Source organism: Actinomadura syzygii (assembly GCF_008085905.1).
GTDB classification, from domain to species: domain Bacteria; phylum Actinomycetota; class Actinomycetes; order Streptosporangiales; family Streptosporangiaceae; genus Spirillospora; species Spirillospora syzygii.
Map to the genome: position 1 here is coordinate 55635 of NZ_VSFF01000022.1, position 51149 is coordinate 106783.

The 51149-nt window shown below is 75.0% G+C and carries 42 protein-coding genes (1 of these 42 only partly in view); 31 read left to right on the forward strand and 11 right to left on the reverse strand.

Annotated features, from left to right (window positions below):
- Positions 1–1611: the 5' portion of a serine/threonine-protein kinase gene (locus tag FXF65_RS42560; protein ID WP_148356175.1), read on the reverse strand. 36 nt of this gene lie to the left of the window's left edge; 1611 of the gene's 1647 nt are visible here — the first part of the coding sequence; it begins with the start codon at positions 1609–1611; its stop codon lies off the left edge, out of view.
- Positions 1612–1689: 78 nt separating this feature from the next.
- Between FXF65_RS42560 and FXF65_RS42565 the strand changes: the two genes are divergently transcribed.
- From FXF65_RS42565 to FXF65_RS42615, 11 genes are all read left to right on the forward strand, one after another.
- Positions 1690–2277 carry a TetR/AcrR family transcriptional regulator gene (locus FXF65_RS42565; protein WP_148356176.1) on the forward strand — a complete coding sequence of 196 codons (588 nt, stop codon included), beginning with the start codon at positions 1690–1692 and terminating at the stop codon, positions 2275–2277.
- An 18-nt stretch (positions 2278–2295) separates the two neighbouring features.
- On the forward strand, positions 2296–4221 hold the full coding sequence (locus tag FXF65_RS42570; RefSeq protein ID WP_148356177.1) for a helix-hairpin-helix domain-containing protein: 1926 nt from the start codon (positions 2296–2298) through the stop codon (positions 4219–4221).
- Positions 4222–4257: 36 nt separating this feature from the next.
- Positions 4258–4938, forward strand: coding sequence for a vWA domain-containing protein (locus FXF65_RS42575; protein WP_148356178.1), 681 nt, complete (start codon positions 4258–4260; stop codon positions 4936–4938).
- The gene (locus tag FXF65_RS42580) at positions 4935–5663 is read left to right on the forward strand and encodes a PP2C family serine/threonine-protein phosphatase (RefSeq protein WP_187412828.1); all 729 of its coding nucleotides are present in this window, start codon (positions 4935–4937) and stop codon (positions 5661–5663) included. Before FXF65_RS42575 ends, FXF65_RS42580 begins: the two co-directional genes overlap by 4 nt.
- A gap of 64 nt (positions 5664–5727) precedes the next feature.
- On the forward strand, positions 5728–6081 hold the full coding sequence (locus FXF65_RS42585; protein ID WP_148356180.1) for an ArsR/SmtB family transcription factor: 354 nt from the start codon (positions 5728–5730) through the stop codon (positions 6079–6081).
- A gap of 139 nt (positions 6082–6220) precedes the next feature.
- Positions 6221–6706, forward strand: coding sequence for an NADH-quinone oxidoreductase subunit B family protein (locus FXF65_RS42590; RefSeq protein WP_148356181.1), 486 nt, complete (start codon positions 6221–6223; stop codon positions 6704–6706).
- A gap of 10 nt (positions 6707–6716) precedes the next feature.
- Complete coding sequence (locus FXF65_RS42595) at positions 6717–8750, forward strand: proton-conducting transporter transmembrane domain-containing protein (protein WP_148356182.1); 2034 nt, start codon at positions 6717–6719, stop codon at positions 8748–8750.
- An 8-nt stretch (positions 8751–8758) separates the two neighbouring features.
- The gene (locus FXF65_RS42600) at positions 8759–9721 is read left to right on the forward strand and encodes a respiratory chain complex I subunit 1 family protein (protein ID WP_246199500.1); all 963 of its coding nucleotides are present in this window, start codon (positions 8759–8761) and stop codon (positions 9719–9721) included.
- Entirely contained in the window at positions 9718–10377 is a 660-nt protein-coding gene (locus FXF65_RS42605; protein WP_148356184.1) for a hypothetical protein, read from the forward strand. Before FXF65_RS42600 ends, FXF65_RS42605 begins: the two co-directional genes overlap by 4 nt.
- Positions 10377–11855: a proton-conducting transporter transmembrane domain-containing protein gene (locus FXF65_RS42610; protein WP_148356185.1), complete on the forward strand. Its 1479-nt coding sequence runs from the start codon at positions 10377–10379 to the stop codon at positions 11853–11855. Before FXF65_RS42605 ends, FXF65_RS42610 begins: the two co-directional genes overlap by 1 nt.
- On the forward strand, positions 11855–13360 hold the full coding sequence (locus tag FXF65_RS42615; RefSeq protein ID WP_148356186.1) for a hydrogenase large subunit: 1506 nt from the start codon (positions 11855–11857) through the stop codon (positions 13358–13360). Before FXF65_RS42610 ends, FXF65_RS42615 begins: the two co-directional genes overlap by 1 nt.
- 16 nt (positions 13361–13376) lie before the next feature.
- On the opposite strand, the gene FXF65_RS42620 is transcribed toward FXF65_RS42615, so the two are convergent.
- The 3 genes from FXF65_RS42620 to FXF65_RS42630 all read right to left on the reverse strand — a co-directional run bounded on the left by FXF65_RS42620 (position 13377) and on the right by FXF65_RS42630 (position 16589).
- The gene (locus tag FXF65_RS42620) at positions 13377–14447 is read right to left on the reverse strand and encodes a phosphotriesterase family protein (protein ID WP_148356187.1); all 1071 of its coding nucleotides are present in this window, start codon (positions 14445–14447) and stop codon (positions 13377–13379) included.
- Positions 14444–15451, reverse strand: a complete 1008-nt coding sequence (locus FXF65_RS42625; protein WP_222869054.1) for a phosphotriesterase family protein — start codon at positions 15449–15451, stop codon at positions 14444–14446. Before FXF65_RS42625 ends, FXF65_RS42620 begins: the two co-directional genes overlap by 4 nt.
- 202 nt (positions 15452–15653) lie before the next feature.
- Positions 15654–16589: a helix-turn-helix transcriptional regulator gene (locus tag FXF65_RS42630; RefSeq protein ID WP_148356189.1), complete on the reverse strand. Its 936-nt coding sequence runs from the start codon at positions 16587–16589 to the stop codon at positions 15654–15656.
- Between the two features lie 270 nt (positions 16590–16859).
- Here FXF65_RS42630 and lanL point away from each other — a divergent pair, with 270 nt between their 5' ends.
- From lanL to FXF65_RS42655, 6 genes are all read left to right on the forward strand, one after another.
- Complete coding sequence (gene lanL / locus FXF65_RS42635) at positions 16860–19652, forward strand: class IV lanthionine synthetase LanL (protein ID WP_148356190.1); 2793 nt, start codon at positions 16860–16862, stop codon at positions 19650–19652.
- Positions 19649–21397 (forward strand): S9 family peptidase, encoded by a 1749-nt coding sequence (locus tag FXF65_RS42640; RefSeq protein ID WP_148356191.1) that lies wholly within the window; start codon positions 19649–19651, stop codon positions 21395–21397. Before lanL ends, FXF65_RS42640 begins: the two co-directional genes overlap by 4 nt.
- A 5-nt stretch (positions 21398–21402) precedes the next feature.
- A complete protein-coding gene (locus tag FXF65_RS44320) occupies positions 21403–21579 on the forward strand; it encodes a listeriolysin S family toxin (RefSeq protein ID WP_187412829.1) in 177 nt (58 codons plus the stop codon).
- A 69-nt stretch (positions 21580–21648) separates the two neighbouring features.
- Complete coding sequence (locus tag FXF65_RS42645; RefSeq protein ID WP_187412830.1) at positions 21649–23313, forward strand: ATP-binding cassette domain-containing protein; 1665 nt, start codon at positions 21649–21651, stop codon at positions 23311–23313.
- Positions 23310–25085 carry an ABC transporter ATP-binding protein gene (locus FXF65_RS42650; RefSeq protein WP_222869055.1) on the forward strand — a complete coding sequence of 592 codons (1776 nt, stop codon included), beginning with the start codon at positions 23310–23312 and terminating at the stop codon, positions 25083–25085. Before FXF65_RS42645 ends, FXF65_RS42650 begins: the two co-directional genes overlap by 4 nt.
- Positions 25086–25128: 43 nt before the next feature.
- Positions 25129–25668: a thioredoxin-like domain-containing protein gene (locus tag FXF65_RS42655; RefSeq protein ID WP_222869056.1), complete on the forward strand. Its 540-nt coding sequence runs from the start codon at positions 25129–25131 to the stop codon at positions 25666–25668.
- 8 nt (positions 25669–25676) lie between these two features.
- On the opposite strand, the gene FXF65_RS42660 is transcribed toward FXF65_RS42655, so the two are convergent.
- Together FXF65_RS42660 and FXF65_RS42665 are read right to left on the reverse strand one after the other, a co-directional pair.
- Entirely contained in the window at positions 25677–30296 is a 4620-nt protein-coding gene (locus FXF65_RS42660; protein WP_222869057.1) for a cation-translocating P-type ATPase, read from the reverse strand.
- Between the two features lie 96 nt (positions 30297–30392).
- The gene (locus FXF65_RS42665) at positions 30393–31535 is read right to left on the reverse strand and encodes a helix-turn-helix transcriptional regulator (protein WP_148356194.1); all 1143 of its coding nucleotides are present in this window, start codon (positions 31533–31535) and stop codon (positions 30393–30395) included.
- A gap of 177 nt (positions 31536–31712) precedes the next feature.
- Between FXF65_RS42665 and FXF65_RS42670 the strand changes: the two genes are divergently transcribed.
- The 10 genes from FXF65_RS42670 to FXF65_RS42715 all read left to right on the forward strand — a co-directional run bounded on the left by FXF65_RS42670 (position 31713) and on the right by FXF65_RS42715 (position 43766).
- Complete coding sequence (locus FXF65_RS42670) at positions 31713–32762, forward strand: hypothetical protein (protein WP_187412831.1); 1050 nt, start codon at positions 31713–31715, stop codon at positions 32760–32762.
- Complete coding sequence (locus FXF65_RS42675) at positions 32755–34062, forward strand: hypothetical protein (protein WP_148356196.1); 1308 nt, start codon at positions 32755–32757, stop codon at positions 34060–34062. Before FXF65_RS42670 ends, FXF65_RS42675 begins: the two co-directional genes overlap by 8 nt.
- Before the next feature lie 46 nt (positions 34063–34108).
- Positions 34109–36601: a P-loop NTPase family protein gene (locus FXF65_RS42680; protein WP_148356197.1), complete on the forward strand. Its 2493-nt coding sequence runs from the start codon at positions 34109–34111 to the stop codon at positions 36599–36601.
- A gap of 112 nt (positions 36602–36713) precedes the next feature.
- Positions 36714–37115 (forward strand): nuclear transport factor 2-like protein, encoded by a 402-nt coding sequence (locus tag FXF65_RS42685; protein WP_148356198.1) that lies wholly within the window; start codon positions 36714–36716, stop codon positions 37113–37115.
- A 249-nt stretch (positions 37116–37364) separates the two neighbouring features.
- Entirely contained in the window at positions 37365–38201 is an 837-nt protein-coding gene (locus FXF65_RS42690; protein WP_148356199.1) for an undecaprenyl-diphosphate phosphatase, read from the forward strand.
- 24 nt (positions 38202–38225) lie between these two features.
- Positions 38226–38969 carry a dienelactone hydrolase family protein gene (locus FXF65_RS42695; protein ID WP_148356200.1) on the forward strand — a complete coding sequence of 248 codons (744 nt, stop codon included), beginning with the start codon at positions 38226–38228 and terminating at the stop codon, positions 38967–38969.
- A gap of 14 nt (positions 38970–38983) precedes the next feature.
- Positions 38984–39292 (forward strand): DUF6295 family protein, encoded by a 309-nt coding sequence (locus FXF65_RS42700; protein ID WP_148356201.1) that lies wholly within the window; start codon positions 38984–38986, stop codon positions 39290–39292.
- 78 nt (positions 39293–39370) lie between these two features.
- Positions 39371–41656, forward strand: a complete 2286-nt coding sequence (locus FXF65_RS42705) for an ATP-binding protein (RefSeq protein WP_148356202.1) — start codon at positions 39371–39373, stop codon at positions 41654–41656.
- Between the two features lie 49 nt (positions 41657–41705).
- On the forward strand, positions 41706–42359 hold the full coding sequence (locus FXF65_RS42710) for a response regulator (RefSeq protein WP_148356203.1): 654 nt from the start codon (positions 41706–41708) through the stop codon (positions 42357–42359).
- A gap of 129 nt (positions 42360–42488) precedes the next feature.
- Entirely contained in the window at positions 42489–43766 is a 1278-nt protein-coding gene (locus FXF65_RS42715; protein WP_148356204.1) for an alpha/beta fold hydrolase, read from the forward strand.
- Positions 43767–43802: 36 nt separating this feature from the next.
- Here the strand turns inward: FXF65_RS42715 and FXF65_RS42720 are convergent, their stop codons facing one another.
- Positions 43803–44282 carry a VOC family protein gene (locus tag FXF65_RS42720; protein WP_148356205.1) on the reverse strand — a complete coding sequence of 160 codons (480 nt, stop codon included), beginning with the start codon at positions 44280–44282 and terminating at the stop codon, positions 43803–43805.
- Between the two features lie 96 nt (positions 44283–44378).
- Positions 44379–45335 (reverse strand): DNA polymerase domain-containing protein, encoded by a 957-nt coding sequence (locus FXF65_RS42725; RefSeq protein WP_148356206.1) that lies wholly within the window; start codon positions 45333–45335, stop codon positions 44379–44381.
- 54 nt (positions 45336–45389) lie between these two features.
- Between FXF65_RS42725 and FXF65_RS42730 the strand changes: the two genes are divergently transcribed.
- Positions 45390–46025, forward strand: coding sequence for an FMN-binding negative transcriptional regulator (locus tag FXF65_RS42730; RefSeq protein WP_148356207.1), 636 nt, complete (start codon positions 45390–45392; stop codon positions 46023–46025).
- A gap of 39 nt (positions 46026–46064) precedes the next feature.
- Here FXF65_RS42730 and FXF65_RS42735 read toward each other — a convergent pair whose 3' ends face one another.
- On the reverse strand, positions 46065–46340 hold the full coding sequence (locus tag FXF65_RS42735) for a sulfurtransferase TusA family protein (RefSeq protein WP_148356208.1): 276 nt from the start codon (positions 46338–46340) through the stop codon (positions 46065–46067).
- Positions 46341–46583: 243 nt separating this feature from the next.
- Here FXF65_RS42735 and FXF65_RS42740 point away from each other — a divergent pair, with 243 nt between their 5' ends.
- Both FXF65_RS42740 and FXF65_RS42745 read left to right on the forward strand, forming a co-directional pair.
- On the forward strand, positions 46584–46931 hold the full coding sequence (locus FXF65_RS42740; protein ID WP_222869058.1) for an STAS domain-containing protein: 348 nt from the start codon (positions 46584–46586) through the stop codon (positions 46929–46931).
- Between the two features lie 192 nt (positions 46932–47123).
- On the forward strand, positions 47124–49184 hold the full coding sequence (locus FXF65_RS42745; RefSeq protein ID WP_148356210.1) for an alpha-1,4-glucan--maltose-1-phosphate maltosyltransferase: 2061 nt from the start codon (positions 47124–47126) through the stop codon (positions 49182–49184).
- A 1-nt stretch (position 49185) separates the two neighbouring features.
- On the opposite strand, the gene FXF65_RS42750 is transcribed toward FXF65_RS42745, so the two are convergent.
- Positions 49186–50040 (reverse strand): STAS domain-containing protein, encoded by an 855-nt coding sequence (locus tag FXF65_RS42750; protein WP_148356211.1) that lies wholly within the window; start codon positions 50038–50040, stop codon positions 49186–49188.
- A 3-nt stretch (positions 50041–50043) separates the two neighbouring features.
- A complete protein-coding gene (locus FXF65_RS42755; RefSeq protein WP_222869059.1) occupies positions 50044–50433 on the reverse strand; it encodes a hypothetical protein in 390 nt (129 codons plus the stop codon).
- A 385-nt stretch (positions 50434–50818) separates the two neighbouring features.
- On the opposite strand from FXF65_RS42755, the gene FXF65_RS45700 reads away from it, so the two are divergent.
- Positions 50819–51149, forward strand: a 331-nt coding sequence (locus FXF65_RS45700; RefSeq protein WP_246199501.1) for an alpha-amylase family glycosyl hydrolase, incomplete at its 3' end; no start/stop codon positions are given.

Below are 51149 nucleotides of genomic sequence, written 5' to 3' on the forward strand. Positions count from 1 at the left end.
GGCCCTGCCGTTCGCCGGGACGTGGTACCACAGCACCGTCCAGGCGCCGGGTGACAAGGGGAACGCCTCGTTGTTGGCGCCCGGCCAACTGAAGTCCTCCGGATAGGTCACGGTCAGCGCCTCGCCCATCGTCGCCTGCTGGCGAGGGTCCGCCTTTGCCGGGTATCGGACCGGCTTGGAATTGACGATGCCGGTGATCCGGTTTCCGCCCTGCCCGACGGGCGGCCTGATCTGGGCGGCGATGTAATAGCCGGAAGGGCCGTACCACTCGAAGAGCAGTTTCAGATCGACACTGCCTCCGGCGCGGATCGCCGCCGGGGTGTGCGCCAGTTTCATGGTCGCGGCGAGCGTCTGGTCGTCGGGCTTGACGTTCTTGTCGCACCTGCCGGTCGCCGGGTCCCAGGTGAAGGCGCCCGCGCGCTGGTCGATCGACATGATCGCCGGGGGCTTCGCGGCGGCCCGGGTCGCGGGCGGGGACTGCGTGACGCCGCCGGTCGTCGTCCCGCCGGTCGTCGTCCCGCCCGTGGTTCCGCCCGTGGTCCCGCCCGTCGTTCCGGTGCCGCCCTGCGCGGAGGGGCCGGTGTCGGGGAGGCCCTCGTAGGCCAGGAGGGACGCGGCCGCCAGCAGCGCCGTCCCGCCGAGGATCACGGCCGCGCGCCGCCGGGTGCGGGACGGCCGGGTCACCGACGTCGCCACCGACGTGCGGCCGTGGTCGGGCGGGACGAGCCCGTCCGCGATCGCCGACCGCAGGTCGGGCGGCGGCGGGGCGGTGAGCGCGACCAGCCGCCGGTAGTCCGGATGCTCCGCCAGCGGGTCGCGGACCGCGCACAGGCGCATGACCTCCTCCGGCCCCGGCCGCGCGGCGGGGTCCTTGGCGGCGCACCGGGTCAGGAGGTCTGCCAGCCGCGCGTCGACGCCGTCCAGGTCGAGGTCGCCCGCCAGAGTGCGGTGGACGATCACGGAGAGGCTCTCGTCGCCGAACGGCGGGCGTCCGGTCGCCGCGAAGGCGATCGTCCCGGCGAGCGAGAACACGTCGGACGCGGCGGACGCCGGACGGCCGTCGATCAACTCGGGCGCGACGAACCCGGGCGTGCCCGTCCAGGTACCGGTCCCGGTGATCTGCTCCTGCCCCTCGCCGCGGGCGATGCCGAAGTCGATCAGGCGCGGCCCGTCCCGGCCGAGGATCACGTTCGCCGGTTTGAGGTCGCGGTGCCGGACGCCCTGCCGGTGCAGGTCGGCGAGGCCCTCGGCCAGCGCCGCCAGCAGCCGCAGGCAGGTACCCGGCGGGAGCGGCCCGTGCCGCCGCACCGCCTGCTGGAGCGTCGGCCCCGGGACGTACTCGGTCGCCAGCCAGTACGGCGGGGCCTCGACGCCGGCCCCGACGAGCGCGGCGGCGAACCGGCTGCGCACCAGGCCGACCGTCTCGACCTCGCGGCGGAACCGCGCGAACGCCTGCGGCGCGGTGAGGTCCCTGCTGATCACCTTGACCGCGACGTGCAGGCCGCCCCGGCTGAGACCGAGGTAGACCTCGCCCATGCCGCCCGCGCCGAGCCTGGCCAGCACCGGGAAGCCGCCGATCTCCGCCGGGTCGTCCGGCCGTAGCGCCTGCATCGCCGACCTCCGGGCGGACGAGCCGAAAAGGACACGCCGAGTATGATTGACTGAGCGTCATTCAATCAAGGGGAACGGATGTCTCCGCGCAACGTCGGCACCAACCAGCGGATGCGCGCCCAGGCCAAGGCCAAGATCCTCGCCTGCGCCCACCGGCTGTTCAGGGAGCACGGCTACGACTCGACGAGCCTCGCCCGGATCGCCCGCGAGGCCGGGGTCTCGGCGGGCCTGACGGTCTACTACTTCCGCACCAAGCAGCATCTCGTCCAGGCGCTGGCGGACCGGCTGCTGCACGAGAAGGTCGTGCGGCGGATCGAGGCGCTCGACCCGGACGCCGGTCCGGACGAGCGGCTCGCGGCCCTGGTCGACGCGGTGCTGGAGGCGGCGGCGGCCGAGCCGCAGATCATCGCCCTGCACCTGGCCCTGCTGCTGCGGCCCGGCGTCGCCGAGACCCTCGCCGACGCCGAGCACGAGCATGAGGAACGGCTCGCCGTCCTGGCCCAGGAGATCCTCGCGTCCAGGGGAACCGACGCCGTCACCGAACAACTGCTGTTCCGCACCTCGATGATGGGGCTCGTCTATGGAATGGTCAGCCCGTATCAGCCGTTGCCGCTGGAATCGGCGCGCGCGCACATGTACGCCCAGTACGGCCTTGCCAAGCGGTAGAAGGTCGGGGGCCGGAGAATGCTGACGGTCGGCACCGGCGGGGAGTTAAGGCTCGGACCCGCAGTGGACCGGGGCGGGCAGGGCGAGCTCTTCGCCGTTTCCGGACGGCCCGACCTGGTGTTCAAACGCATTCACGACGCGGAACTGGCGCGGGACGCCGCATGGCCCGACCGGTTACGCGTCATGGTCGCCCATCCCCCGGCTGGGGTCCGGGACGGGCAGGGGCATGTGCTGCTGGCCTGGCCTTCCGACTACGTCCTGGACGGCGACCGCTGCGTGGGCTTCCTCATGCCGCGCCTGGATATTTCCCGGACCGCCGAACTGCACCTGCTGGCCAATCCGTCCGACCGGCGGTCTCCGGCTCCGGGTGGGCCGCATTGGGCGGTCCAGTGGACGTGGCGGGAATTGCTGCACACCGCCGTGAACCTGGCCGCGGCCGTGCGGGTCGTGCACGATTCCGGCGTGGTGATCGGCGATTTCCAGGAACGGAATGTGCTCGTCGACCAGACGGCACTGGTGTCCTTGGTCGACTGCGACTCGATGCAGGTCGCCGATCCCGATACGGGACGAGTGTTCCACTGCACGGTCGGACGGCCTGAATACACCGCACCGGAGCTGATCGGCGCCGACGTCGCGAACGTCCGCCGGGAGCCGTCGTCCGACCTGTTCGCCCTCGCCGTCCATATCCATCAGATCCTCTTTTCAGGCGCCCATCCATTCGACGGTTTGTGGACCGGGTCGGGAGAGAAGCCGCGCCGGGACCGCTTGGCGGCGAAGGGCTGGTACGCCAACGGCCGGAAGGGTCCGCTCCGCCCACCGCCGGGCGTTCCCGGATTCGAGCTGATAACGGCCCCGGTACGCGACCTGTTCGACCGGGCGCTGGCCGAAGGGGCGCGCCGTCCGGAACGGCGACCGACGGCGGCGGAATGGCAGGCGGCGCTGCGGGAACTGGCCGCCGACCTGAGGAGCTGCCGGGCGGACCGGACGCATGTGCATCCGCGGGAGGCGGCGTCGTGCCCGTGGTGCGCCGCCGAGCGCGCCCGGTCCGAGCACGCGCCGCCCGAGCACGCGCCGCCCGAGCACGCGCCGCCCGCCCGCGTCCCCGCGCCTCGGCAGGTCGCGGCGGCGGCCCCCGTTCGGAGGCGCCGCCGATGGCCCGCCTGGGTCGGCGCATTCGCGGTCTTGGCGACGGTGGGCGCGTTCGCCGTTCCGAAGGTCGCGGACGCGGTGCGAACCGAACCGACGCCCCCGGACATCGCGGCGCCGCGTTTGACGGGCGCCTCAACCCGCACCGTCCCGGCCAAGGCTCAATTTCAGAGCGCCTATCCTTCGACGCTGAGAATCGAGCGGGCGAGCCTCAGCGGATTCCGGCTGACCGTGAGTTTCGACGCGCGCGGCGACTACGTGTCCAACCCCGGATTTCGGGGAGCGCGGCTGCTCGTGCATACCCGCCGGGGACTGGTCGACGTCCCCCCGATGAAGCTTGAGCCCATCGCCTCGGACCAGAAGCACATCGCGGCCCGCCTCACCTATCCGGCGCATCTGCCGGGTGACTACGACTTCGTTTTCAACCGCGACCGCTTCCCCTGGACACGGATCGGTCGCGTCGACGTGCCCGCCGTGGCCGTCGTCCCCAACGCGAACGGAGCCTTCGGAACTCCGGCGTCGTGGACGCTCTTCCGCAAGACCTCCCTGCCCGGCGGACGGCTCCGCCTCGACGTCGGCGGCTACGGACGTCCGGGCGACAGCTGCCTGCTCCCGACCAAGAGTGAACCGAAGACGACCGAACGCGAATACCAGAACCAGACCTACTTCACCTGGAACGGCACCACCTCAATGGCGGTCGGAAACGCTCCTTTCTACCGCGCCACGCTCACCTTCCCGCACAAGAGCCGAGCGTTCCGCTTCTACTGCGGCATTTCCGAGACCGAGATCCCCCTCTAATCCCCCCATGCTGCTCCCGGAAAGGAACAGTTCAGAATGACCGCACCTTTCACCCCGCGTTTGAAGCTTGACAATCGTGATCCGCGCGTCGCCTGCGTCCTGCTCCTCGACGTCTCCCTCTCGATGGGCGGCGCGCCGATCGACGAACTCAACCGCGGGTACGCGCGGTTCTGCGGCGAACTCGGCGAGGACCCGCTGGCCCGCAAGCGCACCGAGGTGGCGGTCGTGACGTTCGGCGGCGAGGTGCGCGTCGCGCAGCCGTTCGCCGAGGCCAGGGAGCTCGAGCCGCAGCGGTTCTCGGTCTCGGGCACGACCCCGCTGGGCGAGGCCCTCGACACGGCGATGGACCTCGTCGAAGGGCGCAAGGCCGAATACCGGGCGGCCGGACTGGAGTATTACCGGCCGTGGCTGTTCGTCCTGAGCGATGGATCGCCCACCGACGGGGAAAGGTTCGAGAACGCCGTCCGCCGCCTGTCGGAAATGGAGCGCGCGAAAGGCGCGACGGTGTTCGCGGTGGGAATCGGCGAGGCCGCCGACATGACCCAGCTCGCGCGGCTGTCGGAGCGCGGCCCGGCGCGGCTGCGGGGCCTGCAGTTCGGGCCGATGTTCGCGTGGCTGTCGGCGTCCATGCAGCAGGTCAGCAACTCGGTGGCCTTCGGCCCCGAGAGCGACACCACGCAGATCCCGCTGCCGCCGGTCGGCTGGGGCACCGCGTGAGGGTGCTGGCCGCCTCGGTGACCGGCGCCGCCCACCGGCGTCTCGGCCAGGACTGCCAGGACGCGTGGGCGTCGGCTCGGACACCGGCGGGGCTCGTCCTCGCGATCGCGGACGGCGCGGGCTCCCGCGAGCATGCGGCGAAGGGCGCGCGGACGGCGGTCGCGGCGGCGTGCGCGACCGCCGGACCGGGGAACGATCCGCTGCTCGCCGCGTTCGCCTCCGCTCGGCAAGCCGTCCTCGGCCTGGCGCCCGACCCGGCTCCCTTCGCCTGCACGCTCTCGGTCGTGGTCGTCGGCGCCGCCGAGGTGGCGGCCGGGCAGATCGGCGACGGGATCGTCGCGGTCGAACAGGGCGGCGGCGCGCGGAGCGCGGCGGTAACGGCGCGGGGCGAGTACGCGAACGAGACGGTCTTCCTCACGTCCCGCGACGCGATGGACGCGCTGGCCGTCGAACGCTTCCCGGCGTCCGAGGTGACGGGAGTGGCGCTGTCCACGGACGGGCTCCGCTCGGTCATCCTGGACGACCCCGCCGCCGGAAACCTGTACGAGCCGTTCTTCACCGACCTCTGGAGCTATGCCCGGCGGGAGTCCGCGGCCGCGGACGGCCTGCGCGCCTTCCTCTCGGACGTCCCGGACGGCACCGGCGACGACAAGACCCTCGTCGTCGCGGTGCCCGGCACGACCGGCGGAAGCCGTCCCCCGGACAACCCGGACGACCCGCGCTAGAGCGCCCGCTTGCTAAGTTTGGCAATTGCCGAGGTGGTCACCCGGCGAAGGGGGATCGGGCATCGTGAGCGCGCCGCTGTACCAGCTCAAGGCGGAGTTCTTCAAAACGCTCGGGCACCCGGCCCGGATCCGCGTGCTGGAGCTGCTCAGCGAGCGCGACCACGCGGTGGCCGAGATGCTCCCCGAGGTGGGGATCGAGCCCGCGCACCTGTCCCAGCAGCTCGCGGTGCTGCGCCGCGCCGGGCTTGTGGTCTCCCGCAAGGAGGGCTCCACGGTCATCTACTCGCTGACCAGTCCGCGTGTGGCAGAGCTGCTCGCCGTCGCCCGTTCCATCCTGACCGGGGTGCTGTCCGGTCAGGCGGAACTCCTGGACGACCTCCGGGCCGCGGGCGCCGCCGAAGGCCGCGAACACTCCTAGCAGGACCCCCTCGGACGGACCCGGGTCCGTCCCGTGCTGTTGTATCGAGTTGCTAACGTTGGCAATTGCGCAGGACGGTAACTTCTTGCGCTTCGATGCCCTCTGCCCCGGTACGGGCCGTCTCACAGTGAGGAACACGGTGAAAGATCTGCTGCGTAAGATCCGCGGGACGGGCCGGGTCGCGGAGCCGGCGCCCGCGCGTCCCGAGGGCGCGTCCGCGGGACGCGCGCGGGAGTTCGGCGGTTCGGTGCAGGTCCGGCACGTGGACGCGGGGTCCTGCAACGGCTGCGAGGTGGAGATCGCCTCGGCGTTCGGCCCGGTGTACGACGCCGAGCGCTACGGGGCCCGGCTGGTGGCCTCCCCCCGCCACGCCGACGCGCTGCTGGTGACCGGGCCCGTGACGCGCAACATGCGGATGGCGCTGCGCCGCACCTACGAGGCCGTCCCCGAGCCGAAGGTCGTCGTCGCGGTAGGCGACTGCGCGTGCGACTGCGGGGTGTTCGCCGAGGCGTACGGCGTGGTCGGCGCCGTGGGCGACGTCGTGCCGGTGGACGTCGAGGTGCCCGGCTGCCCGCCGCCGCCGGACGCGATCACGGCCGCGCTGCGGGGGCTCACCGGCCGATGAGCCTGAGCCGATGAGCCTGACGGGGGCCGCGCTCGGCGCGGGGCTCGGATCGAGCCTGCTCGCCGCCGCGGCCGGGACGCTGCTGCCCCGGCGGGCCCGCCGCGTCGGCGCGGGCCTCGGGACCGGCGCGGCCGGGGCCGCGGCGGTGGTCGCGGGCGGCGCGGCGCTGTCCGGCCACCCCTGGGACGCCTGGTACCCCGACCTGCTGCCGCTGGCCGGGATCCGGCTGGCGGTCGACCCGCTGAGCGGGCTGTTCCTCGCGGTCACGGGCGCGGTAGCGATGTGCGCGGCGGTGTACGGCGTCGGATACGCACGCGGCGGACCGCGCGGTGGATCGGGCCTGGACGGACGAGTCACCCAGGCGATGGTCCCGCTGTTCGTGGCGGCGATGCTGCTGGTGCCCGCGGCGGCGAGCGCGAGCACGTTCCTGGTGGCGTGGGAGCTGATGGCGCTGACCTCGCTGCTGCTGGTCGTGGCCGAGCACCGGCGGCGGGCGGCGGTGGCCGAGGCCGGGCTCTGGTACGCGGTGATGACGCACCTGGGGCTGGTGGTCGTCCTCGCCGGGCTCGTGGGGTTCGCCGCGGCGGCGGACGGCGAGTCGTTCACGCGGATGCGCGCGGCGGCCGACGGCATGTCGCCCGCCGTGCGCGGCGCGGTGTTCGTCGCGACGTTCGTCGGGTTCGCGTCCAAGGCGGGCATCGTGCCGCTGCACGTGTGGCTGCCGCGCGCGCACCCGGAGGCGCCGAGCCACGTGTCCGCGCTGATGAGCGCCGCGATGGTCAACCTCGGCGTGTACGGGATCGTGCGGGTGGGCTTCGACCTGCTGGGCGGCGGCCCGGAGTGGTGGTGGCTGCTGGCGCTCGCCGCGGGCGCGGCGTCGGCGCTGTACGGCATCCTCCAGGCGGCCGTGGCGACCGATCTGAAGCGGCTGCTGGCCTATTCGACGTGCGAGAACATGGGGCTCGTCCTGCTGGGCGTCGGGGCGTCCGGGCTGTTCGCGGCGGTGGGGTCCCGTCCGCTGGCGGCGCTGGCGATGACGGCCGCGCTGCTGCACGTGGTCAACCACGCGGGGTTCAAGACGCTGCTGTTCCTGTCGGCCGGGTCGGTGGTCCACGCCACCGGCACCCGCGACCTGGACGACCTCGGCGGCCTGCGGTCGCCGATGCCCGCCACGACCGCGCTGTTCGGCGTCGGCGCGCTGATGGCGTCGGCGCTGCCGCTGGGCAACGGGTTCGTGAGCGAATGGCTGCTGGTGCAGAGCCTGATCCACGCGCTGCCGTCCGGCGGGACGGTCACCGCCGTCACCATGCCGCTGGCCGTGGCGGTCGTCGCGCTGTCGGCGGGACTGGCGGTCGCCACGTTCGTCAAGGCGTTCGGCGTCGGGTTCCTGGCCCGTCCGCGCACGCCCGCCGCCGCGCGGGCGCACGAGAGTCCCGCGACGATGCTCGCCGGCATGGCGGCGGCGGCCGTGTGCTGCGGCGCGCTCGCGCTGGCGCCCGGGTGGGCGGCGTCGGGCCTGACGCGGGCGATCGCCGTCGCGGCGCCGGGCCCGGACGCGGTGTCCGCCCAGGCGACGCTGCGCCCGGCGGGCCTGCCGAGCACCATGTCCCCGCTGGTCATCGCGGTCGCGCTGCTGGTCGCGGTGGTCGGGCTCGCCGCGCTGCTGCGCGCCGCCGCGTCCCGCCGGGCCCGGCGGAGGGCGCGGCTGTGGGACTGCGGGGCCGGTCCGATGTCGGCCCGGATGGAGTACACCGCGACCTCGTTCGCCGAGCCGTTGCAGCGGGTGTTCGACGACGTCCTCGCCCCGGAGACCGACCTCGACGTCACACCGGTCACCGAGTCGGCCTACCTGGTGGACAGCGTGACCTACCGGGCCAGAGTCGGCGACCGGATCGAGCACCGGCTGTACCGTCCGGTGCTGGCGGCGGTGGAGTGGACCGGGCAGGCCGCCCGGCCGCTGGCCAACGGCAGCGTGCACCGCTACGTCGGGTACGGGTTCTACGCCTTCACCGGTGTGCTCGTCGTCCTGGCGGTGCTGCGATGAGTGCTGCGGTGAGTGCTGCGGTGAGCGCGGCGGGCGCGGTCGGCGCTGCGGCCCAGGTGGTGCTGGTGGCCGCCGGGGCGCCGGTGCTGGTGGGCTTGATGCGGCAGGTGCGCGCCCGGCTGGAGGGACGCGCCGGCGCGGGCTTCCTGCAACCGTGGCGGGACCTGCGGAAACTCGTCCGCAAGGAGGCGATCACGCCGGACGGCACCGGTCCGATCTTCCGGACGGCGCCGCTGGTGCTGGCGGGCACCGCGCTGGTGATCGCCGCCGTGATCCCGGTCGCGACCACGGCGTCGCCGCTGGACGGCGCCGCCGACCTGTTCGCCGTGGCCGCCCTGCTCGCGCTCGGCACGGTCGCGCTCGCGCTGGCCGGGCTGGACACCGGCACGGCCTTCGGCGGCATGGGCGCGAGCCGCGAGATGACGGTGATGGCGCTGGTGGAGCCCACCATCCTCGTGTCGATCTTCGCGCTGTCGGTACCGGTGGGCTCCACCAACCTCGGCGCGATCGTCACCTCGACGCTGCACGAGCCGCAGCGGGTGGCGTCCCCGGCGAGCGTGCTGGCCGCGGTCGCGCTGGCGGTGGTGGCGATCGCGGAGACCGGGCGGATCCCGGTGGACAACCCGTCCACCCACCTTGAACTGACGATGATCCACGAGGCGATGGTGCTGGAGTACGCCGGGCCGGACCTCGCGCTGGTGGAGTGGGCGTCGGCGATGCGGCTGACGATCCTGCTCGGCCTCGTCGCCAATCTGTTCGCGCCCTGGGGCATCGCCGGGGCGTCCCCGGCGATGCTGCCGGTCGCGCTGATCGCCTTCGCGGCCAAGGTCGCGGTGCTCGGCGGCGCGCTCGCCGCCGGCGAGGTGTTCATGGCCAAGCTGCGCATGTTCCGGGTGCCCGAGCTGCTGGCCGGGTCGTTCGTGCTCGCGCTGCTGGCGGTCGCCGCGTCCTACTTCCTGGTGGCCCCGTGAACCACGTCCTCTACGTGCGGCTCCTCGACCTGGCCTGCGGCGCGTTCCTGCTGGCCGGGGTGCTGGTGCTGTGGCGGCGCGACCTGGCCGCGATCGTCCGGCTGTTCGCCGCGCAGGGCGTTGCGCTCGGCTGCCTCGTCGCCGTGCTCGGCGTGGACGCGGGCGATCCCGAGGTCGTCGGCCTGGCGGTGGGGATCGGGCTGCTGCGCGCGGTCGCGCTGCCCTGGCTGCTGCGGCGCGCGATGACGGCGGGCGGCGCGGGACGCGAGACCGACCCGCGGGTGAACGTGGCCGCGTCCCTGATGGTCGCGGCGCTGCTGGCCCTGCTGGCGTACGCCGTGACGCGTCCGGTGGTGGCGCTCGACCCGGCGCCCGCCGTGCGGGCCGTGCCCGTCGCGCTGACCGTGGTGCTGATCGGGTTCTTCGTCCTCGTGACGCGGCGGCGCGCCCTCTCCCAGGTCGTCGGGTTCCTGCTGGTGGACAACGGCATCACGGCCGTCGCGTTCCTGACCACCTCGGGGGTGCCGCTGATCGTCGAGCTGGGCGTGTCCCTGGACGTCCTGCTGGCCGTGCTCGTGCTCCAGGTGCTGACCGCCCGGATGCGGGCCGCGTTCGGCGACACCGACCTGGACGACCTGCGGGAGCTGCGGGACTGATGACCCTCCTGTTGACCGCCCCCATCGCCGCGCCCGCGCTGGCCGCGGGCGCCTACGCGGCCTTCGGATGGCGGCGCGGCACGGCCTGGCTGGGCGCCGTCGCCGCCGTCGCGCTGCTCGCCGCCGCGATCGCCCTCGCCGTCCACGCCGTGGACGCGCCGCGCACCGGCCTCGGCGGGCTGCTCCGCGCGGACGCCCTCAGCGCGTTCATGCTGATCGTGATCGGCGCGGTGGCGGTGCCCGCGACGCTCGCCGGGCCCGGACACCTCGCCGCCGAACGCACCGCCGCGCGGGACGCGCGCCGCTACGGCGTCCTCACCCAGGGGTTCGTCGCCGCGATGGCGCTCGCGGTGCTGGCCGCCAGCCTCGGCGTCCTGTGGGTGGCGATCGAGGCGACGACGATCCTGACCGCGTTCCTGGTCGGGCACCGCCGCACCCGCAACGCCACCGAGGCGGCCTGGAAGTACGTGGTGATCTGCTCGACCGGCATCGCGCTGGCGTTCCTCGGCATCGTGCTGCTGCACTTCGCGGCGCGGCACGCCCACGTCCCGTCGTCCGGGTCGCTGGACTGGACGCAGCTCACCGCGCGCGCCGCGCAGCTCGACGCGGGCGTGACGCGAATCGCGGTCGCGCTGCTGATCCTCGGCTTCGGCGCGAAGGCGGGCCTCGCCCCGCTGCACGCCTGGCTGCCGGACGCGCACGGCCAGGCCCCGGCCCCGGTGTCGGCGCTGATGTCGGGCGTGCTGCTGTCGGTCGCGTTCTACGCCGTCCTGCGGGTCAAGGTGATCGCCGACGCCGCGCTCGGCGCCGGGCCCGCCCGGACGCTGCTCCTCACCGCCGGGCTGGCCTCGCTCGCGGTCGCCGCCGCGCTGCTGCTCGCCCAGCGCGACTACAAGCGGATGCTCGCCTACTCCAGCATCGAGCACATGGGCCTGCTCGCGGTCGGCGCGGCGATCGGGACGCGGCTCGCCGTCCTCGCGGTGCTGCTGCACATCCTCGGGCACGGGCTCGCCAAGTCGGTCGCGTTCCTGGCGTCCGGGCACATCGGCCGGATCTCCGGGGGCAGCCGGATCGACGCCGTGCGCGGCCTCGCCGCGCGCGCCCCGCTGGTCGCGGGCGGGTTCGGCGCGGCGGTGCTCGCGCTGCTCGGCTTCCCGCCGTTCGGCCCGTTCGCCAGCGAGCTCGGCATCTTCCGCGCCGGGTTCGCCGCCGGGCTCGGCTGGGCCGCCGGGATCGCGCTCGTCCTGCTGCTTCTCGTCATGGGCGCGCTCGCCGCCCGCACCGGCCGGATGCTGCTCGGCGCGCCGCCGGACGCGCCCGGCGCCGCCAAGCTCCCCGCCGCGCTCCCCGTCCGGCTCCCCCGGGCGGACGCGGCGGCGCTCGTCCTCGGGCTGCTCGGCTGCGCCGCGATCGGCATCGGGCTCGGGCCGCTGCGCACCCTTCTGGACCACGCCGCCACCGTCCTCGGAGCGCACTGATGACCCCACCCGAGCGGACGAGCGTCGAGGTCAACGCGGGCGCGCTGCCGAGGCGGGCCGCCGCGCTGCTGGACGGCGGCGCCCGGCTCGCCCTCGTCGCCGCCCACCACGACCCGGACGCCCTGCGCGTCGTGTACCTGTTCACCCACCCCCGGACGGACCGCCGCACCGAGTTGCACGTCGTCGTCGACCCGGCCGACCCGGTGCTGCCCAGCCTGGCCGGGATCAGCTTCCCGGCCGGACGGTTCGAGCGCGAGATGCACGACCTGTACGGCATCGTCCCGGAAGGTCATCCGCTGCCGCGCCGGCTCGTCCGCCATCACCACTGGCCCCGCGGCTGGTACCCGATGCGCGACGACGCCGGACCGCCGCCCGAGTTCGGCGACCCCGCGGGCCCCTACCCGTTCGTGCAGGTCGAGGGGCCGGGAGTCTACGAGATCCCGGTCGGGCCCGTGCACGCCGGGATGATCGAGCCCGGCCATTTCCGCTTCTCCGTCGTCGGGGAGAGCATCCTCAAGCTGAAGGCCCGGCTGTGGTTCGTGCACCGGGGCGTCGAGAAGCTGTTCCAGGGGCGGCTCCCCGCGGACGCCGTCCCGCTCGCCGAGCGCGTCAGCGGCGACACCACCGTCGGCCACACCCTCGCGTTCTGCCTCGCCGTCGAGGAGGCGGCGGGCGCGGAGGTCGCGCCCGGCGCGCAGCGCGCGCGGGCGATCCTGCTGGAGCTCGAACGGCTCTACAACCACGTCACCGACCTCGGCGCGCTGTGCAACGACGTCGGGCATTCGATCCTCAACGCCCAGTTCGGGCGCGTCCGCGAGCAGTTGCTCCGCCTCAACGCGCAGGTCACCGGGCACCGGCTGCTGCGCGGCGGCGTCCATCTCGGCGGGGCCGTGCTGCGCACGATCCCCGACCCGGACGTGCTGCGGTCCATCGAGGCGGACGTCGCGGAGATCGTCGCGCTGGCGCTCGGCCACACCGTGGTCGCGGACCGCTTCACCGGCACCGCGCCGCTGACCGCGCGGGCCGCCCGCGACCTCGGCGCCCTCGGCTACGTCGCCCGCGCATCCGGCCTCGACGCCGACGCCCGCCGCGACCACCCCTTCACCGACCTGCGCCCGGCGCTGACCGTCCCGACCGCCGAGACCGGCGACGTGCTGGCCCGCTTCCAGATCCGGGCCCGCGAGATCGGCGCGTCGATCGCGATCGTCAACGACCTGACCTACGGGACGAACCCGGGCTCCGCCACCTACTGGCCGCCGCTCGACCCGCCGCCCGCCCCGTCCGGCCGCCCGGCGTCGGGCGTCGGCGTCGTCGAGGGGTGGCGCGGCACGATCGTCCACCGGGTCGAGCTCGCCCCGGACGGCGCCCTGACCCGCGCCAAGATCGTCGACCCGTCGTTCTTCAACTGGCCCGCGCTCCCGCTCGCCCTGAGCGGCGCGATCGTCCCCGACTTCCCCCTGGTCAACAAGAGCTTCAACCTCTCCTACGCGGGCAACGACCTCTGACCGCCGGGCGCTCGCGTCAGGGGGCCGGGGCGGCGAAGGTCAGCGCGCGGGCCGGGTTCTCCACCATGATCATGTGGAGGGCCTCGGCGGACACCCCGAGGCGGCGCAGCGCGGGCAGGAAGTGGTCGGGGATGTAGCTGTAGCCCTGCCCGCCGTACCGCTTGAGCTGGATCTTCTGGCAGACGTCGTGGCCGAGCAGGATCTGGCTCGCGTACCCCTCCTCGACCAGGTTCGCGATCCCGCGGGCGACCTTGTGGTCGCCGAGCAGGACGAGATGCCCCCACGGGCTGCCCGGCGAGGCCAGGAAGTCGAACTCGATGAACACGCCCCGCTCGAGGACCCGCCGCGCGTAGGGCAGGTCGACGGCCATCGTCCCGGCGTGGCCGACGACGACGTTGGACGGGGCGACGCCCTCCTCGTCCATGATGTCCAGGACCTTGAACTTCTCCTCGCCGACCCCGCCGACGTGGAACGTGACAGGGGCGCCGGTGATGCGGCTCGCCCGGCCGGACGCCCGGACGCTGGTCAGCTCGGCGGGCGTCAGCGGGTCGGTCTCCGCGCCGACCTCGCCGATGATCCCGGCGCGGACGCCGGTGCCGTCCGCGCCCTCCACGATGTCGCGGACGATCCCCTCGGCGAGGTCGTCCACGGTGCGCTCGGCCATGCCGGGCGGGTGGAAGGTCGGCGTGTACCAGCCCGCGCCCATCACGACGTTGAGCCCGCTGGCCCGCGCGATCCGCAGCAGCGAGCGGGGGTCGCGGCCGATGCCGAGGCTGGTGACCTCGACGACCGTCCCGCCGCCGGCGCGCTGGAACTCCCGCACCTCGGCGAGCATCTCCTCGAAGTCGGCGAGGACGTCGTTCTCGGCGTTGACCGCGCCGTGCCGGGTGCGGGCCAGGGTGGCGATGCCGAGCGGCTCCAGCGCCTGCGGCTCGTCCTCCCCCGGGCGCAGCGCGTTCGGCGGGCGGCGCAGGTCGAGGAAGACGTGCTCGTGCATGAGCGTCGGGCCGAGCGTCGACGGGTCGACCGGGCCGGTGACCGTGAGCGCCTTCCCGGCGAGGTCGGGGATGGTCGGCGGCAGGGTCATCGGTCGTCCCCCGTGATGGTCAGCCAGCGGCGCGGATTCTCCGTCGTGAACGTGCCGAGCAGCGCGTCGTCCGCGCCGAGGTAGCGCAGGAACGGAAGGAACTGCTCGGCGACGAACCCGTACCCGCCGCCGCCGTAGGACTTCAGGTCGATCTTGCGGGCGACGCGCGGGGACAGCAGCACCCGCTCGGCGTGGCCGCGCCCGGCGAGGTCCATGACGGCGGCGGCGACGTCCTGGTCGTCGGTCTCGCGGTACACGGTGGGGAGCCTGCCGAGCCCGTCGAACTGGAGGAACACGCCGCGGGCGGCGAGCCCTGCGAGGGCGCCCGCGTCGGTCGCGAGGCCGTCGCAGTCCCCGACGGCGACACGGCCTAGATCGGCTCCTTCGGCGGACAGCAGGTCGAGGAGCTCGTGCGTGGCGGCCGCCGTCGCGGCGCGCTCGACGAGCACCGGCGCGCCGGTCCGGTGGGCGGCGGAGGCCACGCCCGCGGCCAGGGCCCGGTCTTCGGGACGTTCGAGGTCCAGCGGGTCGATCCCGCCGATCAGGCCCGCGCGGACGCCGTCCACGCCGTCCCGGAGGTCGCGGACGATCCCTTCGGCGATGCCCTCGGCGGACGTCCCGGCGATCTCGGGCGTCCGGGCCGGGGAGCGTCCGCCGCAGCCCATGACCACGGCGACCCCGCTCGCCCGGGCGAGGCGGGCCAGCGCCGGGGCGCGGCCCGCGAGGTCGAAGCCGGTCGCCTCGACCACGGCCCCGCCGCCCAGCGCGGCGAAGTCGGCCAGTTCGGGACGGACGATCTCCTCCGTCAGGCGGCGGTCGTCCCGGTTGCGCAGGCCGAGGGCGAGCGCGCCGAGGGCCTCCATGGTCACCTTCGCGTCCTCGGCGTCGCCGTCGTCGTTCAGGTCGCTGACCAGGTGGACGGAGGTGGCGGTGAGCCCGAGGGCGGCGGGGTCGACCTCGCCGGTGACGGTCACGACGCGGCCGGTCGCGCCCGGCGCGCTCACCAGCGGCGCCATGGGTGTGCGGAACCGCTGATCGGGCTGGTCGCCAACTGGAATCCTCCCCTGTGCGAGGACGTCGCCTCCGCGACGGCCGGGCCCGTCCGCCTGGCGGACGGCACCGAGGTGAATGTACCGGTTCGCTGCGATAAGCCCGCTTGTGTTTCGCCGCAAGCTTGTTGACGGACGCCGCAGGCGGCGGCCGCCGCTAGGTGCGGACGGCGTGGCGGCGCGGCGCGACGAGGACGGCGAGTTCGGCGCGGCCGGAGACGCCGAGCTTGGCGTAGGCGCGTCCCAGGTGGTTGTCGACCGTCCGGACCGAGAGGGACAGCAGCTCGGCGATGTCCTTGCTGGCCGCTCCCCCGGCGGCCAGCAGCACGATCTCGCGTTCGCGCGGCGACAGCTCCGAGAGCGCCTCGTCGTTCTCGGGCCTGACACGCGTGGGGCCCTCCGCGTCGTCGCGGCTCTCCGAAAGCCAGGCGGCACCGGCGCGCACCCGCGTGACGGTCTCGTGCGCGCCGATGAGCAGTTCCGCCAGCATTTGGGGATTCCCGTCGACCATTCGCGCAATTTCCCTCCGGTGCGCCTCCGCGATGTACGAGCCGAGGACGTGGGTCAGGATGTCCGTCATCGCGGCAGGTCCGAGCGGGTTCAGGCGCACGCGCGTGGCGAGGCCGTCCTTCCATAGGGCGACGATTCCGTCGGGTGCCTGCTCGCCGTCGCGGACCGTGGCGACCACGGACACGAGACCGCGGACGGCCAGGTGGTGCACCACCCCGGCCGATCCGTCGTCCAGCAGATGGGCGTCGTCGATGCCGACGACCAGCGGACTTCGCCGCGCCCGCGCCGCCGTTCTGCGGACCGCGCCGGACAGCAGGACGAGCGGGTCGCCGCCGGGCGCGGCGTTCGCACCTTCGTCGGGGTCGAGCAGCGGGAGTATCGCCCCGAACGGGATCGACGCGCATTCCTTCGTGGCCGCGAGCCATTCGGTCTCCCGTCCCGCGCGGCGGGCCCGCGCCAGGATCTCGCGCGCCGTCCGCGTCCGGCCGACGCCCGCCGGGCCTACCAGGACCACGCCGCCGGCCGCCAGCGCGGCCTCGGCGGCGACGATCTCGTCCGCCCGCCCGCTTATCGGACAGTCCATTCGCACCGCGCCTCCCCGTATTTCCCCTTGTTGTGGCCTTCCACCGAGGTATTCGTCCCGGAGCGGACGCCGGATGGGCGCGCCGCGACCGGCGGGCTGGCGACCACGCAGCGCCGCCCACGCCATTACGCCGAGTAATTCACCCGACGGAATTGAGTAGCAAAAGTACTCACCGCGACTACTCAAGACAATTGCGATCGCAGCGCCCTATGGTTCCGTTATGGATGCCGCCGGGGGCGGGGTCCGGCTTTCTGAAACGGGGATCTGACAATGACGGGGTTTCTGATCGATCGGGATGTTCCGGCTTTCGGTGCGGGGCCGGAGGATGGGGCGCCGGCCGAGCCCGCGGCGCTGGTGAGCGCCGAGTTCGACCAGCTCAGGCTGAACGGATGGTCGATCGAGCCGGGTGAATTCTGGACCCACGTGAGGCCCGCGTCCCAGGCCCGCCGAATTCAGGGTTGGAAACTCCATGTCTCCGCGACGATCGTGTCCGCGGCCGAAGTGCTGCGCGTGTGCCTGCCGCCGATCGTCGCGTCCGGGTCCCCGTTCAAATTCGCGGGCACGCTGGAGAATCTGCGCGACCTGAACGACTTCCGGACGCCGCGCGGCAACTCCGGAAAGTTCATCACCGTCTATCCGGCCGACGACGGCGTGCTGCGCGAGCTGGCGGAGCGGCTGCACGAGGTCACCCTCGGCCTCGACGGCCCGGCCGTGCTCTCCGACGTCCCGTTCCGGAAGGGGAGCCTGGTCCACGCCCGCTACGGCGGGTTCGACGGGGTGCGGGCCCTGTCCAACGACGGGAGGTACCGCAACTGCGTGGTCACCCCGGACGGCGGCCTGGTCGAGGACGAGCGCGTCGGCGTGTTCCGCCCGCCGCCCTGGACGGATCCCCCGTTCGGCGCCGCGCGGCCCTCGCGGAACGGCGGCGGCGGTCCGGTGCTGCTCAGGGACCGGTACCAGGTGACGTCCGCGATCCGGCACGCGAACAAGGGCGGCGTGTACCGCGCCCTGGACCGGCGCACCGGCGCCGAGGTGATCGTCAAGGAGGCCCGGCCGCACGTGGCGAGCGACGCGCGGGGACGCCACGCGGGCGACTTCCTGCGGCACGAGGCCCGGGTGCTGCGGCACCTCGCCGGGCTCGGCGTCGTCCCGTCCGTCGTCGACGAGTTCACGCAGGACGGCCACCGCTTCCTGGTCGAGGAGCTGATCGCGGGCGAGACCCTGTACGACAAGGTCGCCACCGCCCTTGAGGAGGGGACGGCGTGGCCGCCGGGGCCGCTCGTCCGCGACCTGGTCTCCGAGCTGGCGCGGACGCTGCAGGCCGTGCACGACGCCGGCGTCGTGGTGCGCGACCTGTCGCCGAACAACATCCTGATCACCGACGACGGGCGGCTCCGCCTCATCGACCTGGAGCTCGCCGCGGTGCTCGCCGAGGTGCTCGCCGGGGAGAAGGCGCCGTCCGCCGGGCGGTGGGAGGTGTTCGGCATCGGCGGCGGGACGCCCGGTTTCAGCGCCCCCGAGCAGCGGGACGGCGCGGGCCCCGACTTCTCCGCCGACCTGTTCAGCCTCGGCGCCCTGGCCCTCTTCCTCGCGACGCAGACCGACCCGTCCCTCGCCGACGACCGGCCGGAGGGGCGTCCGCTGGAGGACCGGGTCGTCCACCTGCTGACACCGCCGCTGGGGCCGCCGGACATCGATCCGGTCACGCACGACATCGTCACCGGCCTGATGCGGTCGGCGCCCGCGGCCCGGATTCCGCTGACGCGCGTCCTGCGGATGGCGTCCGGCACCGTCCCGCTCCTCCGCCCCGCGAGCGAGCCCGAGGCCATCGGCGGTTTCGACTACGACGCCTGGGGTTCGCTGGTCGGCGGGATGCTGGGGCATCTCGCCGCGAACCTGCCCGCCGATCCCGACGAGCGGCCGTGGCCGGAGACCGCGTTCGGGACGGAGGCGGAGCCCTGTACCGTCCAGCACGGCCTCGCCGGAGGGCTCGCCGTGCTCGCGCGGTTCGCCGAACTCGGCCTCGACGGGGACGCGGGCGGGCACGTGGCCCGGCTCCTCGACGCGGTCGTGCCCCGCGTCACCCGGCATCTCGGCGCCGCCGAGCACCGGCTGCCGGGCCTGCACTTCGGCTTCGCGGGCACGGCCTGGGCGCTGTTCGACGCCGGGCGCGCCCTGGACCGTCCCGACCTGTCGGCGCTCGGCCTCGAACTCGCGTCCGGGCTGCCGACCGCCTGGCCGGTGCCGGACGTGACGCACGGCCTGGCGGGGCTCGGGTCCTGCCTGCTCCACCTGGCACGGGAGACCGGCGACCAGCGGCTGCTCGCCAGGGCGGGCCGATGCGCCGACCACCTCCTGGAAACCGCCGAGCACACCGGCGACGCGGTCTCGTGGCGCACCCCCGAGTCGTTCGACTCCGAACTCGCCGGATACCGCTCGTACGGCTACGCGCACGGCGTCGCCGGGATCGGCGCGTTCCTGCTGGCCGCCGGGCGGGACACCGGCCGCGACGAGCTGCTGAGGACCGCCCTGCGCTGCGGCGAGACGCTGCTCGACGCGGCGATCCCGATCGGCGACGCCGCCTACTGGCCGGACCAGGTCGGGACGTCCCGCCCGTTCGCCCACTGGTGCAACGGCTCCTCGGGCGTGGGTGGCTTCCTGTGCCGCCTCCACGTCCATACGGGTGATCAGCGGTACCTGGACGCGGCGGTGGCGGCGGGGCGGGCGGTCCTGCGGTCGCGGCGGCGGAGCGGCGCGTCGTACTGCCACGGGCTGGCCGGGAACGGCGACTTCCTGCTCGACCTCGCCGAGGTCGAGGGCACCGGACGCCACAAGGCCGAGATGCTCGCGGCGCTGCTGTGGGCGCGCCGCCTGGAACAGGACGGCCGCGCGGTGCTGCCGGACGAGACCGGCCGCGCCGTCACCGGCGGCTACGGCGTCGGCCTCTTCGGACACCTCGCCTTCCTGCAGCGCCTCCGGTTCGGCGGCCCGCGCCTGTTCCACCTCGACGCGCGTCCCGCCGACGCCGGCGGCGTCCAGGCCGGGCCGGAGGACGCGGCATGACCGCGCCGCGCGCCGACGTCTGGACGCGGCCCCGGCACAACCTCCGCCTCACCCCGGACGGCGGATGGGCCGCCGCCCTGTGCCGGTACGACGACGAGTCCGCCCCGCAGGTCGAGATCTGGCGGCGGCGCGGGGACAGCTGGTCGGTCACGCCCACCGGGACGTTCGCCGCGGTGACCGACCAGCTCCTCCCCCTCCCCGGCGGGCGCGTCCTGGTGCGCTGCGGCGACGGCACCCGGCGGCTCCGGCTCGTCGGCCCGGACTCGGCGACGACGGTGGCGCGGACGGCCGAGCCGTCGGTCCGGCTGCTGCCCGCGCCGCCCGGCGACCCGGACACCCGCTGCGTGCTGGCCGCCTACGACGAGCGGACGACCCGGCTGTACCGGCTGACGGCGGCGGACCGGCTCGTCCGCTGTCCGGGCGAGCTGCCCGGCCGCACCGAGGACGGCGTGTGGCTCGGCGCCCGGCGGCTGGCGCTCACCCTGTTCCGCTCCGGCGGCGCCGCGACCGTCGTCGCCGACCTCGCGACGGGGCGGGCACGTCCCCTGCTGGACGTCGGCCCGAACACGATCGACCGGGCCGAGCTGTACTCGCCCGCGTCCACGGCGCTGGTCGTCCGGACGGACGCGGGCGGCGCGGACCGGATCGGGTTCGCCCGCCTCGGCGCGGACGAGGCGTTCTGGTTCCCCGCCGAGACGTCGTCCGACCGCGGGCTCCGGCCGCTGGCCCTGGACCCGGACGGGCGGCGGCTGCTCACCCACGAGCAGTGCGGCGTCCATTCCGAGCTGGCGGTCTACGACATCGCGGACCGCGTCCGGAAGCCGCTGCCGACGCCGCCGGGCGCGCAGCGCGGCCCCGCCGCCTGGACGGACGAGGGCATCGTCACCCCGTGGTCCGCGCCGACCGCACCCACCGCGATGCTCCGGCTGCGTCCCGGCCACCCGCCGCCCTCGCCCGTCCCCGTGCCGGGCGTCAGCCCCGCCCGCGTGGTGACGGTCGAGGGGGCGGCGGGTCCCCTGGAGGCGATCGCGTACGGCGGGGACGGCTGGCTCCACGCGCCGACCCTCGTCGTCGCGCTGCACGGCGGGCCGCTGTCGGCCTGGCGGTACGAGTTCCACCCCCTGCTCTCCGCGCTCGCCGACGACGGCGTCGGCGTGCTGGCGGTGAACCAGCGCGGCAGCACCGGCTACGGCGCCGAGCACGTCCGGCCGATCCGCGGCGGCTGGGGCGGGCCCGACCTGGACGACGTCACCGCCGTCCTCGCCGACCTGCGGGAACGGCGCGGCGACGCGAGCCCTCCGGCCGTGCTCGGGCACAGCTACGGCGCGTTCCTCGCGCTGCTCGCCGCCTGCGCCGCCCCCGGTCAGGTGAGCGGATGCGTCGCGATCGCGCCGTTCCGGTCGGCCGCCGCGCTGCACGCCGCGGGCCCCGGCCCGGTCCGCGACCTCGTCCGCCGCCTGGACGGGCTGCGCGTGCCCGCCGGGCCGCTCGGACCGCGGGACGTCCCGGCGCTCGCGGGCCGGATCACGGCGCCGGTCCTGCTCGTCCACGGCGCGCTGGACGAGGTGATCCCGGTCCGGGAGAGCCGGGCCCTGTACGCGAGATTCCTCGCCCTCGGGCGCCGCCCGGGGACGGACGTGACGTACGTCGAGGTCGCGGACGGCGGGCACGACCCGCTGTCCGGCGGGGAGGCCGGGCGGGCGACGGCCGCCGTCCGCGACTTCCTGAGATCCGAGAGGAGGTGAAACGAATGTCGATGAGCATCGAGGACCTTCAGTCGCTGCCCGAGGAGCAGTCGAGCCTGCTCCACGGGGACGCGGACCTTGCGTGCTGCACCTACACCTGTGGCACCCAGAGCTGCGGCGCCACGTGCAGCCCCGGTAAGACGATCGGCCCGCGCACCAGCACGAGCACGACCCTCTACTGATCCATGAAAGCGCCCGGGGCGGGCCCGCACGCCCGCCCCGGGCGCCCCCCTTCGAGAGAAAGGCGAACCGTGACCGTCGCAGCCGTCGTCCGCCGCGACCTCTCGCGCGGCAACCCCGGGCTCGCCGCCCTGGTCGTCGCCGCGGGCGGGACGGCCATCGGGTGCCGGCTCGCCGCGCCCGCCGCGCTCGCCGCCGTGGTCGGGGCGCTGCCCGGCCGGGCCCCGGTCGCGGCGCCGCTGACCGTCCTCGCGGCCGTCCTGCTGGGCGGGCTCGCGGCGACGGCGGCGGCCGACCAGGCCGCGGCGGCGCTGTCGGCGGCCGTCACGCGGCGGCACCGGGCGGCGCTGCTCCGGCACGCGCTCCGCATGTCCCCGCGCGACGCGCGGTTCGGCGACGGCGAGCTGCTCACCCGCTTCTCCACCGACGCGGTCGCGCCCGGCGACCTCCTCGCGTCCGCCATCTCGGTGGCGCTCGGAGGCTGCGCGGGCGCCGGCGCGCTCGTCGCGCTCGCGTCCGTCCGGTGGTGGCTTGCCCTGCTGGTCGTGGCTGAGCTGGCGGCGGCGTTCGGGGTCGTGCGGGTGTTCGTCCGGCGGGCGTCGCGGGCGGAGCGCCGCTACCAGGCGGCGCGCGGCGACCTGGCCGGACGCATCGTCGACGCGCACCGGGGCGCCCGGACGATCCGCGCGTGCGGCACCCGCGACCAGGAGCGGCGGCGGATCCTCGTCCCGCTCGCGGAGCTGCGCTCGGCGGGCCGGGCGAGCTGGGCGGCGCAGCGGCAGGTGACCTGGCGGATGGGGCTGATCGTCCCGCTCCAGCAGGTCGTGCTGCTGACCGTCCTCGGGTTCGGGCTGCTGACCTGGCGGCTCGACCTCGGCGAGGTGGTGGCGGCGCTGGCGTACGCGCGGCTGGCGCTCGGGCTGCTCGACCACACCGACGAGCTGGTGGACATGGCGCGGCTCGGCGCGGGCGTCCGGCGGCTCGGCGAGGTGCTCGACCGGCCCGCGCCCGGACCGGCCGCCGACCCGCCGCGCCCGCCGCCGCCCGGCGGGCCCGGCGAGATCCGCTTCGAGGACGTCCTCGCCGGTGTGACGTTCACCGTCCCGGCCGGGCGGCACGTCGCGGTCGTCGGACGGTCGGGCGCCGGGAAGTCGCTGCTGGTCGCGATGGTCGGCAGGCTCGCCGAACCCGGGCCGGGCCGCGTCCTGCTGGACGGCGTGGACGTCCGCGACGCCGACCCGCCCGCCCTGCGGCGCGAGGTCGTGTACGCGTTCGCGGTCCCGGAGCTGTTCGGCCCGACCGTCCGCGCAGCGATCACCGCCGGGCTCCCGGACGGCGCGCCCGGCCGGGCGGAGGCGGCGGCGCGGCTGGCGCGGGCCGACGGGTTCGTCCGGCGGCTGCCCACCGGATACGACACGCCGCCGGGGCGGGCCCCGCTCTCCGGCGGCGAGCTGCAACGGCTCGGCCTGGCGCGGGCGCTGGCCCGGCCGGGCCGGGTCCTCGTCCTGGACGACGCCACCAGCAGCCTCGACACCGCGACGGAGGCGGAGGTCGTGCTCGCCGTCCGCGACGCCTGGCGCGGCCGGACGGCGCTCGTCGTCGCGCACCGTCCCGCCCTGGCCGGGGCCGCCGACCTCGTCGCCTGGCTGGACGGCGGCCGCCTCCGCGCCCTCCGCCCGCACGCCGAGCAGTGGCGGGACCCCGAGTACCGCGCCATCTTCCAGGGGGACTCGTGACGACCGGACGCCCGGACGCCTCCCAGCGGGCGGTGATCCGGGCCGGGTGGCGGCAGCTCGCGGCGCGCGCCCGGCCGTACCGGCGGGAGCTGCTCGCGGTGGCGGGCCTGTCCCTGCTCCTCGCGGCGCCGACCGCCGTGTCCGGACGGCTCATCGCGCACGCGCTCGACGACGGGTTCCTGATCCGGCGGCCCGCGACCGGGCTGTTCTGGCTCGGCGTGCTCGCCGAGGTCGGGCTCGCGTCGGCGGTGCTCGGCGCGGCCCTGTTCCGGCCGCTCACCCGGTTCGTGGACCCGTTCCGCGACCGGCTGATCGACGAGGCGGTCACGGCCGGGCTGGACCGCGCCCTCGGCCGGGACGCCCCGACGCCCGGCGGCGACACGCTCCAGGCCACCGAGTGGGTGGAGACGATCAGGCAGCTCCTCGCGTCCGTGCTGCGGAACCTGCACATGACGGTGTCCGTCGCGGTCGGCGCGCTGCTCGGGCTCGCCGCGCTGGAGCCCGTCGCCACCGCGATCGTCGCGCCGTGCCTGCTGGCGTCGCTCGCCGTCAACTGGGCGCTGCTCCGCCGGGCCGTCGAGCGGCAGCGGCGGCACATCGACGCCGAGGAGGGCCTCGCCGACGAGGTCTCGGCGGTGTTCCGGGCCCGCCGCGACATCATCGCCTGCGCCGCCGAGGACGCCGTGGGCCGCGGCATCGCCCGCGGCATCGGCGCGGCCCGCGACGCGCAGGTGGCCGCCGCGCGGATCGGGGTGCTGCGGTCGCTGACCACCGGGCTCGGCGCCGAGGCGTCACTGCTGCTGCTCCTCGCGCTGGCGCCGTGGCTCATCGCCGCCGGGCGGCTGTCCGGCGGGGAGATCGTCGGCGCCGCCTTCTACGTCGCGCTCAGCCTCGGGCCGGCGCTGAGCTTCCTCGTCCTCGGCGGGACCGGCTGGTTCGTCGGGCTGCTCGGGCTGCTCGGCAGGCTGGACGAGGCGCTCCCCCGCGTCCCGGCGGCGGCGGTCGCGGAGCCGTCCGCGCCGCCGCTCGGACCGCGTCCCGCGCTCGCGGCCGACGACCTGACCTTCGCCTACTCGGCGTCGGCCGACCCCGTCCTGGACGGGGTGAGCGTGCGGATACCGTTCGGCGCGCACGTCGCGGTGGTCGGCCCGAGCGGGTCGGGGAAGTCGACGCTGGCGTCGCTGCTGTGCGGGCTGCGCGCCCCGGACCGCGGACGGGTGAGCGTCGCGGGCCGCGACCTCGCCGACCTGCCGCCCGCGCTGCGCCACCGGACGGTGTCGCTGATCCCGCAGGAGGCGTACGTCTTCGCGGGCACGCTGCGCGAGAACCTCGGGTACCTCGTCCCCGGCGCGAGCAACGCGGTCCTGCTGGACGCGGCGGACGCGTTCGGCCTGCGCGCCGTCCTCGACCGGCTCGGCGGGCTGGACGCCGCGCTCCCGCCCGGCGGCGCGGGCCTGTCCGCCGGGGAGCGGCAGCTCGTCGCGCTCGCCCGCACCTACCTGGCGGGCGCGCCGATCGCGGTGCTGGACGAGGCCGCCTGCCATCTCGACCCGGCCGCCGAGCGCGCCGCCGAGGCGGTGTTCGCGCGCCGCGGCGGGACGCTGATCGTGATCGCGCACCGGATCGGCAGCGCCGTCCGCGCGGACCGCGTCCTGCTCGTGGACGGCGGCCGGATCGCCGAGGGCACCCACGACGAGCTGCTCAGGACCAGCCCCCGCTACCGGGAGCTGGCCGGGCACTGGAAGGAGCACCATGCCGAGGCGCCCGCCTAGGCCCCGCCGCCCCCTCAGGCTGGCGGTGATCGTCGCCGGGGCCGTGAGCATCGTCGCGGGGAACGTCGTCGCGTACCGGCACGTGTCGCTCGCGTCCGAGCCCCGCATTCCGGGCGTGCAGCGGTACTCCGGGCTGGCCCGGACGCACACGACCCGCCCGGTGGTCTATCCGCAGACGCCGCCGGTGGGCGGGCCGCACGCCCCGTCGCCGCTCAACTGCGGCGTCTACCTCCGGCCGGTGCCGGCGGAGAACGCGGTGCACTCGCTGGAGCACGGCGCGGTCTGGGTGACCTACCGTCCCGACCTGCCCGCCGGTCAGGTGCGGACGCTGCGCGACCTGGTGCGCGGGAAGGGCTACCTGCTGCTCAGCCCGTATCCGGGCCTTCCCGCGCCGGTGGTGGCGAGCGCCTGGGGACGGCAGCTCCGCCTCGCCGCCGCGTCCGACTCCCGGCTGGCCGGGTTCATCGACGTGTACCGGCGCGGTCCGCAGACCCCGGAGCGCGGCGCGCCCTGCTCGGGCGGCGTCGGCGACCCGCTGTGGGCCGACCGGACGCCGTCGCGCGGCGGCCACGGCCACCGCTGACGGGCGGGTCAGCCCGCCCCCGCCGGGCCCGGCTTGAGGAAGCGGGGCGCGAGGGCGGCGGCGAGGGTGGCCGCGGCGGCGGACGCGGTGACGATCGTCCAGGCGCCGGGGCCGAGCGGCACGCAGCCGAAGAACTGGCTGACGCCCGGCGTCTCGACCAGCGCGAACAGCGCGGCGGCCGAGACGGCGCAGGTCGCGAGGACGAGCGGGCTGCGCCACCGGCCGACGAGCGTCTGCCCGAGCTGCGCGCCGACCAGCGCGGCGAGGCCCATCGTGGACGCCCGGCGGCGGCCGCCGGGGACGAGCCCGGTCAGCCGTCCGGCCAGCCAGGACGCCAGCGCCGCCGCCGCCGTCGCGGTGCCGCGCACGGCGAGCGCGCGGCGCATGTCCCGGCCGGTGAAGCCGCGCAGCGGGGCGCCGCCGAGCGGCGCGTCCCCGTCCGGGCCGGTCCCCGCCGGGCGCCCGGCGGGCGTGATCGCGACGGCGAGGGCCGGGAGCATGTCGGTGAGCATGTTCACCACGAGGAGCTGCCGGGTGCTGAGCGGCGCGTCGCCGCCGAGGGCCGTCCCGAGGACGGTGAAGGCCACCTCGCCCGCGTTGCCGCCGACCAGGATCGCGGCGGCGTCGCGGACGCTGTGCCACAGCGCGCGGCCCTCGCGCAGGGCGTCCAGGATGAGGGCGGTGTCGGGGGCGGTGAGGACGAGGTCCGCCGCGCTGCGGGCCGCGCCGGAGCCGCGTCCGGCGACCGCGATGCCGACGTCGGCGCGGCGGATCGCGGCGGCGTCGTTGACCCCGTCGCCGGTCATCGCGACGACCCGTCCCGACCTGCGCAGGTCCTTCACGATGCGGACCTTCTGCGCGGGCGACACCCGCGCGAACACCCCGGCGCGCTGCACGGCCCGCAGCCGCTCCGCGGCGGGCATCGCGTCGAGCTCGGCGCCGGTGACGACCCGGTCGGCGTCCGGGATGCCGAGCTCGGCGGCGACGGCGGCGGCGGTCGCCGGATGGTCCCCGGTGATCATGGTGGTGCGCACCCCGGCGCCGTGCAGCCGCCGCACCGCCTCCTCGGCGGTCGGGCGCGGGGTGTCGGCGATGCCGACGAAGCCGAGCAGCGTGAGGTCCCGGACGTGGTCGGCGACCCCGCCGTCCAGCAGGTCGGGTCGGGCGACGGGACGCTCGGCGACCGCGAGGACCCGCAGCCCCTCCCCCGCGAGGCGCCGCACGGTCGCGGCGGCGGCGCGCCGCCGGTCGGCGGTGAACGCCTCGGCGCGGCGGGCCGACCGGCGGACGCGCTCGCACCGGGCGAGCAGCACCTCGGGCGCGCCCTTGACGGCGATGACGGTCCGGCGTCCGTCCCGGCCGAGGGAGGCGGAGTAGCCGCGGGTGGCCTCGAAGGGCAGCTCCTCCTCCAGGGTCCAGCGGTCGTCCGGCAGGTCGGCGGCGCGGTCGAGCACGGCGCGGTCGGTGGCGTGCGGGGCCCGGCCGCGCTCCGGCGGCGGGCAGGCCCGCGCCGCGACCCGCAGGAGGCGCCGCCCCTCCGCGCCGGTGAGCGGCAGGGACCGCTCCTCCGACGGCGCCGGGCCGACGGCGCGGACCAGCCGCAGCCTGCCCTCGGTGAGCGTGCCGGTCTTGTCGAAGCACAGCGTGTCGACGCGGCCGAGCGCTTCGAGGGCGCGGGTGGAGCGGACGAGCACGCCGAGCCCGGACAGCCGCCGCGCCGCCGCGAGCTGCGACACCGTCGCGACCAGCGGCAGCCCCTCCGGGACGGCGGCCACGGCGACCGCGACGCCGGAGCCGAGCGCGTGCCGCAGCGGCAGCCCGCGCAGCGTGCCGAGCACGGTGACGGCCGCGCCGCCGAGCACGGTCGCGGGCAGCGCCTGGTGGGTGAGCTCCGCGAGCCGCGCCTGCATGCTGGACGAGGCGTCCCCCGCCCCGGCGAGGGCGGCGGCGCGTCCGGCCTCGGTGGCCTCGGCGGTGGCGACGACGAGCGCGACCGCGTCGCCCGCGACGACCGTGGTGCCCTCGTAGACCATGCAGTGCCGGTCGGCCGGGTCCGCGCCGGGCGACGGCTCGACGCTCTTGCCGACGGGGACCGACTCGCCGGTGAGGGTCGCCTCGTCCAGCTCCAGCGACTCGGCCCACAGCAGCCGCGCGTCGGCGGGGACGACGTCCTCCGCGCGCAACAGGATCACGTCGCCGGGACGCAGCCGCCCCGCCGTGACCCGGTCGGCCGGGGCGCACCTCAGCCGCTCGAACCCGCCGGTCGGCGGCGGGGTCGCGCGCAGCCGCCGGGCGCGGACCTGCTGGCCCAGCAGCAGTTCCCCGAGCGCCTTCTCCGCGCGCATGCGCTGCGCGCCGCCGATGAGCGCGTTGCCCGCCATGACGCCCGTGACGAGCAGGGCGTCCACGCTGGAGCCGACCACGGCGGACGCCGCCGCGCCGAGCGCGAGGACGGGCGTCAGCGGGTCGTCCAGCTCCTGCCGGACGGCGGCGGCGAGCCGCACGCCCGCGCCCGCCGGGCGGAGCACCGTCCGGTCCAGCAGCGGGACGTCCCGCAGCCGCGCCCAGGGCGGCGGTCCTGTTTCGCGTGTTTCCTCGGTGGTCGTGCCGGACAGCCGCCGGACGGCCTCCTCGGCGGTCAGCGCGTGCCAGGCGTCCCGGACGACCGGCGGCGGCAGCGGGCGGCCCCGCAGCCGCCGCGCCGCGACCGCGTTCGCCGCCATCGCGGTCAGCGACGCCGCGTACACGGGCGGGACGTCCCGCCACGACACGGCGGCCCGGCCGAGCGGCCAGAGCGGCCAGAGCGGAGCGGCCCGGCGGGGCGGGCGGCCCGCGATCAGCAGCGCTCCGAGCGCGGACGCGCTCATCGACAGCTTCGCCGCGCGGTCGCTGGCCCGGCGCGCCGGGCGGACCGCCGTCAGCAGCCGCCACGCCTCGCCGAGCCCCGGCCCGCAGGCGAGGTCGGCGTACCAGTCGGCGAGGCCGCCCGCGCGCAGCACGGCGACGCCGACGTCGGCCGCGCGGAGCGAACCGTCCCACCCGGACGACACGGCGAGGACGACGTGCCCTTCGCGTTGCAGCGCCCGCACCGAGCCCGCCGCCTCGGCCGCGTCCACCGGCGAGTCGTCGCCCCAGGCCACCAGCTCGCGGGTGCTGGCGTGCTCGGTGAGGACGACCACGTCCGCCGCGTGGTGCGCCGCCGCCAGCAGCGCCTCGGCCAGCGGGTCGAGCGCGCAGCCGACGCGCACGCGCCCGTGCCGGGCGCCGTGCTCGTCGAGCAGGTCGAGGGTCGTGCCCTCCGGGTCGGCGGGCGCGCCGGACGGGGCGTCCGCCGCCCGGACCAGCCGCCAGCGGCCGCCGCCCTCCCACGGTCCGGGACCGGCCAGGTCGCCGGGGTCGCGCCCGGTGACGAGCGTTCCGGCGGCGCGCCACACCCCGCCGTCGTCGAGCGCGTCGCCGACGGCGACCGCCGAGAGGAGCCGCAGGTCAGCGCCGCACAGGGCGGCGGAGTCGATGACCACGGCGGTGACCCGGTCGAGGCGGCGCAGCGCGGACGGGTCCAGCACGACCGTCCCGCGGCCCGCCAGGTCGTGGCCGAGCACGGCGGCGAACGCCTCCCGGCCGTGCCGCGCCGCCTTCGGCACGGTCGCCAGCAGCAGTTCGGCGGCGGCGGACGCGTCGCGCGTCCCGGCGAGGACGCCCGCGCCGCCGAGCAGGTCGCCGAGCGCCGTCCGGCGCCCGGCCCTCTCGACCGGGCCGTCCGGCAGCGGGCACGGGCGCCTCGGCCGCGGGCCGCAGTCGGCGGGCAGCTCGCCCGGCCGCGCGAGGTGCGGCTCGCGGCGCCGCCACGCGGCGCGGCGCGCCCCGATCTCGTAGCGCTGCAGCACGCGGTGCGCGGCGTCGGCGGCGAGCGGCGCGACGCCCTGCCCGCCGCCCTGGGCGACGGCGTTCGCGATGCCGAGCAGGGCGTCGGCGCGCAGCACGCCGAGCCGCCGCTCGACGGCGGTCCGGACGCGGGGCAGCGCCTCGGCCGCCGACACGGCGGCGCGCACCGGGCTCGGGACCGGCGGCAGCGCCACCAGCCGGCCCGCGACGGCCACCGCGGCGCCCGCGCAGTCCGCGATGAGGGCGGACGTGGCGGCGGCCCATGCCATGTCGTCGTCGGGCGGGCGGGCGTGCGCGCCCTCGTCGAAGGAGGTCGCGCCGTGCGCGTCCTCGACCGCCTGGACGGCCTCGACCAGCGCGTCCAGGCCGACGTCGCCCTCCGCGTAGGAGACCAGCACGTTCCCGGTGACGGCGTTGACCTCGGCCCAGTCCACGCCGTCCAGGCGGCGCAGGGCGCGGGTCAGGGCGTGGACGTAGCGGCGGTGCCGCGTCCCGTGCCCGGCGAGGCCGTTGACCTGGATGTGCGCGCGCCCGCCGTGCGCCCACACGTGCCGCCGGGGGCCGCCCTGGGCGAGGTCGGCGAGGATGCGGACGGCGCGGCGCGGGCGCCGCACGACCGGTGCGCGCACGGCGGACGCCGCGCCGCGCGCGGCCAGCCGCACCGCCGCGTCCCCGGCCGTGACCGGGACGCTCAGCCCCTTGACCAGTGCCGTCGCGGCCAGCGACGCCCCCGGAAACGCCACCCGCCCGTTCCCCCCGTCCACGGCGGCGTGATCATCGGCCGCCGACGAACGCCGGGTACCCGGGGCCCGGCCGCCCAAACTCGGGCGCGGGCGCGCTCAGGCGGGGTCGGGGGCGGGCGGGCGGAGCAGCCGTCCGTCCGTCGACAAAGGCGGTGCGGGCCGGGAGAGTTCCGGAAGGTAATGGCGGAAGAACAGGTCCGCGATCAGTTCTCTCCCGTTGCCGACTCCGGCCTTTTCGAAGATGGCGCCGAGATGGTCCTGGACGGTATATAGGGAGAGGCCGAAATGCGCGGCGATCTCCTTGTTGGAACGTCCCAGTAGCAGTTGCTGAGTGATCTCGCGTTCGCGCCGGGTCAGCCCGTAGGCGGCGAGGACGATCGCGGTCAGCTCGCGCGGCTCGGGCGGCCCGATCGACACCGCGACGAGCGACTCGGCGGCCTTCTCCACCGACCAGGCCTGCAGCGACACCCAGCCGCCCGACCGGTCCGGGGCGTGCGCCCGGACGGCCCCCGCGCCCTCGTTGCCCGCGCGGGCCGCGACCGCCGACACCACGTACGGGCAGCCGCCGTGCGCGGGACGGCTCTCCTGCAGCCGGTCGAGCCACAGCCGCGCCGTCGGCGTCATCGACCGGACGGCCAACCGGGCGTCGAGCATGATCAGGCCGGGCGCGTCCGGCACGTCGCCCCGGTCGATGCCGGACAGCAGCAGCGAGCGGCGCAGGACGGTCGACGCCGGCGGGCTCAGCGCGGCGGCCGCGGCGAGGTCGTCCGCCCCGAACGGCGGCGAGCCCGCCTCCCGGCAGAACACGAGCAGGCCCCAGGTGCGCCCGGCGTCGCGGAGCAGGACCCGCAGCTCGTCGGCGAGGCCGAGCGGGCGCAGGATGTCGCGGTAGTACTTGCTGTCGTCGAGCCGTCCGCGGGTGGACTCGCTGAGCAGGCTCACCGGCCCCGGCCTGCCCGCGAGCGCGCGCAGGTTGTCGACGTCGTCCTGCTCGCCGTGCTCGATCTCGAACAGCCGCGGCATGACCTCCTGCGGGAAGCCCGACTCGTGCTGCCCGCCCGTGTCGAGGAGCGTCGACGGGTCGAGGAGCACGCCGCACCACACGTCCGCCGGAACGGCGTCCAGCAACGCGCGGGCGGCGCGGTCGACGACGGCGAGCGCTCCGATATCCGGGAGTAAATCGCGTTTGAGATCGCGCACAAGGCGCGGGGGGTCTTCGCGTGAATGCCGCCTTCCCATGAACGGGATCCTATGGCACCCCCCAGATGTCTGGGATTGGTTTCCCACTGCGTTCTCCTTAATGTCGGAGGACGCATCTCAGGCGGCGCTCGGAAAAGATGATCAATTCCTCTGGGAAATCCGCGCGGCAGGGACGCGAAGGGGATGTACGGGGCGCGAGCATGGGGGCGGACGCGGATGCTGCATCAGGTGACGACGTCGGTGCTCGGCGCGTCGGGGTCGGGCAAGTCGACGTACCTGCTGGCCCTCTACGCCACGATGTCGCGCGGCGTGAACGCCTGCACGCTGCACGAGGTGGACAGCAACCGCGACGTCGAACTCTCGGACGGCTGGCGGGACCTCGGCGAGTCCGGTCGGCCGCCCGAGCAGACCGGCGCCGCGCCCCGGCAGCACGTCTTCGTCTACTCGCGGGACATGAAGCGGCTCGCCAACCTCCACTGGACCGACTTCCGCGGCGGCGCCCTCGCGAGCTTCGTCGGCCCCGACGGGTCGCCGGACGCGGCCGACATGCTCCACCAGGTGTCGCTCGCGCACGGCGTGTTCCTCGTCGTCGACGGCGAGCACTTCCGCAAGCCGATCGCGCCGAACCAGCGGGAGGCGGTGGCGCGGGACTCGCTGCTCCAGCGGATGTCCAGCGTCCTCACCGACACGCTGACCGGGCGCACCGAGACCGGGCGGCCGCTCCCGGCCATCACGATCCTGATCACGAAGGCCGACCTGATCGAGTGGAACCTGCCGGGCGCCTCGCGGCGGCTGGAGGACCTCGTCGCCGAGATCCGGAGCCTGCTGCCGGTGGCGTTCCAGCAGCGGGTGTGCACGGCGGTCTGCCCGGTGAGCGTCGGGCCGCTGGAGAGCGTCGCGTCCGGGGCGGTGCGGCCGGACAGCGTCGCGCCGGACAGCGTCCACCTGCCGGTGATGTTCACGCTCGCGCACTTCTACCGGCAGGAGCGGGAGGCGCTCGGCGAGCGGCTGCGGGCGCTCGCGGCGGAGCGCGCGGCGGTCGAGGGCGAGCTGCGGACGCTGCCGCCCGGCAGGTCGCGGACGCTGGCGGCCCGCCGGGACCGGCTCGTCGGCGCGCTGCGCGCCCTGGACGAGCGGCAGGCGACCGCGGCCCACTGGCGCGGGCGCTGCGCGACGGAGGCGGAGGCGCTCGTCCCGATGCTCAAGCACCTGATGATCTACGACGGCGGACGGCTCGCGACGTGGGCGGGAGTCGGCCGTGGCTGACCCGTTCCGGCGGCCCGCGGCCCCGCCGCGACGCCCGGCGGCCGGCCGCGTGACCGCGGGCTGGGCCCCGGTCCTGTACGGGCGGACGCGGAGCGCGGACACCTGGTGGCGCGTCGTCCCGGAGGGCGTGGACCAGCACGGCTGGCTGGACGGCGCCGTCCAGGCGGCGGTGGCCGACGGGACGGGCCTGCGCGACGGCGCCCGCTTCCTCTTCGCGCAGAACGGCGTCCACCGGATCGTCGGGGTGGCGTGCCGGGCGTCCGAGCTGAGCGACACCATGCGCTCGGACGGCGTCCGGGAGATGTACTGCTTCGTCGGCTGGCTGACGGAGACCGGGCCGGGCGGCGGAGCGCCCGGCCCGGAGTGGGCGCGGTTCGAGCGGGAGTACCGCGCGTGGGCGGGAGCCGTCTACGCGCGGTGGATGGAACCCGTCTGGACGGCGCCCGCGAGCACGCTCCGGCGTCCACGGCGGGCCGCGGCGGAGGCGGCGCCGTGGCCGGAGCCGGTCCGGCGGGCGACGGGGCCGGTGGGCGGCGCCCGGTTCGTCCCGCCGGAGGGGTGGGCGGACCTGTGGGACGGCGCGGGCGCCGGCACGGCCCCGGTGACCATCGTGCTCGGCTGGCCCTCGGCCGACCGGGCGCGCGGGGACGCCGTGACCCACCTCGGCGTGCTGCGCGTCTCGGCGGACGCGCGGCACGCGCCGGCCTCCGCACCGCCCCGTCAGGCGGTGCCGCCGTTCGCTCCGGCGCGGCCGGGCCCGCCGCACATGCCGCCGGGGCCACCGCATCCGGCGCCGCATCCGTCGCCGGGGCGGTCCCCGACGCCGGGGGCGCCGGTCGCGGCGCTGGCGCTCGCGGCGGGCGGCGCGGTCCTCCTCGGCACGGTCGCGCTGATGGCGCTCGCGCTCTCCGGAGGGGACGAGAAGCCGAAGACCGTGCCGATCACCAAGGCCGCGACCGTCCAGCCCGGACACGGCCTGACGGTCGGCGCCGGGCTGCCCGCCGACCTGACCGGCGCGCTCCGCTACGAGGGCGGCAGGCTGACCGCCGCCCCGAAGACGGCGGCCGTCCCGAAGACGGCGGCCGCGACGCTGCCGAACACGACCGCGCCGTCCGAGCGGGCGTGCGACGACCGGCTGCGCGAGAGCGGGGCCGCGCTTCCCGCCGGAAAGATCGGAAAGGTCGCGGGCCTCGGCGTCTGCCTGCGGACCGGGGCGTCCGGACGGCTGGCGTTCGTCCGCGTCGACGCCGAGCGGAAGAAGACCCTGGACGTCACCGTGACGATCTGGAAACACGGCTGACGCGCGTCCGGACACGTGGCGGCGGGCCGGGGAGGCAGGGGCGGAAGTGGACGGCCGGGAGATCCAGACCAAGATCGCGGCGGCGCTCGCCGCGCGGCACGGGCAGCGCGACCGGGCCGAACGGCTCTTCGAGGCATGGCAGGCGCTGTCCGACCGGTTCGGCGCGCTCGTCGCGCTGGCCGAGCACGCCCAGGTGGAGGCCGCGGGCGTGCGGTACGGCGGCGAGCCCGGCACCGAGCTGACCGCCGCCCTGCGCGCGTTCCTCGACGGCGGCAACGCGCGCCGCGTGCAGGCCGGGTTGGCGGAGGCGGCGGAGCGGGTGCGCGCCGTCCGCAGCCGGGCCGCGCGGCCGACGCTCAACATCGGCGTGATCGGCCAGACGCAGGCCGGGAAGAGCACGCTGCTGCGCACCATCTCCGGGCTGTCCGACCTCGGCGCGGACGTCCTCCCGACCTCCGACGACCTGCTGCCGACCACCGCCGCGCGCAGCCGCATCCACAACTCGCCGTCGCCGCGCGCCGAGGTCGTCCTGCGCTCGTTCGAGGAGTTCAGGGAGGTGTACCTGCGGCCCCGGCACGAGTCGCTCGGCCTGCCCGTCCCGGGCACGCTGGAGGAGTTCGCCGCGTTCCGCTACCCGACCTGGGACGAGTTCGCCGGACCGGCCCGCGCGACCGGCCGGGACCTGCCGTCCAACCAGGAGCACCTCAAGCGGCTCCGCGAGGCGCAGACGGCGCTGCCCCATTACCGGCCGCTGTTCGGGACGCGCGACGTGCTGCGGATCGGGCTGCAGGACGTCCCCGACTACGTCTCGTACCCGCCCAACCCGGCGCCGCCCGACGCGGAGCGCCGCTACCTCGCCGTCCGGGACGTGCGGATCTACTACCCGTTCCCGAACACCCCGGTCCGCGACCTCGCGCTGATCGACCTGCCCGGCACGCAGGAGCGGGGCCTCGACGTCGCCCGCCAGTTCCTGTTCGACCTGCGCAACGACGTCGACCTGCTCATCCAGGTGAAGCGGCCGGCCCGGATCAACGTGATGTTCGCCGCCGCCGACAGCGACCTCCAGGACCTCGCGCACGAGGCCCGCGCCGGGGTGCCGCTCGGCGACTTCATGTTCGTCCTGCTGAACCGGGACAGGATCCGTCCCGACCTGGACGACGACGACTTCGCCAAAGCCGTCGCCGAGGCCGAGGACGCGGTGCGCCCGCAGGGCATCCGCGTCCTCAAGGGCGACCTGATCGAGCGGGACGAGGTGCGGGAGCGGGTGCTGCACCCCGTCCTCGCGCACCTCGCCGACAAGCTCGCCGCCATGGACCGCGCCGCCCTCCAGGACGCGCGGGAGACGACCGGGCAGGCCGGACGGGACGCCGACGCCGCCGCCGAGCGGCTCGCCGCGGGCGTCCGGCGGGCGCGCGGGCACCTGGTCAGCGACGACCAGCGGCTCGCCGAGCTGGTCAAGGGCATCCGGCGGCGGCTCGCCGGGGACCTCGCCGAGATCCGCGACCACTACCTGGCGCTGATCCGGGAGGGGCGGCGCAGCGTGGAGCTCGACGCCGCCGTCCAGGGCGCCGCCGCCGAGGTGCGCGAATGGCTCGCGGACGGGTTCGGCGACGGCGGGCACGACGAGTGGCGCGCCCGCGTCCGCAACGACATCCTGCTGCTGCCGCGCAAGACCGTCGAGGAGGAGTTCATCCGCGCCCGGCACTTCGTCGCCGGGACGTTCCGCCGCGTCGTGGACTCCTCGCTGTCCGCCGCCATCGCCGAGCTGCAGCGGGCGATCTCCACCGCGCTGTGGGCGCACCTGCCCGACGGCGCGGCGCCCGCCGACCACACGCTCGGCGCGTTCGCCGAGGCGCTCCGGGAGCAGGGGCTGCCGGGGCTGGCGACGCCCGTCCGCGACCTGTCGGAGCTCAGCGTCGGGTACGGCGACCAGAGCCTGTTCCTGCGGATCGTCCAGCCGATCGTGGTGGGCATCGACGTCGAGGACCCGCCGTCCGCGCCCGGAGCGGCGCCCGCGTCCAGGCCCGGCCCGCCGGCCGCGTCCCGGCGGGACACGATCGCGGACATCAACGTCGAGATGGAGGTGCCGCTCCCGCTCTGGATGCCGGGCAACGTCAGCGTCGGCGCGCGGATCCCGGTCCGGCGGCCGGGCGGCGGCGGCCCGCGCGGGCTGTCGGCGGCGTCCGCGCAGGACCTGATCCCCGCCGGGCAGAGCGCGGAGGAGACGACGCGGTGGCTCGCCGACACCCTCACCGGCGTCGTGGACGACGTCGTCGGACGCCTCGTCACCGCCCTTGAGGCCGAGTCGCTCGCCGCCGTCCGGGCCCTGTTCGCCTGCGCCGACCAGTTCCTCGACGGCTTCCTGCGGCACGAGGACACCGACCAGGAGTTGCGCGAGCTGTGCCGCCCGCACCTCGACCGCGCGACGCCCGACGACGGCCCGGCGCGGCTGTCGGCCATGGCCCGCGACATCGGCGCGAGCGCCGACGCGGTCCGCGAGGCGTTCGCCGCCTACCAGGGGTTGATCCACTCCCTCTGACCCGTCCGGCGCCCTCGGGGACGGCCGCACCACCGGTGGGTGGCGCGCGGCCGTCCCTTCTGTCAATATTCTTGGTGTTGGATAGTCAAGGATCTGACTACAAGGCGTACGCATGCATCCCTTCCGAGCGGCCGCCGAAGCCGGCGACCAGCGGGCGATCGAGGCGCTCCTGGCCGACGACGTCGTGTTCACCAGCCCGGTGGCCTTCAAGCCCTATCCCGGCAAACCGATCACGGTGGCGATCCTGCGCGCGGTGCTGCGGGTCTTCACCGACCTCCGCTACTTCCGCGAGATCGGCGCTCCCGACGACCGCGACCACGCGCTCCTGTTCGAGGCGAAGGTCGGCGACCTCACCATCACCGGCTGCGACTTCATCCGGACGAACGACGCGGGCCTGATCGAGGACCTCACCGTCATGGTCCGGCCGCTGTCGGCGGCCAACGCCCTGGCGGACGCGATGGCCGCCGAGTTCGACCAGGTCAGACGGGAGGTCGCCGCGGCCGCAGCCGACTGACGCGCTGACCGCCGAGTCCCAGACCGCGTTCCTCGCCCCGTTCCTCACCGAGTTCCACACCGCTTCCCGCGCCGCCCGGGCGGACGCCGCCGAGACGGAGCGTCCGGCCGGGGCGTGGCGTGCCCTCGCCGATGTCGCGGCGCGCCGGGTTAATGAACTGTGAAGATGTTCCCGGCGGCGCGTCGCGCACGTCCCGGTGGGCAGTAGGCTCGCCGGGCAGCGGGCGCAGGCCGGGAGGGGAATCGGGTCGTGAGCGTGATCAACATCGGGCAGGCCGTGGTCCTGGGGATCGTGGAGGGCCTGACCGAGTTCCTCCCGATCTCCTCGACCGGGCATCTGAAAATCGCCGAGGGTCTGATGGACATCCCGGTGAAGGACGAGTCAGTCATCGGCTTCACCGCCGTCATCCAGTCCGGGGCGATCGCCGCCGTGCTGGTGTACTTCTTCACCGACATCGTCCGGATCGTGAAGGCGTGGGGACGCGGGATCGTCAACCCGTCCGAGCGCTACCACCACGACTACAAGTTCGGCTGGTGGGTCATCTTCGCCACGATTCCGGTCGTGGTCGTCGGGGTCGCCGCGGACGGCCTCATCCACGGCCCGCTCGCGTCCCTGTGGGTGGTCGCGGGGTCGCTGATCGCCGGCAGCGTCGTGATGTGGCTCGCCGACCGGTACGGCAAGCACAAGCGCGGCGAGGACGACACGTCCTTCACCGACGCGATGCTGATCGGCAGCTCGCAGATCCTCGCGATGCTGTTCCCCGGGTTCTCCCGGTCCGGCGCGACGATGTCGACCGGGCTGCTGCTCGGCCTCGATCGCGTCGCCGCGACCCGGCTGTCGTTCTTCCTCGGCATCCCCGCGCTGACCGGCGCCGGGATCTACGAGCTGCCGAGCGCGCTCGGCTCCGGGGCGGGCACGGCGCCGCTCATCGTCGGCACCGTGGTGTCGTTCGTCGTCGCGTACGCGTCGATCGCCTGGCTGCTGCGGTTCGTCGCGCGGCACACCTTCACCTCGTTCGTCGTCTACCGGATCGCCGTCGGGCTGCTCCTGTTCGCACTTCTCGGCGCGGGAACGTTGAACGCCTGAGCCCCGCGCGGTAAAGCGGGGATCATGAACGATGCGATATGGGCCGGAACCGTCACGACCGCCGGGCACGAGGGCGCCGAACTCGAGGCGTACCTGGCGCGGCCGCTGAGCGACGTCCCGCGCGGCGGCGTGGTCGTGATCCACCACATGCCCGGCTACGACACCGGGACCAAGGAGTTCGTCCGGACGTTCGCCGCGCACGGCTACGCGGCGATCTGCCCGAACCTGTACTCGCGGGAGGGCGCGGGCGTCAGCCCGGACGACCAGGCCGCCGCCGCCCGCGCGAAGGGCGGCGTCACCGACGACCAGCTCGTCGGCGACGTCGCCGGTGCCGTCGTCCACCTGAACTCGCTCGACCACGCCAACGGGAGGGTCGGGGTGATCGGGCACTGCTCGGGCGGACGGCAGGCGTTCCTCGCCGCGTGCTCCCTCGCCCTCGACGCCGCCGTCGACTGCTACGGCGCGTTCGTCGTCAACGACCCGCCGAGCGACTACCCGACCGCCGCCCGGTCGATCGTCGCCAAGGCGCCCGACCTGTCGTGCCCGCTGCTCGGGCTGTTCGGCGAGGACGACCGCAACCCCGCCCCCGACGAGGTCGCGGCGCTCGACGCGGAGCTGACCCGGCTCGGCAAGGAGCACGAGTTCCACACCTATCCGGACGCCGGGCACGCCTTCTTCGCGGTCGAGCGGACCGCGTTCCGCCCCGCCGCCGCCAAGGACGGCTGGGAGAAGATCTTCGCCTTCTACGGCCGCCACCTGGGCGCCTGAGAGGAGTCACCCCCATGTGCACCTACCAGACGATCAAGGTGGCGCTGGACGGCGCGGCCAAGGGCGCGAACGGCTGGTTCACGCTGACCGACGGCGCGGTCTACGTCGACCATCCGTTCCACGCCTGCCACGAGCACACGGTGAACATCGACTTCACCAACCCGGGCGACGGGCCGTCCGCGCGGGTCGCGGTCGAGCTGACCGAGGAGGGGGCGCTGGCGCTGGTCGCGGCCATCCAGGAGGCGCTGGCCGCCGCACCGCCCGGCCTCGCATCCGTCCGCGCCTCCGCCCGGGTCACCGCCGGGACGGCCGGCGCGGGCTGACCGCGCGGGGCGCCGCCGCGCAGGCGGTGCCCCGCCGGGGGGCTCGGGCTGACCGACGCCGCGAGTAGGGTGCGAAACGTGAAGTGGCCACGGCGAGGGTCTGCCGTCGCCGAGCCCGCCCGGACGCCGACGCCCGGCCCGCGAGACCTGCTCCCGGCCGCGGCCGTCGTCGTCGCGCAGGCGCTCGTTTGGACGGTCCCCGGCGCGTCGTCCGCCCTCGCGCGGGTCCTCGCCCTCGGATCTCCGGGCCTCACCGCCGGGGCGGCGACGGTCCTGGTCACGGCGCTCGGCACCGGCCTCGCCGCCGGATCGCTCGCGGCGCGCCGGATCGCGCCCGGCTGGGCCCTCGGCGGCGCGCTGGCGGCGGCGCTGCTCGCCGCGTGCGGCGGCGGAGCCGCCGTGGGATGGCCGTTCGCCCTGGTGATCGCGCTGCTCTCGCTCGCCGTGCACCGCACGGCCGGGCTCGCCGCCGCCGGAGCCGCCGTGACCTCGCTGTCCGTCGCCGGGGCCGCCGCCGTCGCGGGCGCGGCCCCGCGGACGGTGGCGGGCGCCGGGCTGCTCGCGGCGGGCGGCACGGCGATGCTCTGGGTCCTCGGGAGGTCGCGGCGGCGCGGGCGGGCGGGCCGGTCGGCGCTCGCCGCCTACCGGGCCGGGGCGCCCGCCGTGCCGAGGTTCGCGGCCGACGCCGAACGCGAGCGGCTGATGGCCGAACTCCACGACGTGGCCGCGCACCGGCTCACCGGGATCGTGGTGTCGGCGGGCGCGGCGGCCCGCCTCGCCGATCCGGAGCTGGCGGCGGAGGCGACCCGCCATGCCGCGAGCGCGGCCAGGCAGGCGGTGGCGGAGCTGGACCGCCTCATCGAGACCGCCGGGACCGTCACCCTCGACGACATCGACGCGCTGGTCGCCGAGCACCCGTCCGTCGACTACCGGCGCACGGCCGCCGCCGCGCCGCCGGACGTCGTCGCGGCGGCCCACCGGGTGGTGCGCGAGGCCCTCACGAACGCCGTCCGGTACGCCTCGGGCGCTCGCCGCGTCCGGATCGAGGGGACCGCCGGGAACCTCACCGTCACGGTCACCGACATGGGCGGCCCTCCCGCCGCGCCCGGCCTCGGCACGGGGCGCGGCCTGGCCGGGCTGCGCTCCGCCACGCAATCCCTCGGAGGTTCGTTCTCGGCGGGCCCCGACGGCACCGGCTGGACGGTCCGCGCCGAATTCCCCTTGCCGGGGAGCCTCCCGGAGCACCGGGACGAACGGCCACGCGCCGGGCTCACGGCGTTCCTGGACGGGCCGGGCGGCTGGCGCGGACCGGCCGCGCTGGACGCGGTGCTGGTCGTGCTGGCGGTCGCGCTGTCCCTCGGCGCCGCGCTGCCGCCGGGAGACGACCCCGATCCCTTCTCGTCACCCCTTGTCGGGACGTCGCTGGCGCTGCTGTTCGCCGTCCGCGCGTTCCCGCTCTGGTGGCGGAGGCGTGCTCCGCGAGGCGCGCTGACCATCGCGCTCGCGACGCTCCTGGTGTGGCTGGGGCTCGACCTGGCAGGTTGGCCCGGCCCGCCCCTCAGCGACGGGTTCCTCTGGTACTGGTGGGTCGAGCTGGCGCTCGTCTACGCGGTCGCCGCCTTCCGTCCGGGCGGCCGGACCTGGCCCGCTCCCCTCGCCGTCGCGGCCGTGGGCGGGGCGGTCCTGGCCGGCGGCGACGGCATCACCGGGAACCGCGTGGCCGCCTGGGCGGTCCTCGCGGCGGCGCTCGCGGTCCCGTGCTTCGCCGTCTGGGCGCTCGGCGCGCACACCGCCGCGCGCCGGAGGCGGCGGGACGCGGTCGCCGCGCGGGACCGCGCCCGGCTCGACCGGGAGGTCTCCGCAGCCGCGGCGGCAGAGCGGCGGCGGATCGCCGACGGGCTGCGCCGGACGGCGCGGCGGCACACGCGGAACGCGGCCGACGAAGCCGACGCGGGCCGCCTCGACGGCGTCCGCATCGAGGCGAAGGCGGGGCTGGCGGCGCTCCGCGAACTCCTGGCCGACCTGCGGGCCCGGGACGACGGCGGCGACCCGCCCCCGACCGTCGACGGCATCGCCGCCCTGGCGGGCAGGCGCGGCGCCGCCGTCCGGTTCGCCGGGGAGCGCAGGCCGCTGCCGCCCGCCCTGGAGGTCGCGGCGTACCAGGTGGCGCGGGAGCTGCTCGCCGACGGAGACGCGGTCACGGTCGCGTTCTCCGGACGGGGCGTCACCGTGTCCGGACGGGCGCCGGGCGGCACCGCGGCGGAGCGGCGGCTGCGCGCGCTGACGGACGCCTGCGGCGGTACGCTGACGATCGCCGACGACGGCGCGGCACGGGGATGGCTGCCGGAGGTGTCCCGCCCTTGATCGAGACGACCGGTGCGGGCCGCCCGGCCGGGCCCGGCGCGGTGCCCGCGTGATCCGCGTGGTGATCGCCGACGACCAGGCCGTGGTGCGCGCGGGGATCGCCGCCATGGTCGGGGCGGAGCCCGACATGACCGTGGTCGGCCAGGCGGGCGACACCGAGACGGCCGTGGCGCTCGTCGCCTCGCTCCGTCCCGACGTCGCGCTCATGGACATCCGCATGCCCGGCGCCGGGGGCCTCGCCGCGACCACCACGATCACCGCCGACGTCCCCGCGACCCGCGTGGTCGTGCTGACGACGTTCGATCTCGACGAGTACGTGTTCGCCGCCCTGCGCGCGGGCGCGGCGGGGTTCCTGCTGAAGGACGCCGACCCGGAGCGGGTGATCGACGCGGTGCGGCTCGCCGCGCGCGGCGACGCGCTGCTCGACCCGGCCGTGACGGGGCGGCTGATCGGCCGCTTCGCGGGCGGGCCCGGCCCGGCCGAGGCCGAGCGGCTCGCGGCGCTCACCCCCCGCGAGACGGAGGTGCTCCGCCAGGTGGCGCGCGGCCTGACCAACGTGGAGGTGGCCGCCGAACTCGGCATCAGCGCGGCGACGGTGAAGGACCACGTCGCGGCCGTGCTCGGGAAGCTCGGCGTCCGCGACCGGGTGCAGGCGACGATCTTCGCGTACGAGAGCGGCCTCGTCCGTCCCGGCATCCGCTGACGCGCGCCGGGGCCGTCCCGCATCCGCCGGACGGCGGGGTGGAGCCCCCCGAACCGGGGGGATCGGGCCTCCCGCAATTGGGTCTGCGGTACCGCGATCTGTGCGTTTCCCGCTTCTAGCGTGGCGCGCATGTCACGTACCGTGCTGCGCCGGGTGTCCGGCGCCCTCCTGCTCCTCGCCGCCGCGGTGGCGGCCCCGCTCGCCGGTGTCGCGGGGTTCTTCGGCCTCGCGGCCGTCACCGCCGACGTCCCGCTGCTCGCGGTCGTCGGGCTGCTGGTCGTCGCGGGCGCCGGGCTGCTGCTCGGGCTCGCGGCGTTCGCGCTGCTCGGGGTGCGGCGCAGGCGGGGCGCGGCGCTGCTGCTCGGCGCCGCTCTCACCGCCGCCGTGGCCGGGATCGCGTCGCTGACCGTGTTCCGGCCCGGGTCCCTCGCCCCGATGGCCGCGCCGCCCGCGGGCGTGCGGTTCTGGAACCTGCCGACCGGTTCGCGGATCGCCTACGTCCACGCTCCGGCCACCGGCGAGCCCAGGCCGACGCCCGTGGTGTTCCTGCACGGGGGGCCCGGAACCCCTGGCGAGGGACTTCCGGCGGCGAGCTCCGCGCTCACCGCGAGCGGCTTCGACGTGTACGCCTACGACCAGGTCGGCGCCGGACGGTCCACGCGCCTGTCCGACGTGACCGGTTACACGGTGGCGCGCCACGTCGCCGACCTGGACGCGATCCGTGCCGCCATCGGCGCCGAGAAGATCATCATCGTCGGGCAGTCCTGGGGCGGCTCCCTCGCCGCCCAGTACCTGGCCGCCCACCCCGATCACGTCGCCAAGGTGGCCTTCACCTCCCCCGGCGGCCTGTGGCTTCCCGCCCTCCCGGACGGCGACGCCGACCCTTCGACGCGGCTCAGCCCGGCCCGGAAGAAACGGTACGACGAGCTGACGTCGTCCCCGCGACTGCTCGCCGCCGCCCTCCTCCTCGGCGTCAACCCGAACGCCGCGCACGCCCTGGTCGGCGACCGCGAGGCGGACGAGCGCTTCCACGAACTCGGCCTCGTGCTGAAGGACGTCTCCTCCTGCCCCGGCGCGCCGCCGCGGACGCCCCACGAGAACCGGCAGGGCTTCTACGTCAACCAGGTCACCAGCAGGGACTTCGAGAAGGTGCCGGATCCCCGTCCCGCGCTGCGGCGGGTCCGGGTACCGGCGCTGATCATGCGCGGCGAGTGCGACTACGTGGCGTGGGCGGCGACCCGCGACTACCGCCGGACGCTCCCCGACTCGACGCTGGTCATGGTCAAAGGCGCCGGTCACGCCATCGCGGGCGATCGACCCGCCGTCTACACCGATCTCCTGCGGGCCTTCCTGCTCGACCGGCGCCTCCCGCTGCCCGCCTACACCTCGGACGATCCGCCCCGCTGACGCGGAGCCATCCGCCCGGCCTGCGCGGGCGGCGCGTCAGCCCGCGTGGGCCGCGCGGAGCCGGGCGATGTCGAGCTTGCCGTGGGTGGAGAGCATCTCCTTGGAGGCGCGCTCCGCCTTGGCCGGGTCGGGGTCGCTTATCAGCTCGTACAGCACGGTCGGGACGACCTGCCAGGACACGCCGTACTTGTCCTTCAGCCAGCCGCACTCGGACTCCTCGCCGCCCTCGGTGAGGCGGTCCCAGTAGTAGTCGACCTCGTCCTGGTCGGCGCAGTGGACCTGGAACGAGACCGCCTCGTTGAACGTGAAGTGGGGCCCGCCGTTCAGGCCGACGAACTTCTGCCCGTTGATCTCGAACTCGACCGTGAGCACGGAGCCCGGCTCGCCGCGCATGCCCGGGCCGACGCGCGTGACGTCGCCGACCTTCGCGTCCTTGAAGATCGAGGCGTAGTGGTTCGCCGCCTCCTCGGCCTGGTCGTCGAACCACAGGCACGTGGTGAGTCGCTCGCTGGTCATCGTTACCTCCCGCTGTCGGGTGCCGTTTCACCAGAACAGACCGGGCGTCCCCGCGAAACTCATCGGGAATCGCGCGACGAATTTCGGGGCGATCGCCTAGGACGAGGCGTCGCGGCGGGCACGGGCCCGGCGTTTCCCCTCGTGCATGGCCTGGACGCGGGCGATCGGGATCGTGTGCCCCTCCGCGATGAGGTCGTCCGGAAGGCGCTGCGGCTCGGGCATCAGCTCGGCCCACGGATCGCGGTCGGCGACGAGCGCGGCGGCGTTCCGGACGGTGAAGTCGGACGGCGCGACACCGTCGAGCCCGTCCCACGGGACGGGGAACGACACCGGCGTGCCCGGCCGGATGCGCGGGCTGTACGCGGCGACGACGGTCGCCCCGGCGGCCCGCGTCGAGTCGAGGAACACCTTCCCGGCGCGGTCCTCGCGGATGAAGGCAGTCGTGGCGAGCGCCGGGTCGAGACGCTCGGCGCGGGCGGCGAGCGCCCGGGTGGCGGCGGCCACGTCGGCGGCGGGATGCGCCTCCAGCGGGACGAACACGTGCACCCCCTTCGCGCCGCTCGTCTTCACCGCGCCGGACAGGCCGCAGTCGTCGAGCGCGCGGCGCACCAGATGGGCGGCGCGGACGACCACGTCGAACCCGCCGGACTCGGGAGGGTCGACGTCCATGACGAGGTGGGTCGGCGTCTCCCAGGCGCCCGCGCGGACGAGCGGCGGGTGGTACTCGACGGCGCGCTGGTTCGCGAACCACAGCAGGGTCCGGCGGTCGCCGCACACCGCGTAGGACACCTCGCGCTGCGACGTCTCCGCCCACACCGTCACCGTCTCCACCCAGGACGGCGCGTACTTCGGCACGTTCTTCTGCATGAACGGCTTCTGGCCGCGCAGCACGCGCTTCACCGACAGCGGGCGGTCGGCCAGCTGCGGGATGACGCGGTCGGCGACGGCGTCCAGGTAGTCGACGAGGTCTCGCTTGGTGGCGTCCGCCCCTGGGAACAGGGCCTGGTCGAGGTTCGTCAGGCGGACCCCGTCCCGCTCCTCTTCTGCGCTCACCCGGCCAGCTTCGCACGCGGCTCCGACGAAAGATCGTCGAGTAGTGTCACGACCATGTACGTACCGGCGCATTTCTCCGCTGACGACACGGAGGTCAAGGAGCTGCTGGCCGGGTGCGGTGCGGCCGATCTCGTCACCGTCACCCCCCGCGGACCGGTGGCGACGTTCCTGCCCGTCCTGTACGACCCGTCCGCGGGCGAGCACGGCGCGATGCTGGCGCACGTGGCGCGCAACAACGACCAGTGGCGGGAGCCCGGGTCCGGCGAGTCGCTGCTCATCGTGCACGGGCCCGACGCCTATGTGTCGCCGTCGTGGTACCCGTCCAAGGCGGAGCACGGCCGCGCCGTGCCGACCTGGAACTACCTCACTGCGCACGTGTACGGGCGTCTCGTCGTCCATGACGATCCCGCGTGGGTGGAGTCCATGGTCCGCCGCCTCACCGAATTGCACGAGGACGGCCGGACGCCGTCCTGGTCGGTGGACGACGCCCCGTCCTCGTTCATCGCCGGGCAGTTGCGCGCCATCGTGGGCCTCGAACTCGTCATCACCCGGATCGAGGCGAAGTCGAAGATGAGCCAGAACCGTCCGGAGGCCGACCGGGACGCCGTCGTGGCGGCATACCGCGCGCAGGGCGACACGGTCATGGCCGAGGCGGTGCGGGCCGCGTCCGAGCGGTCGGCGGGGCGGTAGCCGGAGCGGTAGCCGGGCCTTGTCTCGGCGGCGTGGCGCTCAGCGCGGGCGCCACGGCGACTCGGTCGAGGTCGGACGCGCGTCCGCCGATACCCGGAGCGCGTAGGTGGGCGGCTCGGCGCCGTCCACCGGGCCGAGGTAGGCGTGGCCGGTCAGGTGACACCACGCGGGGAGGTCGATGGGCGCGGCCGGGTCGCTCGCGATCAGGTGGATGACCGTGCCGGGCGCGAGGCCCGCGATGTGCCCGCGCAGTTCGAGGAGGAGGCGCACGCAGGAGCGGTCGCCGCCGTCGATGACGACTGGGTCCGAGCTCATTCCGGCCTCCCCCGGCCACGCTGCCCCGGCTGTTCCCGGAACCTAGCAGCTGTGGGTGGAAATATAGGCGTTTGCGGCGACAAAGCACCCCGCCGGGAGGCCGGTGAGCTGGGTGATCGACGTCCCAGACTTGACCGTTCCTTTCAGGTTCCTCCCAGGATCGCGGCTTACAGTCGCAGGGAGAAACCCCCAGTGCACTTCGAGGTGAGGGAACCGGTTTTGGGGCTGACGATGGATCTGGGCGTGGCGCGAGTGGAGATCACGTCGACCTGCGGGACGCTGACGTTCCCGGACGAGGTCGACCTGAGCAACGGCGAGGCGGTCCTCGAACAGGCCGTACGGCTCCTCGACTCCGGCGCCCCGGCCCTGATCCTCGACCTGACCGGCTGCACGTTCTGCGACTCCAACGGCCTGAATGTGATCACGCGCTCGCAGATGCGGGCGACCGAGCTGGGCGTGCCGATGTGGGTGGTGCTGCCGCCGCGCGGCATCGTCCGCCGGGTGTCGGACGTCGCCGGGCTGCAGCGCCGCGTCGCCATCGCCCCCGACGTCGCGACCGCCCGCGAGGCCCTCGCCGCCGCGCGCCGCTGACGGGCGCCCGTGCCAGAAACCAGCTTGGATCGGCGGATCCGCACCTCACGGACATAGGGCACGCCGGGCATGGCGGCCGCGGGTGATCTCTTTACATGATCTTGCAGCGGCGGAGGCGGCGGGAGGTTGCGGACGGGGCATGGATGTCTGCGACCGAAGCCGGGGACGGCGCCGACGAGCGGAAGCGGGCACATGCAGGTGAAGCTGGAGGCCGAGCTCGGTCGCGTTCCGATCCTTGATGTGGCGCCGGTGGTGGGGTGTGGGCGGTGGCCTGCGAAGGCGGTGGTCGGGGAGACGGTCGAGGTGTCGGCGACGGTGTTCCGGGAGGGGCACGAGCGGTTGGGCGCGGCGGTGGTGCTGCGGACGCCGGAGGGTGAGGAGTTGCCGGGTGAGGTGATGGCGGAGGTGGCGCCGGGGTTGGACCGGTGGGCGGGGCGGGTGACGCCGACCGGGGTGGGTTCGTGGTCGTTTCGGGTGGAGGCGTGGGGCGATCCGATCGCGCATTGGCGGCATGACGCGCGGATCAAGGTGCCGCGTGGGCAGGACGTCGAACTCATGCTCACCGAAGGATCCCTGCTGTACGCGCGAGCCGCGAACGGCTTGCCCGCGAAGGACCGGCGGGTGCTCGCCCGCCTCGTCCGCCTGCTGCCGGACGGGGAAGAGGACGCGCTCGAACGCCTAGCCGCCGCCGAAGACCCCGCCGTCCTGGACGTGCTGACCCGTCATCCGCTGCGTGACCTGCTGACCGTCAGCGACTGGTACCCCCTGGCCGTGCACCGGCAACGAGCCCTGTTCAGCGCCTGGTATGAGTTCTTCCCGCGCTCGGAGGGTGCGACGGTGGATCCGATGGGGCGGCGCGGCCCCATCTCCGGGACCTTCCGCACCGCGATGAAACGCCTCCCCGCGGTCGCCGACATGGGTTTCGACGTGGTCTACCTGCCACCCATCCACCCCATCGGCACCACCCACCGCAAAGGCCCCAACAACACCCTGGACGCAGGTCCTTACGACCCGGGCTCCCCGTGGGCGATCGGCTCGCCGGAGGGTGGGCACGACGCCATCCACCCCGACCTCGGGACATTGGAGGACTTCGACGCCTTCGTCGAATACGCAGGCTCCCACGGGTTGGAAGTCGCGCTCGATCTGGCGTTGCAGTGCTCGCCCGACCATCCGTGGGTGGTCGAGCATCCCGAATGGTTCACCACCCGCGCCGACGGCACGATCGCGTATGCGGAGAATCCGCCGAAGAAGTATCAGGACATCTATCCGCTCAACTTCGATGACGACCCCGATGGGCTCTACACCGAGGTCCGCCGGATCATTCACCATTGGATGGACCACGGGGTGCGGATCTTCCGCGTCGACAACCCCCACACCAAACCCGTCGCGTTCTGGGAACGACTCCTGGCCGACATCCACACCACCGACCCCGACGTCCTGTTCCTCGCCGAAGCCTTCACCCGCCCCGCCATGATGCACACCCTCGCCAAAACCGGCTTCCACCAGTCCTACACCTACTTCACCTGGCGCAACTCCCCCCAAGAACTCCGCGAATACTTCCAAGAACTGGCAGGCCCGGCAGCGGCATACATGCGGCCCAACTGCTTCACCAACACCCCCGACATCCTCTCCGAGTATTTGCAGCACGGCGGGCGGGCCGCGTTCCAGATCCGCGCCATCCTCGCCGCCCTCCTCTCACCCTCCTGGGGCGTCTACACCGGATACGAACTGTGCGAGAACACCCCCGTCCGCCCCGGCAGCGAGGAATACCGCGACTCAGAGAAATACCAATACCGCCCCCGCGACTGGAACACCCCGACCACCCTCGCCCCACTCCTCACCACGTTGAACACCCTGCGTAACACCCACCCCGCGCTGCAGCAGCTCCGGAATCTGCATTTCCACGATGTGGACCAGCCGGAGCTGCTGGCCTTCTCCAAACGGCACCTGGACGACGTCGTCCTCACCGTGATCAACCTCAACCCCCACCAGGCACGCGAAGCCACCGTCCACCTCGACCTGCCCGCCCTCGGGCTCCCCGACGACCCCGACCACCCCTACACCGTCACCGACCAACTCGACGGCGCCGTCTACACCTGGACCGGTGCCAACTACGTCCATCTCGACCCCCATACCAAACCCGCACACATCCTGACGATCCAGCAAGCGGACGAAGGACGTGTGCGGGCCGGTGAGAGCCGTGCCGCGCGAAAGCGCGTCCGGCGGGGAAACGGGAATGGAAGCGGGAGTTGAGTCAGGCCGGTTCGGCGCTGAGCCGACGGTCCTGGCCGGTGCGGCAGCCGGTGAAGACCGAGCCGAGCCCCTCCCGGTCGATGATCTCGCGGAGCCGGGCGGGCAGCGCGGGCAGCGACAGGCAGCCGCCGTCTGCCGCGACGCGCCAGCGGATGCCGAGCAGGATCGGCAGCGGGTCGCAGCGGACGCCGAGCCGCTCGTGCATCCGCACCATGAGATGCCGCAGGTTACGGCCCTCGACCATCGTGGTCAGCGTCTCGCCGAGCCGCGGCACCGTGGCCTCGTCCAGCACGCCGGAAAGGTGCACCACGGTGTGGTCGCCGTCATCGGCCGCGGACGTGGTGATCGTCAGCTCGGACGGCGTCGCCGGCTCGGACGGCGCGAGCGGGTGCGGTGTGAAACCGGCGTCCCCCGGGTGCAGGGCGCGGATCGCGTCCAGCACGTGCGAGGGGTCGGCGTCGCCCGGCCCGCGCGCGGGGACGGGCTCGGCGGTCGCCGTCGCGACGTCCGGGAAGACCGGGACGAGCCGCGCCAGCCCGGTGATCCGCAGTGCCCGCCGCACGTGCGCGGCCGGTGCGGGCACCACGGTCCGCAGCGCGCAGCCGAGCAGCTGCGCCCGGGTCTCGGCGCGGGCCAGCAGGACGAGCCCGGCCGCGTCCAGCAGCACCGCGTCGCCGAAGTCGACGACCACCCCGCGGCGCCGCCCGCCGCCGGACTCGGCGGCGAGGGACAGGGCCTTGCTCACCCCCTCCCGGATCCCCGCGTAGTTCTGCCAGCTGATCTGCGCGGGCAGGCTGAGCACGATGAACCCTCGCCGGGTCTCGATGCTCAGGCCCGGCACGGTCGTGTCCTTCATGCGTCACATCCCGATCGGGGTTCTCGTGGCCGCGCGGGCGGACCGGCACGGCGCGGACAGGTCGGCGGGCCCGGGCGACGGCGGCCCGGCGCGCCGCACCGGCGGCGCGGCGGCGCGGGCCGCGGAGGCGTGGGAGCCGGGCGGACTCGACGCGGGCCGCGCGTCCGGACGCCGCGCGTCCGGATACGGCGGGCGGCCTCCCCGCACGACGCCCGTCAGCCGGGACGCCGCGAGCCGTTCGATGATCCGCTCCTCGGGCCGCACCCCGAGATGGGCGCAGCAGCACCACAGGTCGTCCACGCAGCGGCGCACGTTCTCTGCCGGGACGTCGGCGAAGCGAACGCGCAGCCGCGCCACGAGGTCCTCGCGCGTCGGTACGACCGATGGCGACATCTCCCAGCGCTTCACTGTCCCTCCGATCGCTTTTGGGACGGAAACGGATTTTCCGTCCGAACTGAGTAGAACCCGTCGTGATGACGGGTTCTGAGCTTGGAAGCGACCTACCCGCGGCTTCCGGCGAAAAAAGCGACGAATCTAAAAACCCGGACATGACACAACCGTCGCGCGGCAAGCGTTCGGAAGCGTCCGCGGCGGCGGAATCGGCGGGATCTCCCCGGCGGCGGGGTCTGGAGCATCCCGGGGCGCTCGGCTGCGGAGGCGGCGGCGACGGTCACGCTCTGTACTGAATCTTTGACGGATGGTTGCCGGTCGCGAACGTCGTTCCGGCGGACGGGGGGAATCGCTGATCTAGATGTCTCCAACGCACCCGGGGTGACCTATGCACGGCCAGCCGACGCACGACACGCGCACCACGTCCGACCAGGTCACCGCCTTGGGGACGGAGACATGCCCGCCGGACGCCCGGACGGTCCCCGATCCGTACGGGGCGCACACACGGAGCACGCCGCATTGGTTCAAGACGGCGGTGTTCTACGAAGTGTCGGTCCGAGGGTTCGCCGATTCCAACGGCGACGGCTACGGAGACCTCCGCGGCCTGATCAACAAACTCGACCACCTGCAATGGCTCGGGATCGACTGCCTATGGCTGCTGCCGATCTACCAATCACCCCTCAAAGACGGCGGCTACGACATCTCCGGCTACACCCAGA

Excerpts from the sequence above, each read along its gene's own strand:
- FXF65_RS42565 (WP_148356176.1), top strand. The coding sequence starts at position 1,690 with ATGTCTCCGCGCAACGTCGGCACCAACCAGCGGATGCGCGCCCAGGCC.
- FXF65_RS42570 (WP_148356177.1), top strand. The coding sequence starts at position 2,296 with ATGCTGACGGTCGGCACCGGCGGGGAGTTAAGGCTCGGACCCGCAGTG.
- FXF65_RS42575 (WP_148356178.1), top strand. The coding sequence starts at position 4,258 with ATGACCGCACCTTTCACCCCGCGTTTGAAGCTTGACAATCGTGATCCG.
- FXF65_RS42595 (WP_148356182.1), top strand. The coding sequence starts at position 6,717 with ATGAGCCTGACGGGGGCCGCGCTCGGCGCGGGGCTCGGATCGAGCCTG.
- FXF65_RS42610 (WP_148356185.1), top strand. The coding sequence starts at position 10,377 with ATGACCCTCCTGTTGACCGCCCCCATCGCCGCGCCCGCGCTGGCCGCG.
- FXF65_RS42615 (WP_148356186.1), top strand. The coding sequence starts at position 11,855 with ATGACCCCACCCGAGCGGACGAGCGTCGAGGTCAACGCGGGCGCGCTG.
- FXF65_RS42620 (WP_148356187.1), bottom strand. The coding sequence starts at position 14,447 with ATGACCCTGCCGCCGACCATCCCCGACCTCGCCGGGAAGGCGCTCACG.
- FXF65_RS42630 (WP_148356189.1), bottom strand. The coding sequence starts at position 16,589 with ATGGACTGTCCGATAAGCGGGCGGGCGGACGAGATCGTCGCCGCCGAG.
- lanL (WP_148356190.1), top strand. The coding sequence starts at position 16,860 with ATGACGGGGTTTCTGATCGATCGGGATGTTCCGGCTTTCGGTGCGGGG.
- FXF65_RS42640 (WP_148356191.1), top strand. The coding sequence starts at position 19,649 with ATGACCGCGCCGCGCGCCGACGTCTGGACGCGGCCCCGGCACAACCTC.
- FXF65_RS44320 (WP_187412829.1), top strand. The coding sequence starts at position 21,403 with ATGTCGATGAGCATCGAGGACCTTCAGTCGCTGCCCGAGGAGCAGTCG.
- FXF65_RS42665 (WP_148356194.1), bottom strand. The coding sequence starts at position 31,535 with ATGGGAAGGCGGCATTCACGCGAAGACCCCCCGCGCCTTGTGCGCGAT.
- FXF65_RS42670 (WP_187412831.1), top strand. The coding sequence starts at position 31,713 with ATGCTGCATCAGGTGACGACGTCGGTGCTCGGCGCGTCGGGGTCGGGC.
- FXF65_RS42685 (WP_148356198.1), top strand. The coding sequence starts at position 36,714 with ATGCATCCCTTCCGAGCGGCCGCCGAAGCCGGCGACCAGCGGGCGATC.
- FXF65_RS42695 (WP_148356200.1), top strand. The coding sequence starts at position 38,226 with ATGAACGATGCGATATGGGCCGGAACCGTCACGACCGCCGGGCACGAG.
- FXF65_RS42700 (WP_148356201.1), top strand. The coding sequence starts at position 38,984 with ATGTGCACCTACCAGACGATCAAGGTGGCGCTGGACGGCGCGGCCAAG.
- FXF65_RS42715 (WP_148356204.1), top strand. The coding sequence starts at position 42,489 with ATGTCACGTACCGTGCTGCGCCGGGTGTCCGGCGCCCTCCTGCTCCTC.
- FXF65_RS42720 (WP_148356205.1), bottom strand. The coding sequence starts at position 44,282 with ATGACCAGCGAGCGACTCACCACGTGCCTGTGGTTCGACGACCAGGCC.
- FXF65_RS42730 (WP_148356207.1), top strand. The coding sequence starts at position 45,390 with ATGTACGTACCGGCGCATTTCTCCGCTGACGACACGGAGGTCAAGGAG.
- FXF65_RS42735 (WP_148356208.1), bottom strand. The coding sequence starts at position 46,340 with ATGAGCTCGGACCCAGTCGTCATCGACGGCGGCGACCGCTCCTGCGTG.
- FXF65_RS42745 (WP_148356210.1), top strand. The coding sequence starts at position 47,124 with ATGCAGGTGAAGCTGGAGGCCGAGCTCGGTCGCGTTCCGATCCTTGAT.
- FXF65_RS42750 (WP_148356211.1), bottom strand. The coding sequence starts at position 50,040 with ATGAAGGACACGACCGTGCCGGGCCTGAGCATCGAGACCCGGCGAGGG.
- FXF65_RS42755 (WP_222869059.1), bottom strand. The coding sequence starts at position 50,433 with ATGTCGCCATCGGTCGTACCGACGCGCGAGGACCTCGTGGCGCGGCTG.